The 56,908-nt window shown below is 60.8% G+C and carries 54 protein-coding genes (2 of these 54 only partly in view); 18 read left to right on the top strand and 36 right to left on the bottom strand.

The features are described from left to right. The 6 genes from QMK55_RS19030 to ppc form a co-directional block, all read right to left on the bottom strand. On the bottom strand, nucleotides 1-830 hold the 5' portion of the coding sequence (locus QMK55_RS19030; RefSeq protein ID WP_320329747.1) for an isocitrate lyase/phosphoenolpyruvate mutase family protein. It extends 7 nt beyond the left edge of the window; the window shows 830 of its 837 coding nt (coding positions 1-830); it begins with the start codon at nucleotides 828-830; its stop codon lies off the left edge, out of view. Between the two features lie 33 nt (nucleotides 831-863). Then, nucleotides 864-1,724, bottom strand: a complete 861-nt coding sequence (locus QMK55_RS19025) for a DUF72 domain-containing protein (RefSeq protein WP_320329746.1) — start codon at nucleotides 1,722-1,724, stop codon at nucleotides 864-866. After that, nucleotides 1,724-2,032, bottom strand: a complete 309-nt coding sequence (locus QMK55_RS19020) for a hypothetical protein (protein ID WP_003222071.1) — start codon at nucleotides 2,030-2,032, stop codon at nucleotides 1,724-1,726. Before QMK55_RS19020 ends, QMK55_RS19025 begins: the two co-directional genes overlap by 1 nt. Nucleotides 2,033-2,319: 287 nt before the next feature. Continuing rightward, entirely contained in the window at nucleotides 2,320-2,994 is a 675-nt protein-coding gene (gene tsaB / locus QMK55_RS19015) for a tRNA (adenosine(37)-N6)-threonylcarbamoyltransferase complex dimerization subunit type 1 TsaB (protein ID WP_320329745.1), read from the bottom strand. Between the two features lie 93 nt (nucleotides 2,995-3,087). Further along, complete coding sequence (gene adk, locus QMK55_RS19010; RefSeq protein WP_025112233.1) at nucleotides 3,088-3,735, bottom strand: adenylate kinase; 648 nt, start codon at nucleotides 3,733-3,735, stop codon at nucleotides 3,088-3,090. A 290-nt stretch (nucleotides 3,736-4,025) separates the two neighbouring features. Then, nucleotides 4,026-6,656, bottom strand: coding sequence for a phosphoenolpyruvate carboxylase (gene ppc, locus QMK55_RS19005; protein ID WP_102358486.1), 2,631 nt, complete (start codon nucleotides 6,654-6,656; stop codon nucleotides 4,026-4,028). 212 nt (nucleotides 6,657-6,868) lie between these two features. Here ppc and QMK55_RS19000 point away from each other — a divergent pair, with 212 nt between their 5' ends. The 3 genes from QMK55_RS19000 (at nucleotide 6,869) to QMK55_RS18990 (ending at nucleotide 8,840) form a co-directional block, all read left to right on the top strand. Next, nucleotides 6,869-7,213: a pilin assembly protein gene (locus tag QMK55_RS19000; protein ID WP_102358485.1), complete on the top strand. Its 345-nt coding sequence runs from the start codon at nucleotides 6,869-6,871 to the stop codon at nucleotides 7,211-7,213. Between the two features lie 378 nt (nucleotides 7,214-7,591). Next, a complete protein-coding gene (locus QMK55_RS18995; protein ID WP_320329744.1) occupies nucleotides 7,592-7,996 on the top strand; it encodes a DUF4398 domain-containing protein in 405 nt (134 codons plus the stop codon). A 55-nt stretch (nucleotides 7,997-8,051) separates the two neighbouring features. Then, nucleotides 8,052-8,840, top strand: coding sequence for an OmpA family protein (locus tag QMK55_RS18990; RefSeq protein WP_102358483.1), 789 nt, complete (start codon nucleotides 8,052-8,054; stop codon nucleotides 8,838-8,840). Between the two features lie 172 nt (nucleotides 8,841-9,012). Here QMK55_RS18990 and QMK55_RS18985 read toward each other — a convergent pair whose 3' ends face one another. The 15 genes from QMK55_RS18985 to QMK55_RS18915 form a co-directional block, all read right to left on the bottom strand. Then, a complete protein-coding gene (locus tag QMK55_RS18985) occupies nucleotides 9,013-9,342 on the bottom strand; it encodes a hypothetical protein (protein ID WP_320329743.1) in 330 nt (109 codons plus the stop codon). Beyond that, a complete protein-coding gene (locus QMK55_RS18980; RefSeq protein ID WP_320329742.1) occupies nucleotides 9,339-10,244 on the bottom strand; it encodes an alpha/beta hydrolase in 906 nt (301 codons plus the stop codon). Before QMK55_RS18980 ends, QMK55_RS18985 begins: the two co-directional genes overlap by 4 nt. A 150-nt stretch (nucleotides 10,245-10,394) precedes the next feature. After that, entirely contained in the window at nucleotides 10,395-11,672 is a 1,278-nt protein-coding gene (locus QMK55_RS18975) for a flavohemoglobin expression-modulating QEGLA motif protein (RefSeq protein ID WP_102358481.1), read from the bottom strand. Nucleotides 11,673-11,696: 24 nt separating this feature from the next. Then, the gene (locus QMK55_RS18970) at nucleotides 11,697-12,251 is read right to left on the bottom strand and encodes a hypothetical protein (protein WP_320329741.1); all 555 of its coding nucleotides are present in this window, start codon (nucleotides 12,249-12,251) and stop codon (nucleotides 11,697-11,699) included. 148 nt (nucleotides 12,252-12,399) lie between these two features. Continuing rightward, a complete protein-coding gene (locus QMK55_RS18965) occupies nucleotides 12,400-13,113 on the bottom strand; it encodes a TetR/AcrR family transcriptional regulator (protein ID WP_102358479.1) in 714 nt (237 codons plus the stop codon). A gap of 105 nt (nucleotides 13,114-13,218) precedes the next feature. Next, nucleotides 13,219-14,721, bottom strand: a complete 1,503-nt coding sequence (lysS, locus tag QMK55_RS18960) for a lysine--tRNA ligase (protein ID WP_007908910.1) — start codon at nucleotides 14,719-14,721, stop codon at nucleotides 13,219-13,221. A 112-nt stretch (nucleotides 14,722-14,833) separates the two neighbouring features. Then, nucleotides 14,834-15,929 (bottom strand): peptide chain release factor 2 gene (gene prfB / locus QMK55_RS18955; RefSeq protein ID WP_102358477.1). Its coding sequence is split into 2 segments (ribosomal slippage): nucleotides 14,834-15,856 and nucleotides 15,858-15,929, totalling 1,095 coding nucleotides; the frame shifts between segments, so codons are not numbered across the junction. A 237-nt stretch (nucleotides 15,930-16,166) separates the two neighbouring features. Then, nucleotides 16,167-17,168: a diguanylate cyclase domain-containing protein gene (locus QMK55_RS18950; protein WP_102358475.1), complete on the bottom strand. Its 1,002-nt coding sequence runs from the start codon at nucleotides 17,166-17,168 to the stop codon at nucleotides 16,167-16,169. Nucleotides 17,169-17,216: 48 nt separating this feature from the next. Beyond that, nucleotides 17,217-18,227, bottom strand: a complete 1,011-nt coding sequence (locus QMK55_RS18945) for a chemotaxis response regulator protein-glutamate methylesterase (protein WP_102358474.1) — start codon at nucleotides 18,225-18,227, stop codon at nucleotides 17,217-17,219. Further along, nucleotides 18,224-20,524 carry a hybrid sensor histidine kinase/response regulator gene (locus QMK55_RS18940; RefSeq protein ID WP_320329740.1) on the bottom strand — a complete coding sequence of 767 codons (2,301 nt, stop codon included), beginning with the start codon at nucleotides 20,522-20,524 and terminating at the stop codon, nucleotides 18,224-18,226. Before QMK55_RS18940 ends, QMK55_RS18945 begins: the two co-directional genes overlap by 4 nt. Beyond that, nucleotides 20,521-21,216 carry a chemotaxis protein CheW gene (locus tag QMK55_RS18935; protein WP_102358472.1) on the bottom strand — a complete coding sequence of 232 codons (696 nt, stop codon included), beginning with the start codon at nucleotides 21,214-21,216 and terminating at the stop codon, nucleotides 20,521-20,523. The genes QMK55_RS18940 and QMK55_RS18935 overlap by 4 nt, the downstream gene beginning before the upstream one ends. Further along, nucleotides 21,213-22,484: a CheR family methyltransferase gene (locus QMK55_RS18930; protein ID WP_102358471.1), complete on the bottom strand. Its 1,272-nt coding sequence runs from the start codon at nucleotides 22,482-22,484 to the stop codon at nucleotides 21,213-21,215. The genes QMK55_RS18935 and QMK55_RS18930 overlap by 4 nt, the downstream gene beginning before the upstream one ends. After that, nucleotides 22,481-22,999, bottom strand: a complete 519-nt coding sequence (locus QMK55_RS18925) for a chemotaxis protein CheW (RefSeq protein WP_320329739.1) — start codon at nucleotides 22,997-22,999, stop codon at nucleotides 22,481-22,483. The genes QMK55_RS18930 and QMK55_RS18925 overlap by 4 nt, the downstream gene beginning before the upstream one ends. Beyond that, nucleotides 22,999-24,621: a methyl-accepting chemotaxis protein gene (locus QMK55_RS18920; RefSeq protein ID WP_102358469.1), complete on the bottom strand. Its 1,623-nt coding sequence runs from the start codon at nucleotides 24,619-24,621 to the stop codon at nucleotides 22,999-23,001. The genes QMK55_RS18925 and QMK55_RS18920 overlap by 1 nt, the downstream gene beginning before the upstream one ends. Before the next feature lie 294 nt (nucleotides 24,622-24,915). Next, nucleotides 24,916-25,635 carry a tellurite resistance TerB family protein gene (locus QMK55_RS18915; RefSeq protein WP_320329738.1) on the bottom strand — a complete coding sequence of 240 codons (720 nt, stop codon included), beginning with the start codon at nucleotides 25,633-25,635 and terminating at the stop codon, nucleotides 24,916-24,918. A gap of 191 nt (nucleotides 25,636-25,826) precedes the next feature. Between QMK55_RS18915 and QMK55_RS18910 the strand changes: the two genes are divergently transcribed. The 8 genes from QMK55_RS18910 (at nucleotide 25,827) to QMK55_RS18875 (ending at nucleotide 35,907) form a co-directional block, all read left to right on the top strand. Further along, the gene (locus QMK55_RS18910; protein ID WP_320329737.1) at nucleotides 25,827-26,741 is read left to right on the top strand and encodes a LysR family transcriptional regulator; all 915 of its coding nucleotides are present in this window, start codon (nucleotides 25,827-25,829) and stop codon (nucleotides 26,739-26,741) included. A 100-nt stretch (nucleotides 26,742-26,841) separates the two neighbouring features. Continuing rightward, entirely contained in the window at nucleotides 26,842-28,329 is a 1,488-nt protein-coding gene (locus tag QMK55_RS18905; protein ID WP_102357627.1) for a gamma-aminobutyraldehyde dehydrogenase, read from the top strand. A gap of 83 nt (nucleotides 28,330-28,412) precedes the next feature. Continuing rightward, nucleotides 28,413-29,564 carry a putative ABC transporter substrate-binding protein YdcS gene (gene ydcS / locus QMK55_RS18900; protein ID WP_102357626.1) on the top strand — a complete coding sequence of 384 codons (1,152 nt, stop codon included), beginning with the start codon at nucleotides 28,413-28,415 and terminating at the stop codon, nucleotides 29,562-29,564. A 263-nt stretch (nucleotides 29,565-29,827) separates the two neighbouring features. Continuing rightward, on the top strand, nucleotides 29,828-30,865 hold the full coding sequence (locus tag QMK55_RS18895) for an ABC transporter ATP-binding protein (RefSeq protein WP_102357624.1): 1,038 nt from the start codon (nucleotides 29,828-29,830) through the stop codon (nucleotides 30,863-30,865). 1 nt (nucleotide 30,866) lies between these two features. Further along, on the top strand, nucleotides 30,867-31,802 hold the full coding sequence (locus QMK55_RS18890) for an ABC transporter permease (protein WP_102357623.1): 936 nt from the start codon (nucleotides 30,867-30,869) through the stop codon (nucleotides 31,800-31,802). Continuing rightward, a complete protein-coding gene (locus QMK55_RS18885; RefSeq protein ID WP_093436751.1) occupies nucleotides 31,792-32,616 on the top strand; it encodes an ABC transporter permease in 825 nt (274 codons plus the stop codon). The genes QMK55_RS18890 and QMK55_RS18885 overlap by 11 nt, the downstream gene beginning before the upstream one ends. 165 nt (nucleotides 32,617-32,781) lie before the next feature. Then, the gene (locus QMK55_RS18880; RefSeq protein ID WP_102357622.1) at nucleotides 32,782-34,206 is read left to right on the top strand and encodes a gamma-aminobutyraldehyde dehydrogenase; all 1,425 of its coding nucleotides are present in this window, start codon (nucleotides 32,782-32,784) and stop codon (nucleotides 34,204-34,206) included. Between the two features lie 216 nt (nucleotides 34,207-34,422). Next, nucleotides 34,423-35,907, top strand: coding sequence for an APC family permease (locus QMK55_RS18875; RefSeq protein ID WP_320329736.1), 1,485 nt, complete (start codon nucleotides 34,423-34,425; stop codon nucleotides 35,905-35,907). On the opposite strand, the gene QMK55_RS18870 is transcribed toward QMK55_RS18875, so the two are convergent. Next, nucleotides 35,904-36,068 (bottom strand): hypothetical protein, encoded by a 165-nt coding sequence (locus tag QMK55_RS18870; protein WP_160056119.1) that lies wholly within the window; start codon nucleotides 36,066-36,068, stop codon nucleotides 35,904-35,906. The genes QMK55_RS18875 and QMK55_RS18870 overlap by 4 nt on opposite strands. 437 nt (nucleotides 36,069-36,505) lie before the next feature. Here QMK55_RS18870 and QMK55_RS18865 point away from each other — a divergent pair, with 437 nt between their 5' ends. The 3 genes from QMK55_RS18865 (at nucleotide 36,506) to QMK55_RS18855 (ending at nucleotide 37,732) form a co-directional block, all read left to right on the top strand. After that, the gene (locus QMK55_RS18865) at nucleotides 36,506-37,012 is read left to right on the top strand and encodes a Bro-N domain-containing protein (protein WP_320329735.1); all 507 of its coding nucleotides are present in this window, start codon (nucleotides 36,506-36,508) and stop codon (nucleotides 37,010-37,012) included. 203 nt (nucleotides 37,013-37,215) lie between these two features. After that, a complete protein-coding gene (locus tag QMK55_RS18860) occupies nucleotides 37,216-37,473 on the top strand; it encodes a CopG family ribbon-helix-helix protein (protein WP_129389643.1) in 258 nt (85 codons plus the stop codon). Then, nucleotides 37,442-37,732, top strand: coding sequence for a type II toxin-antitoxin system RelE/ParE family toxin (locus tag QMK55_RS18855; protein WP_320329734.1), 291 nt, complete (start codon nucleotides 37,442-37,444; stop codon nucleotides 37,730-37,732). The genes QMK55_RS18860 and QMK55_RS18855 overlap by 32 nt, the downstream gene beginning before the upstream one ends. 38 nt (nucleotides 37,733-37,770) lie before the next feature. On the opposite strand, the gene QMK55_RS18850 is transcribed toward QMK55_RS18855, so the two are convergent. Then, on the bottom strand, nucleotides 37,771-37,956 hold the full coding sequence (locus QMK55_RS18850) for a hypothetical protein (RefSeq protein WP_007908956.1): 186 nt from the start codon (nucleotides 37,954-37,956) through the stop codon (nucleotides 37,771-37,773). A 392-nt stretch (nucleotides 37,957-38,348) separates the two neighbouring features. Between QMK55_RS18850 and QMK55_RS18845 the strand changes: the two genes are divergently transcribed. Then, the gene (locus tag QMK55_RS18845) at nucleotides 38,349-39,977 is read left to right on the top strand and encodes a glucan biosynthesis protein D (RefSeq protein ID WP_320329733.1); all 1,629 of its coding nucleotides are present in this window, start codon (nucleotides 38,349-38,351) and stop codon (nucleotides 39,975-39,977) included. Nucleotides 39,978-40,182: 205 nt separating this feature from the next. Here QMK55_RS18845 and QMK55_RS18840 read toward each other — a convergent pair whose 3' ends face one another. From QMK55_RS18840 to QMK55_RS18830, 3 genes are all read right to left on the bottom strand, one after another. Then, complete coding sequence (locus tag QMK55_RS18840; protein ID WP_320329732.1) at nucleotides 40,183-41,289, bottom strand: NADH:flavin oxidoreductase/NADH oxidase; 1,107 nt, start codon at nucleotides 41,287-41,289, stop codon at nucleotides 40,183-40,185. A gap of 265 nt (nucleotides 41,290-41,554) precedes the next feature. Beyond that, complete coding sequence (gene recJ / locus QMK55_RS18835) at nucleotides 41,555-43,264, bottom strand: single-stranded-DNA-specific exonuclease RecJ (protein WP_102357612.1); 1,710 nt, start codon at nucleotides 43,262-43,264, stop codon at nucleotides 41,555-41,557. A 54-nt stretch (nucleotides 43,265-43,318) separates the two neighbouring features. Beyond that, on the bottom strand, nucleotides 43,319-43,861 hold the full coding sequence (locus QMK55_RS18830; protein WP_007908961.1) for a YaeQ family protein: 543 nt from the start codon (nucleotides 43,859-43,861) through the stop codon (nucleotides 43,319-43,321). Between the two features lie 146 nt (nucleotides 43,862-44,007). Between QMK55_RS18830 and QMK55_RS18825 the strand changes: the two genes are divergently transcribed. Beyond that, nucleotides 44,008-45,207, top strand: a complete 1,200-nt coding sequence (locus QMK55_RS18825; RefSeq protein ID WP_102357610.1) for a CaiB/BaiF CoA transferase family protein — start codon at nucleotides 44,008-44,010, stop codon at nucleotides 45,205-45,207. Beyond that, nucleotides 45,161-46,114: a TIGR02285 family protein gene (locus tag QMK55_RS18820; protein WP_320329731.1), complete on the top strand. Its 954-nt coding sequence runs from the start codon at nucleotides 45,161-45,163 to the stop codon at nucleotides 46,112-46,114. The genes QMK55_RS18825 and QMK55_RS18820 overlap by 47 nt, the downstream gene beginning before the upstream one ends. 176 nt (nucleotides 46,115-46,290) lie before the next feature. Here QMK55_RS18820 and QMK55_RS18815 read toward each other — a convergent pair whose 3' ends face one another. The 7 genes from QMK55_RS18815 to xerD form a co-directional block, all read right to left on the bottom strand. Then, a complete protein-coding gene (locus QMK55_RS18815) occupies nucleotides 46,291-46,572 on the bottom strand; it encodes a DUF3509 domain-containing protein (RefSeq protein ID WP_102357607.1) in 282 nt (93 codons plus the stop codon). 163 nt (nucleotides 46,573-46,735) lie between these two features. Further along, on the bottom strand, nucleotides 46,736-47,143 hold the full coding sequence (locus QMK55_RS18810; protein WP_102357605.1) for a response regulator: 408 nt from the start codon (nucleotides 47,141-47,143) through the stop codon (nucleotides 46,736-46,738). 117 nt (nucleotides 47,144-47,260) lie between these two features. After that, nucleotides 47,261-48,634, bottom strand: a complete 1,374-nt coding sequence (locus QMK55_RS18805; protein ID WP_320329730.1) for a transporter substrate-binding domain-containing protein — start codon at nucleotides 48,632-48,634, stop codon at nucleotides 47,261-47,263. A 119-nt stretch (nucleotides 48,635-48,753) separates the two neighbouring features. Next, nucleotides 48,754-50,163, bottom strand: coding sequence for a threonine synthase (gene thrC / locus QMK55_RS18800; protein ID WP_320329729.1), 1,410 nt, complete (start codon nucleotides 50,161-50,163; stop codon nucleotides 48,754-48,756). A gap of 66 nt (nucleotides 50,164-50,229) precedes the next feature. Further along, nucleotides 50,230-51,534: a homoserine dehydrogenase gene (locus QMK55_RS18795; RefSeq protein ID WP_102357600.1), complete on the bottom strand. Its 1,305-nt coding sequence runs from the start codon at nucleotides 51,532-51,534 to the stop codon at nucleotides 50,230-50,232. Between the two features lie 130 nt (nucleotides 51,535-51,664). Then, on the bottom strand, nucleotides 51,665-52,396 hold the full coding sequence (gene dsbC / locus QMK55_RS18790) for a bifunctional protein-disulfide isomerase/oxidoreductase DsbC (protein ID WP_102357599.1): 732 nt from the start codon (nucleotides 52,394-52,396) through the stop codon (nucleotides 51,665-51,667). 321 nt (nucleotides 52,397-52,717) lie between these two features. Next, nucleotides 52,718-53,614 (bottom strand): site-specific tyrosine recombinase XerD, encoded by an 897-nt coding sequence (xerD, locus tag QMK55_RS18785; RefSeq protein ID WP_102357597.1) that lies wholly within the window; start codon nucleotides 53,612-53,614, stop codon nucleotides 52,718-52,720. Nucleotides 53,615-53,722: 108 nt separating this feature from the next. On the opposite strand from xerD, the gene QMK55_RS18780 reads away from it, so the two are divergent. Continuing rightward, nucleotides 53,723-55,531 (top strand): sodium:proton antiporter, encoded by a 1,809-nt coding sequence (locus tag QMK55_RS18780; RefSeq protein WP_320329728.1) that lies wholly within the window; start codon nucleotides 53,723-53,725, stop codon nucleotides 55,529-55,531. 118 nt (nucleotides 55,532-55,649) lie between these two features. Here the strand turns inward: QMK55_RS18780 and QMK55_RS18775 are convergent, their stop codons facing one another. From QMK55_RS18775 to trmD, 3 genes are all read right to left on the bottom strand, one after another. After that, entirely contained in the window at nucleotides 55,650-56,063 is a 414-nt protein-coding gene (locus QMK55_RS18775; RefSeq protein WP_102357594.1) for an acyl-CoA thioesterase, read from the bottom strand. Between the two features lie 162 nt (nucleotides 56,064-56,225). Next, on the bottom strand, nucleotides 56,226-56,576 hold the full coding sequence (rplS, locus tag QMK55_RS18770) for a 50S ribosomal protein L19 (protein WP_003175895.1): 351 nt from the start codon (nucleotides 56,574-56,576) through the stop codon (nucleotides 56,226-56,228). 45 nt (nucleotides 56,577-56,621) lie between these two features. After that, nucleotides 56,622-56,908 carry the end of a tRNA (guanosine(37)-N1)-methyltransferase TrmD gene (gene trmD, locus QMK55_RS18765; protein ID WP_025112189.1) on the bottom strand. Its footprint extends 466 nt past the window's final position, so the window shows 287 of its 753 coding nt (coding positions 467-753); the start codon falls outside the window, past its right edge; its stop codon occupies nucleotides 56,622-56,624.

Genomic DNA, 56,908 nt, shown 5'->3' with positions numbered 1-56,908 from the left:
TTGAAAAACTGATTGGCCTTGGCGTACGGCATCGACTGTGAAGTGAAGCCGAAAGTGCCGCGGTGTTGGATCTCTTCAGCCGCGCGGAAAAACTCGCCGAATGCCGCCAGCGCCAATGCCGAACCGGTACTGATGCGCCGCACGCCCATTTCTTCGAGCTCCTGTGCGGTCAGTTTCAAACCGCCGGACATCAACACGTTGACCGGCTTGGGCGCCACCGCGCGCACCACTGCCAGCACTTCTTCGGCATTGCGCAAACCCGGCGCGTACAACACGTCGGCACCGGCTTCGGCGAAGGCCTGCAAGCGGCGGATGGTGTCGTGGATATCGGGATTGCCGTGCAGGTAGTTTTCCGCACGGGCAGTCAGGATGAAGGGAAATGGCAGCGTGCGCACGGCAGCGACGGCGGCTTCGATCCGCGCCACGGCGTGTTCGAAGCAATAAATCGGCGCGTCGGCACGGCCCGTGGCGTCCTCGATCGAACCACCCACCGCCCCCGCCTCAGCGGCGCGCAACAGGCTTTTAGCGCACTCGACGGGGTCATCAGCGAAACCGTTTTCCAGATCCACTGCCACCGGCAGATCGGTGGCCGCGACAATCGCCCGAACGTTGACCAAGGTTTCATCGAGACTCAAGGCGCCGTCGGCCTTGCCTTGGGAAAACGCGTAACCGGCACTGGTGGTCGCCAGTGCCTGATAGCCCAGGCTGGCGAGCATCTTCGCGGAACCTGCATCCCACGGATTGGGAATGACGAAGATCCCCGGACGCTCGTGCAGGGCCTTGAAGGCCTGGGCTTTGCGGGCTTGTTCGTGATCGGCTTGAGCGTCCATCGGCAGGCTCCTGGGCAAGAATGAAAATCCGCCTCAGAGCAGGCCAAGTTGCTCGGCGGCGGGTTCTCTGTATAGCTCAGGCAGGGATGGCAGGCCAGGCAAACGTTGCATCAGTTGTGCGTGAAAACGTTGCGCCAGCTTCGCCGCCATGATGTTGTCGGCGGTGTGCAGGAAGATGTACGGCATGCGGCCCTCTTCGATCCACTCGGCGATTTTCGCCACCCACGGCAGCAGAAACGGGTCGTTGGCCTCAAGCTCGGGATGGCCGATGAAACGCACCTGCGGGCACTGCGTGAACGCCGCTGGCCGCGTCGGCACCCGGGGCTTTTTCGATTGCGCGTGGATCACCGAAGACTCGGTCGACAGGCAACTGAACAACGCGCGCGGATCGAGGCAGATGCGCTCCACGCCACGGTCCAGCAACAGGCGATTGAGCAGACGCTCGCTCTCGCCCTTGGCAAAGAATTGCTCGTGACGCACTTCTACCGCCAGCGGCCGGTCCAGCGCGTCGATGAACGCGGTCAGCTCCGGCAGTCGATGTGGGGTGAAGCTTTTCGACAGTTGCAGCCACAGCGGCGAAACACGTTCGCCGAGCGGCTCGAGGAGTTTTACGAAGGTTTCGGCGGCGCTCAGTTGATCGCGCAGGTCACCGCTGTGGCTGATATCGCCGGGGAACTTGGCGGTGAAGCGAAAGTGTTCGGGCATGGTCTCGGCCCAGCGCTGAACGGTGGCAGGCGAGGGGCTGGCGTAGAAGGTCGTGTTGCCTTCCACGGCGTTGAAAACCTGGGAGTAGAGACTGAGGAAGTCGGAGGTCTTGGCGTCTTCGGGGTACAGATACTCGCGCCAGGCGTTTTCACTCCAGGACGGGCAACCGAGGTAGTAAGGCAGCGCCATCAGATGTACAGGTCGAGGCCCAGCACATCCGCATCCCAATCGACAAAACCGGCGGTGCTCAGGTAGCTGGCCAGGGCCATCGCTACGCTTTTGCTCATGGCGCGGTGATAAATCATGTCTTGCTGACGGGCAGGCAGATTGGCCAGGCGTTGTGCGGAGGCTTTGGCAGCGCGGGCGGCCAGTTGCTCTTCGGTCGGGAATTCCAGCTCGCCGTCGATATCGTCGACGGACTCATCCAGCGCCACGTTGCCTTTGCGAGGCTTGCGCTTGATCGGGTAGGACTGAGAGGAAAGGCCGTCTATACGCATAAATTCATGCTCGGTATCGATGATGGCAATTTAGCGGCACCTGACCGACTTAGCAAATCGCCGAGTGATAACTAGAACACATAAAGCGCAAAAGGTTTAAAGCGCAGGGTTGGAAACTGACGATTGGCAGAATTTGGAATAAGTCGCGGGGATTGTGGAAGGCTTTGTGGTGAGGGGATTCATCCCCGACCGGCTGCGAAGCAGTCGCAGATTCTGGAGAGCCGCTTCGCGACCCATCGGGGATAAATCCCCTCACCACAGAAGCTGCCCACAATAGAAATCTGGCCTCAGCGAGCCTTTGGGGTGGCGACCTTGTCGCGCAGATAAACCGGTTGCGCGTCATCCGCCGGGATCGACTCACCACGCTCCCAGGCAAAGCGCGCCAGGGTCAGCAGGTCTTCGGCGTGAGGCAGCATGCCGGCATCAGAACCACTCAGATTGACCGCGATCCGCTCGCCGTAACCCCATCCCGTCCCGGCACCGAACCACTCGCCGCTGGCATCGGCCGGCAGCGCCGCGACTTCCGGTGGCAGTACCGCTTCGGCGCCGACCAAGCGCATCTCCCCCGCCATCTCGCGATAGCAACCCCAATACACTTCATCCATCCGCGCATCGATGGCCGCCGCGACCTGGCTCACGCCGTGTTCGCGATACGCACGCTGCGCCAGCACGGCCAGGTTCGACACCGGCAGCACCGGACGATCCAGGGCAAACGCCAGGCCTTGCACCACACCGACGGCGATGCGCACACCGGTAAACGCGCCAGGACCGCGACCGAAAGCAATGGCGTCCACCGCCTGCAACGTGGTGCCGGCGTCGGCCAGCAGTTGCTGGATCATCGGCAGCAGCTTCTGCGCGTGCAGACGCGGGATCACCTCGTAATGGCTCGTGACCTTGCCGTCATGCAGCAAGGCAACGGAGCAAGCTTCGGTCGCGGTGTCCAGGGCCAGCAAGGTGCTCATCGATGTTTCCAAAACAGGTGGGAGAAAAAGTGCGTCAGTATAAACAACTACGGCCCGCAAGCGGGCCGTGGATGATGCAGCGGATCAGCTTTTTCAGCTCAGCGCTTCGAGCACCTTGGCGGTGATCGCTTCAACCGAACCAACGCCCGGAATGTGGCTGTATTTCGGCTTGCCGTTGGCAGCGGAGAGCTTCTGGTAGAAGTCCACCAGCGGCTTGGTCTGCGAATGGTAGACCGACAGGCGATGACGCACGGTTTCTTCGGTGTCGTCCTTGCGCTGTACCAGATCGTCGCCGGTGACGTCGTCTTTGCCGGCCACTTTCGGCGGGTTGTAGACGATGTGGTAAACGCGGCCGCTGGCCTCGTGAACGCGACGACCGGCGATACGCTGAACGATTTCTTCGTCTTCAACAGCGATTTCAACCACGGCGTCCAGCTCGACACCGGCAGTCACCAGCGCTTCAGCCTGCGGAATGGTGCGCGGGAAACCGTCGAACAGGAAGCCATTGACGCAATCTGGTTGAGCGATGCGATCCTGCACCAGCGCGATGATCAGGTCATCCGACACCAGGCCGCCGGCATCCATGATGCTCTTGGCTTGAACGCCCAGTGGAGTGCCAGCCTTGACCGCAGCACGCAGCATGTCGCCGGTGGAGATTTGCGGAATGCCGAATTTCTCGGTGATGAACTTAGCCTGAGTACCTTTACCGGCCCCGGGAGCTCCCAGCAGAATGACGCGCATCGATGTGCTCCTCAATTTTTTATATAGAAAACAACGGGATTCGCCTCTTTGGGCCAATCTCAAAAAAACGGGTCGTGGCCGCACAAACGGCCAAAGGCTGATCAAGATACACAGCAGGCTGCGCCCACACAAGACGCCAAAAGTCGGAGAAACCGGCGCCCGCCGCGACCTTGCGACGCGGTAACCCAAGTCGCAACCCCATCATTAACTGTCGCCTGCCCGCACTTTGTGCCTGTGTACAAAGCGGCACCCGGCCTGTGCACCGGGTGCCTGACGCCAGCGTAAAAACCTTAGCCGGTATTGCGCAAACCGGCGGCAATCCCCGCCACAGACACCAGTAGCGCCTGCTCCACCGGGCTGCCCTGCTCGACATCCTGCTGCCGTGAACGGGCCAACAGTTCGGCCTGCAATAGATGAAGCGGGTCGAGGTAGGTGTTGCGCAGACGGATGAATTCCAGGGTGTCGGGGCTATGCGCCAGCAGTTGTGACTGACCGGTCAGGCCGAGCACTACCGCGCACGCCTGCGACAATAGGTCGCGTAACTGCGCGCCCAACGGCAGCAGGTCCGGCTCGACCAGACGCTGATCGTAAGACAGCGCAATGTCGGCATCGGCCTTGGCCAGGACCATTTCCAGCATGTCGATGCGCGTGCGGAAGAACGGCCACTGCTCGCGCATCTGGGCCAGCAGTTCGCCCTCGCCACGCTCCAGCGCCTTGCTCAGCGCGGTTTCCCAGCCCAGCCAGGCCGGCAGCATCAAGCGCGTCTGGGTCCAGCCGAAAATCCACGGAATCGCCCGCAGGCTTTCGATCCCGCCGGCACGGCGCTTGGCCGGACGGCTGCCGAGGGGCAGGCGCCCCAGTTCCTGCTCCGGCGTGGACTGGCGGAAGTACTCGACGAATTGCGGATTCTCGCGCACCACTGCGCGGTAGGCGGCAACACCGTCAGCGGCCAATTCGTCCATCAGGTGCCGCCACTCAGGCGTTGGCGGCGGTGGTGGCAACAGCGTCGCTTCAAGCACGGCGGCCAGATACAAATTGAGGTTCTGTTCGGCGATGTCCGGCAGGCCGAATTTGAATCGAATCATTTCGCCCTGCTCGGTGGTGCGGAACCGCCCCGCCACCGACCCCGGTGGCTGCGACAGGATCGCCGCGTGCGCCGGACCGCCGCCACGGCCCACAGTGCCACCGCGACCGTGGAACAACAGCAGTTCGACTTGCTGTTCGCGACAGATTTCCACCAGACGTTCCTGCGCCCGGTATTGCGCCCACGCCGCAGCGGTGGTGCCGGCGTCCTTGGCCGAGTCGGAATAACCGATCATCACTTCCTGCGGGCCCTGCAACCTGGCGCGATACCCCGGCAGCAGCAACAGACGCTCCATGACCGGCCCGGCGTTGTCGAGGTCGGCAAGGGTTTCAAACAACGGCACCACGCGCATCGGCCGCAGCACGCCTGACTCTTTGAGCAGCAGTTGCACCGCCAACACGTCGGAGGCGGCGCCCGCCATCGAGATCACGTAGGAACCCAGCGAGGCACCCGGTGCAGCAGCGATCTCCTTGCAAGTGGCGAGCACTTCAGCAGTGTCGGCGGACGGTCTGAAATGCGCCGGCAGCAATGGTCGGCGATTGCTCAATTCGCGAGTGAGGAAGCTGATGCGTTGCTCTTCGTCCCAGTCTTCGTAGCGACCGAGACCGAGGTAATCGGTGATTTCGGTCATCGCCGAGCTGTGCCGCGTCGAGTCCTGTCGCACATCGAGGCGCACCAGGAACAGGCCGAACGTCACCGCCCGGCGCAGGCAATCGAGCAACGGCCCGTCGGCGATCACGCCCATGCCACACTCGTGCAGCGAGTTGAAGCACAGCTCCAGCGGATCGAGCAGGTCGCGGTTGTTGTGCAACACGTCGGCCGATGCCGGCGTGCTCGCAGTGAGCGAGGCATGTGCCCAGTTGCGTGTGGCTCGCAGGCGTTCGCGCAATTGCTTGAGCACCGCACGATACGGCTCGGCGCTGTCACCGGCCTTGGCCTTGAGCGCGTCGCTGGCCTGCTGCATCGACAGCTCGGCGGCCAGGTGATCGACATCGCGCAGGTACAGGTCAGCGGCCATCCAGCGCGCCAGCAACAGCACTTCGCGGGTCACCGCAGCGGTGACGTTGGGGTTGCCGTCGCGATCGCCGCCCATCCACGAGGCAAAGCGGATCGGCGCCGCCTCCAGAGGCAAGCGCAGGCCGGTGGCGGCAAACAACGCCTGATCGGCCTTGCGCATGTGGTTGGGAATCGCCTGCCACAGCGAGTGTTCGATCACCGCAAAACCCCACTTGGCTTCATCGACCGGGGTCGGCCGCGTGCGGCGGATTTCTTCGGTGTGCCAGGCTTCGGCGATCAGTCGTTGCAGGATGTTCTGGATCTGTTCGCGCTCGGCGCTGGTCAGGTCGCGATGATCCTGAGCCGCCAGTTGCGCGGCGATCGCGTCGTACTTCTGGATCAGCGTGCGCCGCGCAACTTCGGTCGGGTGTGCGGTCAGTACCAGCTCAATTTCCAGGCGCGCCAGTTGCCGGGCCAGCGATTCGGCGTTGTGGCCTTCATTGCGCAGGCGGGCGAGCAGTTCCGGGAGCACGCGGGACTCGAACGGCGCCGGCTGCGACTCTTCGCGGCGATGAATCAACTGATACTGCTCGGCGATGTTCGCCAGATTGAGGAACTGGTTGAACGCCCGCGCCACCGGGAGCAATTCGTCTTCGCTCAACTGGTTGAGGCTGGCGCTCAGCTCAGCGTCCATCGAGCCGCGCCGGTCGGCCTTGGCGCCCTTGCGAATCTGCTCGATCTTGTCGAGAAATTCCTCGCCGTACTGGTCTCGGATGGTGTTGCCCAACAGCTCACCCAGCAGGTGAACGTCCTCGCGCAAGCGTGCATCAATATCGGTCATCAGCAGTTCTCCAGCGGTAATCGGGACGGCGCAGAAACGAATGCTTTGCCCAGAGAGTGCCGCTCTACGGCGCTTCTTACAAGCAGACGACGAAGGGACTTTAAACCTTGCGGCTTGAAGCTAGTCTCAACTGTAAGCCGTACAACGGCTTGCCGCCGGCCCCGCCGGACACTCACCCAGGCCTGCCACGAGCAGGCGCAAATGAGGTCATCATGAAAATCCGTGAACTCGCCCAGCATTGGGAAGAAAATGCCAAGGGTCGCCTGACCGACACCGGCTACACGATTCATCTGGACGTCGAGGCGGCCGCGCGGCTGGCGGCGATTGCCGAGATGTACCCCAAACGCCACCCCGAAGAACTGCTCGGCGAGCTGATCGGCGCCGCGCTCGAAGAGTTCGAGGCGAGCCTGCCGTATGTGAAAGGCTCGACCGTGGTCGCCACCGATGAAGAAGGCGATCCGCTGTACGAAGACGTCGGCCCGACCCCGCGTTTTCTGGCGCTGTCGCGCCAGCATCTGCAGGATTTGTCGACTGCTGCCGGTAAGCAAAAACACTGACACTCCACAGATCAAAACTGTGGGAGCGAGCCTGCTCGCGAAAGCAATATATCAGTCGACATTGATGGTGACTGGCACACCGCTTTCGCGAGCAGGCTCGCTCCCACATTGACTGTATTTCTACCTCCAGATCGAAGTTTTTTCGGTATTAGAAACACCCGCGCGTACCACTCTGCCCCGCCAAAGTTCCCGTCCTAGAGCCCTGTCCGTTTGGTCAAAAATTTTTGGGCGATGGGCCATCTTTTCTGAACTTTTAAAAAACGCCTCCGGTCGGAACCTGTAACCACGCCTGGAACGAGCGTTTCAAAAACGCGCTTTCACACGACGCTTGCGGCTCCTCGACCAGGATGGATTTTCGGTTTTATCAGGAGTTAAACAATGGAGTTGAAGACCATGAAGACCCAAACCTCGTTCTCTCACCTGCGCGGTCTGAAACTGGCCGCTCTGGCCATCGGCACCAGCTTCGTTCTGGCCGGTTGCGCCGGCAACCCACCGACCGAGCAGTACGCCGTGACCCAGTCGGCAGTCAACAGCGCTGTGAGCGCTGGCGGTACCGAGTTCGCTGCGGTGGAAATGAAGCAGGCGCAAGACAAGCTCAAACAAGCCGAAATCGCCATGCACGACAAAAAGTATGAAGAAGCTCGCACCCTCGCCGAGCAGGCCGAATGGGATGCTCGCGTAGCAGAACGCAAGGCTCAGGCTGCCAAGGCCGAGCAGGCTCTGAAGGATTCCCAGAAAGGTGTTCAGGAACTGCGTCAGGAAAGTCAGCGCATCGTGCAGTAAGCGCGCATCCCGACCGCAAAGCTGAAACTCTTATCGATAGAAAGGACGACAAATTATGCGTAAGCAACTGATGATCCCCGCTCTCCTGGCCGCAAGCGTTGCCCTGGCTGCCTGCTCTACCCCGCCTAACCCGAACCTGGAACAGGCACGCACCAACTACGCCGGTCTGCAGGCCAACCCGCAGGCGAGCAAAGTCGCCGCCCTGGAAACCAAAGACGCCAGCGATTACCTGGACAAAGCCGACAAGGCTTACCTGGATAAGCAAGACGCCGCCAAGGTTGACCAACTGGCCTACCTGACCAACCAGCGCGTGGAAGTGGCCAAGCAGACCATCGCCCTGCGCACTGCTGAAAACAACCTGAAGAACGCTTCCGCACAACGTGCCCAGGCCCGTCTGGACGCTCGCGACCAGCAGATCAAGCAACTGCAGCAGAGCCTGAACGCCAAGCAGACTGATCGCGGTACGTTGGTGACCTTCGGTGACGTGCTGTTCGCCACCAACAAGGCTGACCTGAAATCCAGCGGTCTGGTGAACATCAACAAACTGGCGCAGTTCCTTCAGGAAAACCCTGATCGCAAAGTGATCGTCGAGGGTTACACCGACAGCACTGGCGCGGCGAACTACAACCAGTCGCTGTCCGAGCGTCGTGCGACTTCCGTGCAAACAGCACTGATCAAGATGGGCGTAGATCCTTCGCGCATCGTGGTGCAGGGTTATGGCAAGGAATACCCGGTCGCCGACAACGGCAGCGTTTCCGGCCGTGCGATGAACCGTCGTGTGGAAGTGACCATTTCCAACGACAACCAACCAGTGGTGCCACGTTCGGCAGTCAGCTCGAACTAAGCGGCACGCAGTAACACAAAAGCCCCGCCTGAGTAATCAGGCGGGGCTTTTTCATGCACGAACACAAAACCCTGTAGGCCTTCGCCTGCTCGCGATAGAAGTCTGACATTCAATATCTATGTTGGCTGACACACCGCTATCGCGAGCAGGCGAAGGCCTGCAATGGATCGGGTTACTGTTCGAGTTGTTGTGGGGTTTCCTGGCCCATGCAGCGCACAGCTTTTTTCTGCGCATTGATCAGCACCCCGGTCAGGTCTTTCTGCTCGGTATCGAACAGCACCAGCACGCCATCGATGCACTGCGCCACTTGCGGCGCCGGGTCCAGCGAGACTTTGTAGTCTTCGCCCGGCACGGTCTTGAGCATGGTGAATTCATTGAGCAGCAGCGCATCCTCGGGTTTGGCGAAGTGCAGGTAGCCGTAGTACCACAGCGCCCCGACGGTGCCGAGGATGCTGCAGATACCGGTGATGATCAGCGGGATGGCGTTACGTTCTTCACTCATTGCGGACTCTCATCTTCAGAATTCGGAGATTGCGGGTAATTCGGGATCTCGCCGAGGCGGCGCAGGCCGTTGAAATGTTCAGGGTCCTCCAGATAGCGCAGCATCACCTTGCGCCAGACCGGGTCACCGAAGGTCTGCACGTGGCCGCCACGGGTCAACTGCAACACCCGCGGTGGCGGCGCAGCTTGATACAGGCGGATGCCATTGGAAAGCGGTACCAGCGGATCATCGATGCTGTGAAAGATCAGTTTCGGCACGCCCTTGAGCTGCGGCATCGCGTTGATGGCGCTGTCGCCGTCCGGCACCAGCCATGACAGCGGCACCTGGACCGGCCAGGTCAGCCACGACGTGCTGAGTGCGTACTGGCCGACGCTGCGATAACTGGCGGGCACACCGTCGAGCACGAAGGCTTTGAGTTGCATCTGCCGCTCCGGGTGCTGCACCAGCCAATGCACGGCCATCGAACCACCGAGGCTTTGGCCGAGCAGGATCAGCGGCTTGCCTTTGACCTCCGGCGCCTGGTCCAGCCAGGCGAATGCCGCGTCGATATCCTGATAGATCGCCGGCAGGCTCGGTTTGCCTTCGGACAGGCCATAACCGCGATAGTCCACCAGCAGCACTTGATAGCCGTTTTTCGGCAACCACCAACTGCCGCCCAGGTGCATCGGCAGATTGCCGCCGTTGCCATGCAGGTGCAGGACCGTGCCTTTGACTTCAACACCGGGTTTGGCCGGCAGCCACCAGGCATTGAGCTTGAGGCCGTCGGCGGTGGTCAGGGTAACGGTGCGGTATTCGAGTTTGGCTTTTTCCGGGGTGAAAATCTGGCCCGGCTCGGGGTAGAACAACAACGAACTGCAACCACCGAGGGTCAGGAGCAGGCAGAAGATGCCGAGGATTCTCATCCGGTGAAACCTCGCAGAGTTCGAATTGGAATACAGTCAAAAACTGTAGGAGTGAGCCTGCTCGCGATGGCGGTGTATCAGTCACTGTTCATGTTGATTGACACACCGCTATCGCGAGCAGGCGAAGGCCTACAGGGGGTTTGTGTTGGCTCAAAGGATGTTCGAGTAATCCGCCTCGATCCGGTCCAGGCTCAAGTGATTGAGGAAGTTGGAGAAGCACATCCACGCTGACAGCGCGTTCATGTCGCGAAACTGTTCTGGCAGATACTTCGGCGGCACCACCAATCCCTCATCCACCAGTTGGCGCAAGGTACGCATGTCTTCCAGCGTGGTCTTGCCGCAGAACAACAGCGGAATCTGCTCAAGCTTGCCCTTACGCACGGCCAACTGAATGTAGTTGTAAACCATGATAAAGCCCTTGAGGTAGGACAAGTCTTTGGTGAATGGCAGGCCGGTCGGCGTCGAGCCTCGGAACACACGGCTGGCGTTGCCGTAGCTTTCGGCCATTTCAAAACCCTGTTCGCGGAAGAACTCGAACACCTGCAAAAAGTCCGCGCCCTCCTCGACCATGTGAATGGCGCGGGTGCGATTGGTCAGTTTGCGCAGGCGGCTTGGGTAGGAGGCAAAGGTGATGATTTCCATCAGAATCGCCAGACCTTCCTGGGTCACCGTCGACGAGGGTGGGCCCTTGGACAGGAAGGTGCAGATCGGCTGGTTCAAGCCGTTGAGCGTGGTGCCTACGTGCACCAGACCTTCGTGGACTTCCAGCGCGCGCACGTCGCGATCATTGAACATCGCGTCGGTACGGATCTTGATGTAGTCGGCCCCCGCTGCCGCGTCGGCAACGATGCCGTCGGACTCGAACACGCGGATGGTTTCCTCGGCCTCGCCGAACACCTTGTTCAAACGCGTTTGCAGCAGGTGCACGGCGTCCTTGGCGGTGAGGATTTTCGGCTCGTCCTTCAGGTCGCCACGGCCATCGATGTTGTTCAGGTAGTCGGACATCATCAGGCCGAGGTCGGCCAGGGTCGGGTCGCCGGCGTGAAACGCATCTGAGGCGGCGCCGTACAGCTCCTGAGAGATCAGGCCGAAATCCTCGGTGCCGCGCGCTTCGAGCATGCGCACCACCATCCGGTATTCCTTGCACATGCGGCGCATGATCTGCCCGACCGGGTTGAACTGGCCGAGCTGGCGGGTGATGTCGCGCTCGATGTTCTGGAACTCGAGTTTGACCTTGCTCGAATCGAAACTCAGTGGCCGGTTGAGGTAGTAGTCGCGATCCACCGCAGGCATTTCCTTGCCCTTGGCCTTGAGAAAGCCCTTGCGAATGTTCTCGTCCCACTTCACCGCGTCGAGGACGCGAATCGGCGTCTGCGCCAGCACAATGCGATCGGACAGCGTGCGTATCGTCTGCTGGTAATCGTCCACCCGAAACTCCTGTAGAAAACTGAATTATTTGGCGCGGGCCTGGCGCTGATAACGCGCGGCCTCGACGAATACATCGGAATTGGCCGGATCATCGAGGTAAGCAAAGACCTTGTCGAGGCTGCTGTCGACCTGCACGCCGTCGCCGTCATCGGTCTGGAACCCTTGCCCGTTGAGACTCTTCTGCGCGATGGCCTGGTTGATCTGTTCGAGATCGAGGTTGTAAATCACCAGTTCGTGCTTATCGGAGATCTCGAAACCGGCGATGGTGAAGTGCCCGCCATACTGCGCCGGCACCTTCGCCGACAGATACCAGCGGTTGCCATGGCGCGACACGGTGAACGGATAGGCTTCGCGCTCGCGGGGTCTGGCCTTGAAGTACGCGACCGCCTGATAACGGTCGTTGCCCAGGCGCGTCAGTTCCAGGTTCATCGGCTCGCCCCAGGCATTGGTGCTCGACCATTGGCCGAGCAGGCCCTTGGGCGCCGGCTCACTGGCGGGCAGCGGCTCCTTGAAGGTCACCAGACAACCGCTGAGCAGCAGGAACGACAGCGCGATCAACGCGCCACGCCAGGCTTTCATTCAACACTCCCTTGAACACCCGTTACACCTGATCGTTCCTACGCTCTGCGTGGGAATGCCGCCATGGACGCTCTGCGTCCACTGTGACGCAGAGCGTCACGGTATGCATTCCCACGCGGAGCGTGGGAACGATCAAGCAGGGATTGCGTTACATCGACGCCAGCACCAGATGCATATACCGCGTCAGAATCCCGAGCATGTCCTGTTCGGCCAAAGGCTCGGCGTCGTTGAGCAGGCCCTGATATTCCATCCGTCCGATAATCGCCGTCAACACTTTGGCATCCTGTTGCGGTTCACGCGAGCCCAGCACCTGAAACAACTGGCAGGTGCCCTGCAGCAGAATCTGTTGATGGGAACGCACCAGATCCGCCAGGCGCGGGTTGAGCAGCGCTTCCTGGCGAAACGCCTGCTCGGCCATCAGGTGCTCGCGACGGTTGACCAACTGCCGGTGCACATAGTCGGCCATCAACCGCGCAATATCGTCCGCCAGTTGCGAGCGCGACTCAGGGCTGCCGTCGCCACTGACGACCATATCGCGCAGCAGGCCTTCGTTGTTGTTCCACAACTTGGCCATGTAGGCCGCACTGCGTTCGACGTACTGGGCGAAGGTATCGGTGAGCAGGTCATCGATGTCCTTGAAGTAATAGGTGGTGGCCGACAGCGGCACACCGGCCTCGGCCGCCACGGCCCGGTGGCGCACGGCGCGCACGCCGTCACGCACGACAATGCGCATCGCCGCGTCGAGAATGTCCTGGCGACGCTGCTCGCTGCCCTGTCGGCTGGCCTTGCGGCCCTGGTACTGAACACTTTCAGCGACCGCAGTGGCGATACCCGCTGCACCTTCTTGAGCGATTGCAACCATCACGACTGGACTTCCTCTGTTATTTCAAAAGTAACCAATTGATACATTTGTACCAGACAGGCAATAAAAAGCCGCCTGTTTTAGGCGGCTTTTGAACTGAAATGTTTACGCTTGCGGTCGCATGTGCGGGAACAGGATCACATCGCGGATCGACGGCGAGTTGGTCAGCAACATCACCAGTCGGTCAATGCCGATGCCTTCACCGGCCGTTGGCGGCATGCCGTACTCCAGCGCGCGCACGAAGTCGGCGTCGTAATGCATGGCTTCGTCGTCGCCGGCGTCCTTGTCGGCCACCTGCGCCATGAAGCGCTCGGCCTGGTCTTCAGCGTCGTTCAACTCGGAGTAGGCGTTGGCAATTTCACGGCCACCGATGAACAGCTCGAAACGGTCAGTGACGTTCGGGTTGTCGTCGTTGCGACGTGCCAGCGGCGACACTTCGAACGGGTACTGGGTAATGAAGTGCGGCTGTTCCAGCTTGTGCTCGACCAGCTCTTCGAAAATCATCACCTGCAGCTTGCCCAGACCTTCGAAGCCCAGCACCTTGGCACCGGCCTTCTTGGCGATGGCGCGCGCCTTGTCGATGTCGTTCAGATCATCGGCGGTCAGCTCAGGGTTGTACTTGAGGATCGAGTCGAACACCGACAGACGGACGAACGGCTCGCCGAAGTGGAACACCTTGTCGCCGTACGGCACGTCGGTGCTGCCCAGCACCAGCTGCGCCAGTTCACGGAACAGTTCTTCGGTCAGGTCCATGTTGTCTTCGTAGTCGGCGTAAGCCTGGTAGAACTCCAACATGGTGAATTCAGGGTTGTGACGCGTCGAGACGCCTTCGTTACGGAAGTTGCGGTTGATCTCGAAGACCTTTTCAAAACCACCGACCACCAGACGCTTGAGGTACAGCTCAGGCGCGATACGCAGGAACATTTCCATGTCCAGCGCGTTGTGGTGGGTTTCGAACGGCTTGGCTGCGGCGCCGCCAGGAATGGTCTGCAGCATCGGCGTTTCGACTTCGAGGAAGTCGCGCTTCATCAGGAAGCTGCGGATGTGCGCGATCACTTGCGAACGCACGCGGAAGGTCTGGCGCACGTCTTCGTTGACGATCAGGTCAACGTAACGCTGACGGTAGCGCTGTTCGGTGTCGGTCAGGCCGTGATGCTTGTCCGGCAGCGGACGCAGCGACTTGGTCAGCAGGCGCACGCTGGTCATTTCCACGTACAGATCGCCCTTGCCGGAACGCGCCAGGGTGCCTTCGGCGGCAATGATATCGCCCATGTCCCAAGTCTTGACGGCGGCCAGGGTGTCTTCCGACAGGGTCTTGCGGTTGACGTAGACCTGAATGCGACCGGTCATGTCCTGGATCACCATGAACGAGCCACGGTTGAGCATGATGCGACCGGCAACCTTGACCGGGATTGCAGCCTCGGCCAGCTCTTCCTTGGTCTTGTCCGCGTATTTCTTCTGCAGATCTTCGCAGTAGTTTTCGCGGCGGAAGTCGTTCGGGAAGGCGTTGCCCTTGGCGCGCTCGGCAGCCAGCTTTTCCTTGCGCAGGGCGATCAGGGAGTTTTCTTCCTGTTGCAGGGCTTGCGGGTCGAGTTGTTGGTCGCTCATGTCTTTAGATATTCCATCAGGTTCGTTGCCCCCGGGCCTTGGGCCCGGGGATCGCCAGCAAGCTGGCTCCTACAGGGATCGGGTTGAATCAGCCGATGCTGTATTGCGTCTTTTACAGCCCGGATTTCAGGCTGGCATACAGGTATTCGTCGATGTCGCCGTCGAGCACCTTGTCGCAGTCGCTGCGTTCGATGTTGGTGCGCAGATCCTTGATCCGCGACGCATCGAGCACGTAAGAGCGGATCTGGTGACCCCAGCCGATGTCCGACTTGGTGTCTTCCAGCGCTTGCGACGCGGCGTTGCGTTTCTGCATTTCCTGCTCGTACAACTTGGCCCGCAGCATTTTCATGGCGGTGTCCTTGTTGGCGTGCTGGGAACGTTCGTTCTGGCAGCTGACCACGGTGTTGGTCGGTACGTGAGTGATACGTACGGCCGAGTCGGTGGTGTTTACGTGCTGACCACCAGCACCGGAGGAACGATAGGTGTCGATCCGCAGGTCTGCCGGGTTGATTTCGATTTCCACCTTGTCGTCGATCTCTGGCGAGACGAAAACCGCGGAGAACGAGGTGTGGCGACGGTTGCCGGAGTCGAACGGGCTCTTGCGCACCAGACGGTGCACGCCGATCTCGGTGCGCAGCCAGCCAAAGGCGTACTCGCCCTTGATGTGCACGGTCGCACCCTTGATCCCGGCGACTTCACCGGCCGACAGCTCCATGATGGTCGCGTCAAAACCGCGTTTGTCAGCCCAGCGCAGGTACATGCGCAGCAGGATGTTGGCCCAGTCCTGGGCTTCGGTGCCGCCGGAACCGGCCTGGATGTCCAGGTAGGCGTTGTTCGGGTCCATTTCATGGCTGAACATGCGACGGAATTCCAGCTTGGCCAGATTTTCCTCGAGACGGGCCAGCTCGGCGACGACATCGCCCACTGCGCCTTCGTCGTTTTCTTCGACAGCCATGTCCAGCAGGTCGCGGCAATCGGCCAGACCAGCGTTCAGTTCGTCGAGGGTGTCGACGATCTGCGCCAGCGCAGAGCGCTCGCGGCCCAGTTCCTGGGCGTATTCAGGTTTGTTCCAGACACTCGGATCTTCAAGCTCGCGATTGACTTCGGTCAGACGCTCATGCTTTTGATCGTAGTCAAAGATACCCCCGAATAGTTTCGGAGCGCTCGGACAGGTCCTTGATGGTGTTCAGGATCGGGTTGATTTCCATGACGGGCAGCACTCGTTGGCGAACTTTTGAAAGCCGGCGAGTATAACGTAATCACGCTGTCACGGCAGCCCGTCTGGCGGCTGTCGGGGCGAATCGCTTGACATTGGCTCGACGCATTTCAAATGTGGGAGCGGGCTTGCTCGCGAAGGCGGCGTGTCAGTCGACATCAATGCTGCATGACACGCCGAATTCGCGAGCAAGCCCGCTCCCACAGGGAATTTGCATTGTCCAGGAGATCTATTCGATACCGACCTGATTACGGCCATTGTTTTTCGCCAGGTACAACCCGCGATCCGCCGCCGAGATCAGCAGCCGGCAATCGCTGCCCGCCTGCGGCACCATGGTCGCCAGGCCGATGCTGATGGTCAGGCTCGCCCCGTCACCCGGGGTGTTGTGCGGAATTTTCAGCGCCGCCACGGTCTGGCGCAGTTTCTCCGCCACCAGCCGCGCGCCGCCCGGCGAGGTGTTCGGCAAGACCAGAGCGAACTCCTCGCCGCCGTAGCGCGCCGGCAGGTCCGACGGTCGGGCACTGGCGTCGCGGATCGCCGTGGCAACCTTGCGCAGCGCCTCATCGCCTTCGACATGGCCAAAGCTGTCGTTGTAGGACTTGAAGTAATCGACATCGATCATCAGCAACGACAACTGACTCTGATCGCGCAGCGAACGGCGCCATTCCAGCTCCAGGTACTCGTCGAAGTGCCGGCGGTTGGACAACCCGGTCAGGCCATCGGAGTTCATCAGGCGTTGCAGCACCAGGTTGGTGTCGAGCAACTGCTGCTGACTGACCCGCAACGCGCGGTACGCCGCGTCCCGTTGCAGCAGGGTCATGTAGGAGCGCGAGTGATAGCGGATGCGCGCCACCAGTTCGATGGTGTCCGGCAGTTTCACCAGATAATCGTTGGCGCCGGCCGAGAACGCCGCACTCTTGATCAGCGGGTCTTCCTTGGTCGACAGCACGATGATCGGGATGTCCTTGGTCGCCGGGTGATTGCGGTATTCGCGCACCAGGCTCAGGCCATCGAGACCAGGCATCACCAGGTCCTGCAAAATCACCGTCGGCTTGATCCGTACCGCCTGGGCGATGGCCTGGTGCGGGTCGGAGCAGAAGTGGAAGTCGATATTCTCTTCGTTCGACAGCCCACGACGCACGGCTTCGCCAATCATCGCCTGATCGTCCACCAACAACACCATGGCGGCGTTTTCGTCGGTTTTAATGCCATCGATCTGTAAGTCATTCATGGGCGGTCACCTGAATACTGCGGGGGCCAGGATTGCGGAAAAACCTGTTCATTTGGGGAAAACCTCCAGCAATCGTGGCGCTATCTTTTCCAGTGGACGGACTTCGACGGCCGCATCGATCGCCGCTGCGGCCTTGGGCATGCCGTACACCGCACTGCTTTGCTGATCCTGCGCGATGGTCAGATATCCCTGCTGGCGCATGAGCTTAAGCCCTTGCGCCCCGTCGCGTCCCATTCCGGTCAATAAAACCCCGATGGCGTCGCCGTTCCAATAGTTGGCGACACTTTCGAAAAACACGTCGATCGACGGTCGGTAAATCTCGTTGACCGGCTCGGCGGTGTAGGCCAGCGTGCCGTTTTTCAATAAGCGTATATGGTGATTGGTGCCGGCCAGCAGCACCGCGCCGGCTTGCGGCGGCTCGCCTTCGCGGGCCAGGCGCACGTCCAGGCCGCTGGCGCTGGCCAGCCATTCGGCCATACCGGCGGCGAACACCTGATCCACATGCTGCACCAGCACGATGGCTGCCGAAAAATTGCGCGGCAGGCCCTTGAGCAGCACTTCCAGCGCCGCCGGTCCGCCCGCTGACGAGCCGATCGCCACCAACCGCTTGCACGAGCCGGAGCTGCGCTGCGGCGTTGGCGCCGGGCGCGTACGGCTGGGCTTCTCGCCGATCAGCCAACCGATGTTGAGGATCTTGCGCAGCAACGGCGCCGCCGCTTCCTGCGCGTTGCCAGCACCGAGCGCCGGGGTGTCGACCACGTCCAGCGCACCGTGGCCCATGGCTTCGAAGACCCGGTGCACGTTCTGCTGGCGGTCGACCGTGACGATAACGATGGCGCACGGGGTTTCGGCCATGATGCGCCGGGTGGCCTCGACACCGTCCATCACCGGCATGATCAGGTCCATCAGAATCAGATCAGGCGTATTTTCGGCGCACAGTTGCACCGCCTCGGCGCCATTTCTGGCGACCCAGACCACCTGATGCGCCGGCTCGAAGGCCAGCGCGCGGCGCAACGCCTCCACCGCCAGGGGCATGTCGTTGACGATTGCGATTTTCATGCCCGCGCTCCTCCAATGAGCTCAACCACTGCATCAAGCAGGGCGTCGTCATGAAAACTGGCCTTGGCTAAATAATAGTCCGCACCAGCATCCAGTCCACGACGGCGATCCTCTTCACGATCCTTGTACGAAACCACCATCACCGGCAGCGATTGCAGGCGGTTGTCGCGGCGCAGCAACGTAACCAGCTCGATGCCGTCCATGCGCGGCATGTCGATGTCGGTGATCAGCAAATCGAAGTCCTCCGAACGCAACGCGTTCCAGCCGTCCATGCCGTCCACCGCGACCGCCACGTCATAGCCGCGATTGAGCAGCAGCTTGCGTTGCAGCTCGCGCACAGTGAGCGAATCGTCGACCACCAGAATCCGTTTGCGCGCCACTTCGGCGGCCTGATTGCCATGCCGAGCGATACGTTCCAGACGCCCGGTATTGAGCAGTTTGTCCACCGAACGCAGCATGTCTTCGACATCGACGATCAGCACCACCGAGCCATCATCGAGCAACGCTCCGGCGGAAATGTCCTGAACCTTGCCCAGCCGCTCATCCAGTGGCAGCACCACCAGCGTGCGTTCACCAACGAAACGCTCGACCGCCACGCCATAGATCGCGTCGCGCTCGCGGATCACCACGACCTTGAGGGTTTCGTCGCTGCTCTGGTTCGCCGGACGATTGAGCAGTTGACTGGCGGCGACCAGCCCGACGTGCCGACCTTCATGCCAAAAATGCTGGCGACCCTCGACCTGCACGATGTCCTGCGGCTGCAGATCACACATGCGCTCGATGTGCGCCAGCGGAAAGGCGTAGGCCTCGTCGCCGACTTCCACCACCAGACTGCGCACCACCGACAGGGTCAGCGGCACTTCAAGATGAAAGCGGCTGCCCTCGCCTGCCGTCTGCTCGAGCACCACCGCGCCACGCAGCTGCCGCACCATGTGCTGCACCGCGTCCAGACCGACGCCACGCCCGGACACTTCGGTGACCGTGTCGCGCAGGCTGAAGCCCGGCAGAAACAGGAACGTCAGCAGTTCCTCTTCGCTCAACTGCGCCGCCGTTTCGGCCGGCGACAGCTGACGCTCGACAATGCTGCGGCGGACCTTTTCCAGGTCGACACCATTGCCGTCATCGCTCAGTTCGAGCACCAGCAAACCGGCCTGGTGCGAGGCGCGCAGACGGATCAGGCCTTCTTCGGACTTGCCCTTGAGCACGCGCTGCTCCGGGGTTTCGATGCCGTGGTCGACGGCGTTGCGCAGCAAATGAGTCAGCGGCGCTTCAAGCTTTTCCAGCACGTCGCGATCGACCTGGGTTTTCTCGCCTTCGATCTCCAGCCGTACCTGCTTGCCAAGGCTGCGCCCCAGATCCCGGACCATGCGCACCTGACCGGTGAGCACGTCGGCAAACGGGCGCATGCGACAGGCCAGCGCGGTGTCGTAGAGCACTTGCGCGCGCTGGCTGGCTTGCCAGGCGAACTCGTCCAGTTCGGCGTTTTTCTCCCCGAGCAACTGCTGGGATTCGGCCAGCAGGCGCCGCGCATCCTCAAGGGCTTCCTGGGCTTCGAGGCTCAGCGCATGTTCCTTGAGGTGCACATTGAGACTCTCCAGCGCCCGCAGGCCATTGTTCTGCATGCGTTTGAGGCGCTGCATGGTTGCCAGATGCGGCTTGAGGCGCTGGGTTTCGACCAGCGATTTGCTCGACAGGTCGAGCAGGCTGTTCAGGCGCTCGGCCGTAACCCGCAGCACGCGCTCGCCACCCTCGGTGGTGCGCTTGTTCTTGCGCGGGGTCGGGTCGAAGGTTTCCAGCGGTGTATCGATCGCCGGCATGGGCGCTGGCGACGGGGTTTCAATCGGCGCAGGCGGCGGCGCCTGCATCTGCAACTCGGCCATGGGCGGCGGTGCCACTGCGGGCGGCGCCGAAGGGTCGAGCAGGCGGCCCATCAACACCACATACGCCTCGATGTCCGCCGCTTGCGGGGCATTGGCTGGCGTGGCGATGCGCATCAACAGATCGGTGCCTTGCAACAACGCATCGATGTGCTCGGGACGCAGCAACAGCCGCCCTTCCTGCGCGCTGACCAGACAATCTTCCATCACATGCGCAACGCTGACGCCGCTGTCGATGCCGACGATCCGCGCCGCGCCCTTGAGCGAGTGCGCCGCGCGCATGCACGATTCCAGATGATCGGCCTGGGTCGGATTGCGCTCCAGCGCCAGCAGCCCGCTGCTGAGCACCTGGGTCTGAGCCTCGGCTTCGAGGCTGAACAGCTCCAGCAGCGAGGCGTCGCGCATTTGCTCAGGGGTCATGTGAGGCTCCGGGTCACGGCGGACAGCAACTGTTCTTCATCCAGCCAACGCAGGCTGCGCCCCCGGAATTGCAGGACACCACGGGTGTATTTGGCGCTGACCGTACTGTTGTGTTCACCGCCGGCACGTGACGCGGCGTCGAGAATGCGTTCATCGATCGCATGGATGCCGTCGACCTCGTCCACCGGCACCACGACCGGCCCGCCGTGGGCGGCGATGATCAGCATGCGCGGCATGATCCGCGTGCCGTTGGCCGGTGCGGCGTTGCCATCGAGGTCGAGCAACTCGACCAGCGACAGGCACGCCACCAATGCCCCGCGCACGTTCGCCACGCCGAGCAAGGCCCGCGAGCGCTGGTGCGGCAACGAGTGAATCGCCTGCATCGGCGCGACTTCCACCAGACTGCGGGTCGCCAGTCCCAGCCATTCTTCGCCGAGGCGGAACATCAGCAGCGAACGGGTTTTGACGTCAGCTTCAACCGCGATGGCGACCGCGTCGCGCTCGTCCTGCTGCAACGCATAACGGTCGAGCAGGCGCGTGGCGGCGGCGGAATACACCGCACAGTTGCGGCAATGAATATGTTCCACCAGCAACGGACACGACTTGTCGCCGTGAATGCCGATGCGGTTCCAGCAATCATCGATGGCCCGGGCGTCTTCGTGGGTGACGTTCAAGGTGTCGGACGGGATCATCGTTTACGCTCACTGTCGGCGGTGCGGCCGCTGCGCGCGGCGCGCTCCTGCAATCGTCTGGCACCGGCGCTGTCACCCTGGGCCTGCAGCAAGGCCGCCAGGTGCATCAACGCTTCGGGGTGTTGCGGCTCAAGGTACAAGGCCTTGCGGTAATAACTCTGGGCTTCGAGTGCGGAGCCGGCCACGTCACTGAGCAGGCCGAGCCAATAGAACACCTGAGCCACCGGTTCGTGGCTGCGCAGGTATTGCTCACATGCCGCGCGGGCCTCGGCGCTTTTGCCTTCGTTGGCCAGCGCGGCGATGTTGGCCAGCAAGGTCGCGGCGTCCGGGTTGGCGCTTTTGCTGCTGACCGGTAGCGGAGCAACGTTGGCAAACGGGCGTTGGCGCACCGGCGCTGGCGGCGGGCTGCGTAGTGGTTGGCGCACCGGCAACGGCGTGGGCGTCGGCAATGCCACAGGTTCGGGCAGCGGCTCAGTGTGTCGGCTGAACGCGAACGACTGCGCGATACCGATCGAACGCATGCCCAGACGCCCGAGCAGACTGCCCTCGGCCGGGCCGATGAACAGCACGCCGTCAAAGTGCGTCAGGCGCTTGAGCACTGCGAAAACCTGCTGCTGGGTCGGCTGATCGAAATAGATCAGCAGGTTGCGGCAGAACACAAAGTCGAACGGCGGCTCACTGACCAGCAGCGTCGGATCCAGCACGTTGCCGACCTGCAAGCGCACCTGCTCACGCACCGCGTCGTTGACGCGATGGCCGTCCTCCTCGGCGCTGAAATGACGCTCGCGAAAGTCCAGATCCTGACCCCGAAACGAGTTCTTGCCGTACAGCGCGCGCCGCGCCTTGTCCACCGACAGCGGGCTGACATCCATGCCGTCGACCTTGAACTGATGCGGCTTGAGCCCGGCATCGAGCAAGGCCATGGCAATCGAATAGGGTTCTTCACCGGTGGAGCACGGCAGGCTGAGGATGCGCAGCGCGCGCATGTTGTTCAGTTCGTCCAGCCGCTTGCACGCCAGTTTGCCGAGGGTGGCGAAGGATTCCGGGTAACGGAAAAACCAGGTTTCAGGGACGATCACCGCTTCGATCAGCGCTTGCTGTTCATCCCGCGAGCCTTGCAGCAATTGCCAGTATTCATCGCTGTGCGCCGCTTGCGACAGCGTCGTGCGCTGGCGCACCGCGCGCTCGATGATCGCCGGCCCGACCGAGGTGACATCCAGACCGATGCGTTCCTTGAGGAAATCGAAAAAACGTTGGTCGCTGCTCATGGCTGCGCCTCAAGCGGCGCCGGAAACAGCAGGCTGCGCACGGCGTCATCCAGCAGGTCGTTGACCCGCACCCACTGCACTAGTCCCTGAGCGTCTTCACGCACCGGACCGAGGTATGGCGCCTGACGATTGTCGAGGCCATAAGGCTGAAAATCTTCGGGATTGCAGCGCAGGGTGTCGGTCGCCTGTTCAAGGATCAGCCCGAGCCAGTGTGACGGCTGCAGTTCATCCGGGTGGTAATGCACCAGCACCAGCCGAGTGCTGGTGCGGGCCTCGGCGGGTTGGCCGAAGGTCAGCGCACTGAGGTCGATGGCTGGCACCACCGCACCGCGATAGGCGAACACCCCGGCCACCCAGTTCGGCGCCTGGGCAATCGGCTTCAACGGCAGGCGCGGCAGGACCTCGGCCACTTCCGTGGCGCGCAAGGCGTAACGCTCGTTGCCGATGCGAAACAGCAGGAACAACGCCTGCTTCGCCACCGGCGCAACGCTGCGTTTGGCGGTGATTTCGCTCATCAGACTTTGAATCGCGAAACGCCGCTGCGCAGCCCGACGGCCACCTGGCTCAGTTCGTCAATGGCGAAACTGGCCTGACGCAACGATTCGACGGTCTGGCTGCTGGCATCGCCCAACTGCACCAGCGCATGGTTGATCTGTTCGGCACCGGTGGCCTGGGCCTGCATGCCTTCGTTGACCATCAACACCCGCGGCGCCAGCGCCTGCACCTGATGAATGATCTGCGACAACTGCTCGCCGACCTGCTGCACCTCGGCCATGCCCCGGCGCACTTCCTCGGAGAACTTGTCCATGCCCATCACGCCGGCGGACACCGCTGACTGGATTTCGCGAACCATCTGTTCAATGTCGTAAGTGGCAACGGCGGTCTGATCCGCCAGACGCCGCACTTCGGTGGCGACCACGGCAAAACCGCGACCATACTCACCGGCTTTCTCGGCCTCGATGGCGGCGTTGAGCGACAGCAGGTTGGTCTGATCGGCAACCTTGACGATAGTCACCACCACCTGATTGATGTTGCCGGCCTTCTCGTTGAGGATCGCCAGTTTGGCGTTGACCAGATCGGCCGCGCCCATCACCGAGTGCATGGTGTCTTCCATGCGCGCCAGACCTTGCTGGCCGGAACCGGCGAGCACCGAAGCCTGATCGGCTGCGGTGGACACTTCGGTCATGGTGCGCACCAGATCCCGCGAGGTGGCGGCGATTTCCCGCGAGGTCGCGCCGATTTCGGTGGTGGTGGCCGCGGTTTCGGTGGCGGTGGCCTGTTGCTGTTTGGAGGTGGCGGCGATCTCGGTCACCGAGGTGGTCACCTGCACCGACGAGCGCTGGGCCTGGGACACCAGCGAAGTCAGCTCGGTCATCATGTCGTTGAAGCCGGTTTCCACCGCGCCAAACTCATCCTTGCGGTCCAGATTCAGACGGCTGCTCAAGTCGCCGGTGCGCATGATTTCGAGGATCTTCACGATGCGGTTCATCGGCGCCATGATGGCGCGCATCAGCAGCAGGCCACAGGCACCGGCCGCCAGCACGGCCACCAACAGCGACACGAACATGCTGACCTTGGCCGCCGCCACGGCTTCGTCGATGTTGGCCATGGCCTGATCAGCGACTTTCTTGTTCTCGCCAATGATGTCGTTGAGTTTCACGCGGCCGGTGTACCAGGCCGGGGTCAGCTTCTCGGTGAACAGCTTGATCGCTTCGGCTTGCAGGTTGCGCTTGTGCAAGTCGAGCACCTGATCCTGGATCTGCATGTAGATGTCGTGGTCTTTCTCGAACGTGGCGAACTCGACCCGGTCTTCGTCGGTGGTGATGGTGTTGCGGTAGTTAGCCATCTGCTCTTGCAGCCGCGTCTCGAACGCCTTGTAGTCCGCCGCATCTTGGCTGCTGATGCCCTGCCCTTCCTTGAGACCCAGCAGTTCCTGGGTCTGCAGATAGCTGTCGACCCACGCACCACGGATCATCGCGCTGTAATAGACGCCGGGAACCGCGTCGTCACGCACGCTGCTTTCACTGGTCTCGATCTTCAGCAACCGTGAATACGAGACAACGACCATCAGCAACATGATGGCGATAATCACCGCAAAGCTCGCCAAAATGCGTTGGCGCAACGTCCAGTTCTTCACAGTGATTCCTCGTGCCTAAGTCGAAATGCGGGGAGTATAGCCGAGGGAGGTGTCTCATTTATAAGACGCTTTTTAACCCTCCGGCCTGCCCGAGGTACTAAACCGGGAGGCTCTGGGGTGGGACTGTCCGGCAATCAGGGGTCGGCATGCCAGTGCTGAAATGGCAAAAATGGGCGATGGATCGGTCATTGCTGTTGATGCGAGGCTGAAAACGCAACCGCGAGCAGGCTCACTCCTACCTCTGAAATGTGTTCCCTTGCAGGGGTGAGCCTGCTCGCTAAGGGGCCCGCCGGTTTACAGCGTTGCCAACCGCACCTGTTTCTCCAGTTCTACCTTCAACCCCGGCTCCAGCTTCAGTTGCTTCGCCAATTCATCCAGATAAGCATTCTCCATAAAGCTCTCCTCGTCCACCAGCATCACACTGGCGATGTACATCTCGGCGGCCATTTCCGGGGTGCTGGCGGCCCGGGCGACATCGCCGGGATCGAGGGGCCTGTTGAGTTCGGCGTGCAACCAGTGCTGCAGTTCCTGATCGTTGTCGAGCCGGGTGAACTCGCCCTCGATCAACTGACGCTCGCGCTCATCGATATGGCCGTCAGCCTTGGCGGCGGCAACCAGCGCCTTGAGAATCGCCTGACTGTGTTGCTCGGCTTGCGCGGGCGGCAGTCGATCCAGTGTCTGTGGTGCGGTTTGCGGTGCCGTGCCTTTCTGGGCGTTCCAGTTGCCGTAGGCTTTATAGGCCAGCACACCGAGAGCGGCGAGGCCGCCGTAAACGGCGACTTTGCCGCCGACCTTGCGCGCTTTTTTGCTGCCGAGCAACAGGCCCATCGCCCCGGCAGCCAACGCGCCACCGCCCGCCCCCGAGAGCAGGCCACCCAGCGCACCGGAGCCTGAAGCGCCACCGAGCAAACCGCCCAGGCCACCAGCCGATTTGTTCTGCGCCCCGCCGGCCTTGTTCTGCAACAGATCCTGGCCGGACTTGAGTAGTTGATCGAGCAATCCACGGGTGTTCATGTTCCGCCTCCAAAACAGGGGTTATCCGGATCTATCAGGCCCTCAGCCTAGTTCGAAAGTGCCCTGGCCCTGGTGGCGAGTGTGCTTCCAGATGTTGCTCACTGTCCTGCCCAGACACTGACGGCAGCCCTTCGTGAAAATAGATATACACTCAGGCCAATCGATAAAAACAGCCCACCGGGTACCCTCTCATGATGACCCTGCGTCAGATCCGTCACTTCATCGCGGTGGCCGAGACCGGCTCGATTTCCGCCGCCGCACAAACCGCGTTCATTTCCCAATCGACCCTGACTCTGGCGATCCAGCAACTGGAAGAGGAAATCGGCGTCAGCCTGTTCAGCCGCCACGCCAAGGGCATGACCCTGACCCACCAAGGGCATCAATTCCTGCGTCAGGCGCACTTGATTCTGGCCACCGTGGATAACGCCAAGCGCAGCCTGCAACAAAGCACTGATCAGTTCGCCGGGCAGTTGATCGTCGGGGTGACCAGTCTGGTGGCCGGTTATTACCTCGCCGATCTGCTCACCCGATTCCAGCGCGCCTACCCCAACGTGGAAATCCGGGTGATGGAAGACGAACGGCCCTACATCGAGCATCTGTTGGTCAGCGGCGAGATCGATGTCGGCGTGTTGATCCTCTCCAACCTCGAAGACCGTCACGCCTTGCAGACCGAAGTGCTGACCCACTCGCCGCACCGCTTGTGGCTGCCGGCCCAGCATCCGCTGCTGGAACACGACAGCATCAACCTCGCCGATGTCGCTCGCGAACCGCTGATTCAATTGAACGTCGACGAGATGGATCGCAACGCCCAACGCCTGTGGCGCGGCGCCGGGCTGCAACCGAAGATCACTTTGCGCACGGCCTCGACCGAAGCGGTACGTAGCCTGGTCGCGGCGGGGCTGGGCGTGTCGATCCAGCCGGACATGACTTATCGCCCGTGGTCACTGGAGGGCGACATCATCGAAGCGCGGCCAATCGCCGACCTCAACCAGACCCTCGACGTCGGCCTGGCCTGGCGCCGTGGCACTGCGCGGCCCGCTCTGGTCGATCCATTCCTGACCGTGGCCCGCGAGCAGCCTCACGGCGGACGCAAGCCATCTATTTAATCGAATGCCACCTTCAGTATTTAGAATTTGTCGACCCCGGAGCCGCGCACTAGTCTTGCTGCATCTATAAGACGGTCGGCTCCCAGGCACGGGAGCAACAATGACCACACAAGAAAAGAGATCACGGAAAATGGCTGGCGTGCAGACCCCGATGTGTACCGCGTTGCTGATCGACGGCGAACTGGTCGCCGGGCAAGGTTTTGTCGAACCGATCCTCAACCCGGCCACCGGTGAAATCCTCACGCACATCGCCGAGGCCAGCACCGAGCAGGTCGAAACCGCGATCCTCGCCGCCCACCGCGCCTTTGCCGACTGGTCGCGCACCACGCCGCAACAACGCTCCAATCTGCTGCTGGAGATCGCCAATGCTGTCGAAAAACACGCCGACCATCTTGCCCGCCTCGAAGCGCTGAATTGCGGCAAGCCGCTGCACCTCGCGCGGCAGGACGATCTGACCGCCACCGTTGACGTGTTCCGCTTCTTTGCCGGTGCCGTACGCTGCCAGACCGGCCAGCTCAGCGGCGAATACCTGCCGGGTTACACCAGCATGGTGCGTCGTGACCCAATTGGCGTGGTGGCCTCGATTGCGCCGTGGAACTACCCAATCATGATGGCCGCGTGGAAAATCGCCCCGGCCCTCGCCGCCGGCAACACCCTGGTGTTCAAGCCTTCGGAACACACGCCGCTGTCGATCCTCGCACTGGCGCCAGCGCTCGCCGAGATCCTGCCACGCGGGGTGATCAACATCATTTGCGGTGGCGGTGAAGGCGTCGGCAGCCATCTGGTCGGCCACGCAAAAGTGCGCATGGTTTCGCTGACCGGCGATATCGTCACCGGGCAGAAAATCCTTCAAGCCGCGGCGAAAACCCTCAAACGCACACACCTGGAACTCGGCGGCAAAGCCCCGGTAATCGTCTGCAACGATGCCGACATCCAAGTGGTGGTCGACGGTGTGCGCACCTACGGTTACTACAACGCCGGACAGGACTGCACCGCTGCGTGCCGGATCTACGCGCAAGCAGGCATTCACGACAAACTGGTCGCCGAGCTCGGCGCAGCGGTCAGCAGCCTGCGCTTCGCCGGCAAGCGCGACGCCGACAACGAGATCGGCCCGCTGATCAGCACCCGCCAACGCGACCGCGTCGCCAGTTTCGTCGAGCGCGCCCTCGGCCAGCCGCACATCGAGCGGGTGACAGGCGCGGCGGTGCATTCCGGCGCCGGGTTCTTCTACCAGCCGACGTTGCTGGCCGGTTGCAAACAGACTGATGAGATCGTCCAGCGCGAAGTATTCGGCCCAGTGGTTACCGTGACCCGTTTCGACGAACTCGCGCAAGCCGTGGACTGGGCCAACGACTCCGAATACGGCCTGGCCTCCTCGGTGTGGACGCAGAATCTGGACAAGGCAATGCAGGTCGCCGCGCGCTTGCAGTACGGCTGCACCTGGATCAACAGCCATTTCATGCTGGTCAGCGAAATGCCTCACGGTGGCCTGAAACGTTCGGGTTACGGCAAAGACTTATCCAGTGATTCGCTGCAGGACTACAGCGTGGTGCGGCACATCATGGCCCGCCACGGCCAGCATCTCTGACTACGCTAATAACAAGCCGCCAACGGCATGCTTCACCGCGTTCACAACTGCCCCGACCATAATTTAAAGAAGAGGGTTCAACCATGTTCGTGCACAAGACCGCACTGTTCAGTGCAATCACCACGGCCCTGCTGGCCAGCGCCAGCCTGCAAGCAGCCGAGCCGCTGAAGGCTGTCGGCGCCGGCGAAGGTCAGCTGGATATCGTGGCCTGGCCGGGTTACATCGAACGTGGCGAGAGCGACAAGGCTTACGACTGGGTGACCGGTTTCGAGCAGGAAACCGGCTGCAAGGTCAACGTGAAGACAGCCGCCACCTCGGACGAAATGGTCAGCCTGATGGCCAAGGGCGGTTACGACCTGGTCACCGCTTCGGGCGATGCGTCGTTGCGGTTGATCGTCGGCAAGCGCGTGCAACCGATCAACACCGCGTTGATCCCGAACTGGAACACCCTCGACCCGCGCCTGAAAGACGCGCCGTGGTACGTGGTCAACAAGCAGACCTACGGCACCCCGTACCAGTGGGGCCCGAACGTGTTGATGTACAACACCAACGTGTTCAAGACGCCGCCGACCAGCTGGAACGTGCTGTTCGACGCGCAGAACTTCCCCGACGGCAAGCCGAACAAGGGCCGCGTGCAGGCCTATGACGGGCCGATCTACATCGCCGATGCGGCGCTGTACCTGAAGACTGCCAAGCCTGAACTGGGGATCAAGGATCCGTATCAACTGACTGAAGCCCAGTACAACGCCGTGCTTGATCTGTTGCGCGCGCAGCAGCCGCTGATCCACCGCTACTGGCACGACACCACGGTACAGATGAGCGACTTCAAGAACGAAGGCGTGGTCGCCTCCAGCGCCTGGCCGTATCAGGTCAACGGTTTGATCAACGAGAAGCAGCCGATTGCCTCGACCATTCCGAAAGAAGGCGCCACTGGCTGGGCCGACACCACCATGCTGCACGCCGAGGCCAAGCACCCGAACTGCGCCTACAAGTGGATGGACTGGTCGCTGAAACCGAAAGTCCAGGGCGATGTGGCGGCGTGGTTTGGTTCGTTGCCAGCAGTGCCGGCAGCGTGCAAGGCGAGCGAACTGCTCGGCGCCGAGGGCTGCAAGACCAACGGTTTCGACCAGTTCGACAAGATCGCCTTCTGGAAAACCCCGCAGGCTGAAGGCGGCAAGTTCGTGCCGTACAGCCGCTGGACCCAGGATTACATCGCGATCATGGGCGGCCGTTAAGCCCGGGAGCAACTCGGTCGAGCTCCCTTTCCCCCTCGCCCCCCTGGGGGAGAGGGAGCTAAAAGCGGATCGCATTCACCGTTAGATGCCGATCGTTCCCACGCTCCGTGTGGGAATGCATCACCGGACGCTCCGCGTCCATTTGCACGAGGTGACGCAGAGCGTCACAGGCTGCATTCCCACGCAGAGCGTGGGAACGATCATTCGAAAGAAGTCCAGGCAGGGCCGCTGCGACGGCCCGCGCCTTTTTGGAGCACCGCACCATGACGCTTGCAGTCCAGTTCACCAACGTTTCCCGGCAGTTCGGCGAGGTGAAGGCCGTTGACCGGGTTTCCATCGATATCCAGGACGGCGAGTTCTTTTCCATGCTCGGCCCTTCCGGCTCGGGCAAAACCACCTGCCTGCGTCTGATTGCCGGTTTCGAACAACCGAGCGCCGGCTCGATCCGAATTCACGGCGCCGAAGCGGCCGGTTTGCCGCCGTATCAACGTGACGTCAACACGGTGTTTCAGGACTACGCGCTATTCCCGCACATGAACGTCCTCGACAACGTCGCCTACGGTTTGAAGGTCAAGGGCATCGGCAAAACCGAGCGTCACAAGCGTGCCGAAGAGGCGTTGGACATGGTCGCCCTCGGCGGCTACGGCGCCCGCAAACCGGTGCAGTTGTCCGGCGGTCAGCGCCAGCGTGTCGCCCTCGCCCGTGCGCTGGTCAATCGCCCACGGGTGCTGCTGCTCGACGAGCCGCTCGGCGCCCTCGACCTGAAACTGCGCGAGCAAATGCAAAGCGAACTGAAGAAGCTGCAACGCCAGCTCGGCATCACCTTCATCTTCGTCACCCACGATCAGACCGAAGCGCTGTCGATGTCGGATCGCGTGGCGGTGTTCAACAAGGGCCGTATCGAACAGGTCGACACCCCGCGCAATCTGTACATGAAACCGACCACCACGTTCGTCGCTGAATTCGTCGGCACCTCGAACGTAATTCGCGGCGATCTGGCCCGCCAAATCAGCGGTCACCCGCAGCCATTTTCGATCCGCCCGGAACACGTGCGTTTCGCCGAAGGCCCGCTGGCCAGCCACGAAATCGAAGTCAGCGGCCTGCTCCACGACATTCAATATCAGGGCAGCGCCACGCGCTATGAATTGAAGCTGGAAAACGGCCAGACCCTGAGCATCAGCCACGCCAACAGTCAGTGGATCGACAGCAGCGCACAGCACCAGACCGGCCAGCGTCTGAGCGCGCGTTGGGCACGGGAAGCGATGATCCCGCTGCACGACACTGTGGCGAGCGGGGTGTGACATGAACACGCTCGCGATGACGCCTTCGCCGCCCTTGCGCCGGTTTTCCAACCTGCTCTATCGCAAGCCGAACCTTTATCTATCGATGCTGCTGGTGCCGCCACTGCTGTGGTTCGGCGCGATCTATCTCGGCTCGCTGCTGGTGCTGTTGTGGCAGGGCTTCTACACCTTTGACGACTTCACCATGGCGGTCACCCCGGACCTGACCCTGGCGAATTTTGCCGCGCTGTTTCAGCCGTCGAACTTCGACATCATCCTGCGCACGCTGAGCATGGCCATCGTCGTGTCGCTCGCCAGCGCCATCGTCGCCTTCCCGATCGCCTACTACATGGCGCGCTACACCACCGGCAAAACCAAGGCGTTTTTCTACATCGCAGTGATGATGCCGATGTGGGCCAGTTACATCGTCAAGGCGTATGCGTGGACGTTGCTGTTGGCCAAGGGCGGCGTGGCGCAATGGTTTGTGCAGCATCTGGGGCTGGAGCCGGTGCTGCAGTTCATTCTGGGGATTCCCGGCGTGGGTGGCAGCACCTTGTCGACCTCGCACCTGGGGCGCTTCATGGTGTTTGTCTACATCTGGCTGCCGTTCATGATCCTGCCGATTCAGGCGTCGCTGGAACGTCTGCCGCCATCGCTGTTGCAGGCCTCTGCCGACCTCGGCGCCAAGCCGCGCCAGACCTTCATGCAGGTGATTCTGCCGCTGTCGATTCCCGGGATTGCGGCAGGTTCGATTTTCACTTTTTCGCTGACCCTGGGCGACTTCATCGTGCCGCAACTGGTCGGGCCGCCGGGCTACTTCGTCGGCAGCATGGTTTATGCGCAGCAAGGGGCGATTGGCAACATGCCGATGGCGGCGGCGTTCACGCTGGTGCCGATTGTGCTGATCGCGGTTTACCTGTCCATCGTCAAACGTCTGGGGGCTTTCGATGCGCTCTGACTCTTCATCACAAGGGCAGGCCTCACTGGGCTTAAAAATCGCAGCCTGGGGCGGGTTGGTATTTTTGCACTTCCCGATCCTGATCATCTTCCTTTACGCCTTCAACACTGAAGAAGCCGCGTTCAGCTTTCCGCCGAAGGGCTTCACGTTGCACTGGTTCAGCGTGGCGTTTTCGCGGCCGGATGTGCTGGAGGCGATCAAGCTGTCACTGCAGATCGCAGCCATCGCTACATTGATTGCGATGGTGCTCGGCACGCTGGCTTCGGCAGCGCTGTACCGCCGGGATTTCTTCGGTAAACAGGGCATTTCGCTGATGCTGATCTTGCCGATTGCGTTGCCGGGGATCATCACCGGGATCGCCCTGCTGGCGACGTTCAAGACGCTGGGGATCGAGCCGGGGATGTTCACCATCATCGTCGGCCACGCGACCTTCTGCGTGGTGATCGTCTACAACAACGTCATCGCCCGCCTGCGCCGCACTTCGCACAGTTTGATCGAGGCCTCGATGGACCTCGGCGCCGATGGCTGGCAGACCTTCCGCTACATCATCTTGCCGAACCTCGGCTCGGCGTTGCTGGCCGGCGGCATGTTGGCGTTTGCGCTGTCGTTCGACGAAATCATCGTCACCACGTTTACCGCCGGCCACGAACGCACGTTGCCGCTGTGGCTGCTCAATCAACTGAGCCGCCCACGGGATGTGCCGGTGACCAACGTCGTCGCCATGCTGGTAATGATGGTGACCATGCTGCCGATCCTCGGCGCGTATTACCTGACGCGCGGTGGCGAGAGCGTCGCCGGCAGTGGCGGTAAATAGATTACGGGAGGAACCGGATCGAAATGTGGGAGCGGGCTTGCTCGCGAAGAGGCCATGACATTCGACGTTGATGTCGGCTGACCCACCGCTTTCGCGAGCAAGCCCGCTCCCACAGTTTCAATCCGGTTTCGGCAGAACAATAAAAGTGTTAGTGAGGACAAAACCATGCAAACCAGACTCTTGATCAACGGCCACCTGGTCAACGGCGAAGGCCCCGCCCAACCGGTGCTCAACCCTTCGCTCGGTGAAGTGTTGGTGGAAATCAACGAAGCCAGCGAAGCCCAGGTCGATGCCGCCGTGCGTGCCGCCGACAATGCTTTTGCCGAGTGGTCGCAAACCACACCGAAAGACCGCTCGCTGCTGCTGCTCAAACTCGCCGACGCCATCGAAGCTCATGGCGAGGAACTGGCGAAACTCGAATCCGCCAACTGCGGCAAACCCTACAGCGCCGCGTTGAATGACGAGATCCCGGCGATTGCCGACGTGTTCCGTTTCTTCGCCGGCGCCAGCCGTTGCATGAGCGGTTCGGCCGCTGGCGAATACCTGCCCGGCCACACCTCGATGATCCGTCGCGACCCGGTGGGCGTGATCGCCTCCATCGCGCCGTGGAACTACCCACTGATGATGGTCGCCTGGAAAATCGCCCCGGCGCTGGCTGCCGGTAATACCGTGGTGCTCAAGCCGTCGGAACAAACCCCGCTGACCGCGTTGCGTCTGGCCGAACTGGCGTCGGAAATTTTCCCGGCAGGTGTGCTCAATCTGGTGTTCGGTCGGGGTCTTACCGTTGGCAGCCCATTGGTGACCCACCCGAAAGTGCGCATGGTTTCACTGACCGGCTCGATTGCCACCGGTTCGAACATCATTTCCAGCACTGCCGACAGCGTCAAACGCATGCACATGGAACTGGGCGGCAAGGCGCCGGTGATCATCTTCGATGACGCCGATATCGACGCGGCGGTTGAAGGCATTCGCACCTTTGGTTTCTACAACGCCGGCCAGGACTGCACCGCTGCCTGCCGGATCTATGCGCAGCAAGGCATCTACGACACGTTCGTCGAGAAGCTCGGCGCGGCGGTCAGCAGCATCAAGTACGGCTTGCAGGATGATCCGTCCACCGAGTTGGGGCCACTGATCACCGCGCAGCATCGCGACCGTGTTGCCGGGTTTGTCGAGCGCGCCGTGGCGCAGCCGCATATTCGTTTGATCACCGGTGGCAAGGCTGTTGACGGTAACGGCTTCTTCTTTGAACCGACCGTGCTGGCCGATGCCCAGCAGGACGACGAGATCGTTCGTCGCGAAGTGTTTGGGCCGGTGGTTTCGGTGACCAGGTTCACCGATGAAGCGCAGGCGCTGGAATGGGCCAACGATTCGGACTACGGCCTCGCGTCCTCTGTGTGGACGGCAGATGTAGGACGCGCGCATCGCATGTCGGCACGTCTGCAGTACGGCTGCACATGGGTGAATACGCACTTCATGCTTGTCAGCGAAATGCCCCATGGCGGTCAGAAATTGTCCGGTTACGGGAAGGACATGTCCATGTATGGGCTGGAGGACTACACCACGGTTCGGCATGTGATGTTCAAGCATTAAAAAGCATCGCGAGCAGGCTCACTCCTACAAGGGATCGCATTTCAACCTGTAGGAGTGAGCCTGCTCGCGATGGCGTCAACTCCGGCTTCAAGGCAGAAACCGGCATTACGCACCACCAGGATCCCAAAACAATAACCACCGAACCGGGCGGCGCCCGCAAAGCCCCGCCACGGCCTCGGCCATCCGAAATCTGCCGATTTCACGGAGCAAACACACATGAGTTCCTCACCCGATCTCGCCGCAGCCGTTGCCGACAGCGATGCCGAACAACTGCGCAAACTGGGCTACACCTCCAACTTCAACCGCAGCATGAGCCTGTGGGAAAACTTCGCCCTCGGCTTCACTTATCTGTCACCGGTCGTAGGGGTTTATACCCTGTTCGGCCTGTGCCTGGCTGCCGGCGGGCCACCGATGTTCTGGGCGTACTTGCTGGTCGGTTGCGGCCAATTGCTGGTGTGCCTGATCTTCGGTGAAGTGGTCTCGCAGTTTCCGATTTCCGGCGGCGTTTATCCGTGGGCGCGGCGTCTGGTGGGCAAGAAATGGGCGTGGATGGTCGGCTGGATCTACTCCATCGCCCTGTGCGTGACCATCGCTGCTGTCGCAGTGGGCGCCGGCCCGTATCTGGCCGCCATGATGGGCTTTGAGCCGAGCAACAACACCAACATCGTCATCGCCCTGGTGCTGACGCTGTTCGCCACGCTGGTCAATCTGAGCGGCACCAAAGTGCTGGCGCGCATTGCCATGTTCGGTTTTCTCTGCGAGTTGGTCGGCGCGGTGATCGTCGGTGTGTACCTGCTGATCTTCGAACGTCACCAGCCACTGAGCGTGCTGTTCAACACCTTCGACATCAGCGTTGACGGCTCGTACCTGCCGGCCTTCCTCACCGCCTCGCTGGCGGGGATGTTCCTCTACTACGGCTTCGAGGCCTGCGGCGACGTCGCCGAAGAAACCCCGAACCCCAGCGCAAAAATCCCGGTGGCCATGCGCATGACCATCTACATCGGCGGCATCGCGGCAATGTTCGCCTGCCTGGCACTGATCCTCGCCGTGCCGGACATGCAAGCCGTAATCAACGGCACCGACAAAGACCCGGTCACCACCATCCTCAACAACGCCTTCGGCCCGGTCGGTTCGAAAATGGTGATGGGCGTGGTGATGATTTCCTTCATCTCCTGCGTCATCAGCCTGCAGGCCGCAGCGAGCCGTCTGCTGTATTCCTACGCTCGCGACGAAATGGTCATCGGCAGCCGACTGCTGAAAAAGATTTCTCCTACAACCCAAGTGCCGGTTGCTGCGCTGTTCGTCTCCGGCGTCCTGCCTGCGCTGATCATCGCCCTTGGCTTCTTCCTGCAAGACGCGGTGGCGACCATCGTCAGCTTCGCCGCCATCGGCATCTACCTCGCGTTCCAGATGATCGTGCTGGCCGCGCTGTACGCCCGCAGCAAAGGCTGGAAGCCGAGCGGCAAATTCACCCTCGGCGCGTGGGGCTGGCCGGTGAACATCGGCGCGCTGGTGTACGGTGTTGGCGCAATCATCAACATGGCCTGGCCACGCACGCCGGATGCGGCGTGGTATGTGAACTATGCGATGGTGTTGAGCACGGCGATCGTGATTGGCTTGGGGCTGGTTTACATGTGGATTGGCAAGCCGTATGACCATGGCAAGGCGCCGGCTGGGGATGCTTGGAAGGTGAGTCGCTAAGAAGAATCACCCCGGAATCGAGATTTGATTCCGGGGTCTCCTCGAAGCACTGTCATCAATTCATCAGTACGCCATTTGATATCGGCTTTACCTCTAACAGCTTCGAAGCGATCCAGATCGATCACCTTTCTCTTTTTACCCTTCGCTTCATCTTTGCTCACAGAATTGCTTCTCCCTTTTCCCGATTGCTAACTCATAAAGGAAAATCTTCGGTGCAGGGATGGTTTAGCAGCGGAATCAAAAAAAACAGGCATTTCCTACAGACACAGCCTGCCTGAAAAAGCCCCATTTCCTACGATGTGTGGCGAAAGGGTAGACTTGTCGCCGCAAGCGCCTGACCGATAGGCTTTATCCCGTCGCTGTTAATTCAGCGATCCGGGGTCGAAGCCGGAAACTGTCAAAACGGTGCTTGCATGCCCTCCATTGAACTGCGGCTTTTTCACAACTTCAGTTCTGCTTTATGGCGGGCCGTGTGGCGCGGGCCTTCCGGCTTTACCGTTTCGACAGGAAGTAACCCGACTTCGAACGCCACTCGGCTCGCCACCCAATTTTTCGAAGAATTGGTGGCGACTTTCCAACTCGAAACGGAAGTCACTACATGTCTACGCAAATCCAGAATCCACCTTCAACGCACTTCACCCCCACCGCCTTCACCCGCCACAACCGCTTCCTCCACGCCTTCATGCAAGACCACGAAGCCTGGTTCTGCGTGCAAGATCTCGGTCGCTTGATGGGTTACCCCCTGAACGAACGCCTCACCCTGAAACTCGATCCCGATCAGCGTCGCCATGTCCTTCTGCGTCGGGACGGCGAAATCATCGATTGCGCGATGGTCAGCGAGTCCGGCCTGTTCGCCCTGCTCGTCCATCACTTCGTCCCGGAAAACCGTCACCTGCGCCAGTGGTTGAGCCATGAAGTCATCCCAATGCTGCGTGAAACCCATTCAAGTCCAGTGGAAAACCACCCAAGTCTGAGTTCGATGCACTGGGCAGGCGTCACCGTGCCGCTGCTGCACTGGCAGCAGCAGGCGTGGGTCAAATGGCGGGATGTACCAGAGTTGATGCGCGGCCAGCGGCCGTATCCGGTTCAGGGGACTTGTAACTAAATCCTCGTCAAAACCGGTATATCTCTGGCGTCGATTCTGACGTCAGAGTGTTGCGCCAAGCATTTCGCAACACATCTCGACGCTTCGTTCCATTATGGACCGCTACAGTTTTCTTGGACTGTCGCACGCTCACCGGTTGACGAAGCTCTGGCAGCAGCCTAGGGTGTTTACGTCGTTTACAACGTATACATAGGAATTCTGACATGGCCTCGCCAGTTCTATCTTTCCGCGTCGAAGAATTGTTGGCACAGCAGCTGGATGAACTGGCTGCGGCAACGGACAGAGACCGTCAATACCATCTCAAGCGTGCACTGGTTCGATACGTAGAGGCCGAGTCATGGCATCTACAAGCTATCAGCGAAGGTATCGCAGATGCCGATGCTGGAAATCTCACCGATCTGGATGCCGTGAAGGCTAAGTGGGCAAAACGTGCCGAACGTAGTACTGACAAAAAGGGCTGAAAATGATCTCGATGTTATCCATGAGCACTACCAAGGCCTTTTAGGTTCAGAGGGCTCCTTAGAAATCATCGATTCGATTCTTAAAACATTTCATCAACTTGAACAATTTCCGGGATCAGGGCGGCCGTCGGTCGCCCCCGATATTCGAGAGTTGGTGATCACTCGCTATCCATTCATTGCTCCCTACCGATTGATGCACGGACGCATTCAAATACTTCGTGTTCTGCACCAGCGGGCAGAACGATCGCGGGATTGGTGAACCAGCCGTAAAGGACGGCTGGTTACTTCACACCTCACTCAAAATCGCGAAACACTCCGCATCGCATCCACCAGATACCGCATCGCAATCCGGTCGTTCTCCGAAAGCTCCCGATATCGCTCAACCAGCTTCACTTCGTCAGAGCTGAGCCGACGCCTTTTGCGGCCGCTGCCGAGGCAGGGAAAGATGCCCAACATGTCGGTGATCCCTTGTATTTTTGCCATGGACGATGTCCTTCAATACTTCAAAGAATTGCTAAACCACCACATCGCCCTGCCCCTTACAGCAGCGCCGTGTGCCCTACCGGTCAACACCGGTCATGCCCATAGAATAGAAATTAAATCGGCGCTGAAAAGCGGTTTTTAGAGTAATTAGTCGAAAAAAGCAGATATGCCGTATAAATCAGAACGCCCTGTCAGATTTTTAACCGACATGTCTTGTTTCATTGACACTCTGTCACTGTGAATCAACGAATTTTGCTCGGCGAGCGAACCGTTTAAGCTAGCCGGCATCTGTTTATAGTCCGTAGCGTTTGGCCGAAGGCTTGTCCGAACCGTAATTTCTGATCCAGTACGTGCCAGGAACGGCGCGGGATTGTCCACGACAGGTTGTATCTATGCACCGCAGGAATTTGCTCAAAGCGTCCATGGCCATTGCGGCTTACACCGGCCTTTCCGCCTCAGGCCTGCTCGCCGCGCGCGCCTGGGCCGCCTCTGGCGGTGCCGCCGACGGTGAAGCGCAGGCCTTCGACTTCGAAGCGCTCAAGCGCCAGGCCAAGCAACTGGCCGGCTCGGCTTATCAGGACACCAAACAGGTGCTGCCGCCGACTCTGGCGACCATGACCCCGCAGAATTTCAACGCGATCCGCTACGACGGCGATCATTCGCTGTGGAAAGAGAACAAGGGTCAGCTGGACGTGCAGTTCTTCCACGTCGGCATGGGTTTCCGCCAGCCGGTGCGCATGTACAGCGTCGATCCGAAGACCCGCACCGCGCGCGAGGTGCATTTCCGCCCGACGCTGTTCAATTACGAGAACACCTCGGTCGATACCCAGCAGCTCAAGGGCGACCTGGGGTTTGCCGGCTTCAAGCTGTTCAAGGCGCCGGAACTGGATCGCCATGACGTAGTGTCTTTCCTCGGTGCCAGTTATTTCCGTGCAGTGGATGCGACTGGCCAATATGGCCTCTCCGCTCGCGGCCTGGCCGTCGACACCTACGCGAAAAAGCGCGAAGAGTTCCCTGACTTCACCAAGTTCTGGTTCGAAACTCCGGAGCAGAACGCCACCCGCTTTGTGGTCTATGCGCTGCTCGACTCGCCGAGCGCCACCGGTGCGTACCGCTTCGACATCGATTGCCAGGCCGAGCGCGTGGTGATGGAGATCGACGCCCACATCAACGCGCGAACCGCCATCGAACAACTGGGCATCGCGCCGATGACCAGCATGTTCAGCTGCGGCACCCACGAACGCCGCATGTGCGACACCATTCACCCGCAGATCCACGACTCCGATCGCCTGGCGATGTGGCGTGGTAACGGTGAGTGGATCTGCCGCCCGCTGAACAACCCGGCGACCCTGCAGTTCAACGCATTCGCCGACACCGATCCGAAGGGCTTCGGTCTGGTGCAGACCGACCACGAGTTTGCCAACTATCAGGACACCGTCGACTGGTACAGCAAGCGCCCGAGCCTGTGGGTCGAACCGACCACCGCGTGGGGCGAGGGCTCCATCGATCTGCTGGAAATTCCAACCACCGGCGAGACCCTCGACAACATCGTCGCGTTCTGGACGCCGAAAAAACCAGTGGCCGCCGGCGACTCGCTGAACTACGGCTACAAGCTCTACTGGAGTGCGCTGCCGCCGGTCGGCACGCCGCTGGCGCGGGTGCACGCGACTCGTTCAGGCATGGGTGGATTCGTCGAAGGCTGGGCACCGGGCGAACATTACCCGCCGGTCTGGGCCCGTCGCTTTGCCGTGGACTTCACCGGTGGCGGCCTGGATCGCCTGCCGCAGGGCACCGGGATCGAACCGGTGGTCACTTGCTCCAATGGCAAGGTGCAGGACTTCAGCGTGCTGGTGCTCGATGACATCAAGGGTCACCGGATCCTGTTCGACTGGTATCCGACCAATGACAGCGTTGAGCCGGTGGAGCTGCGGTTGTTTATCCGCACCAACGATCGCACGTTGAGTGAGACCTGGTTGTATCAGTACTTCCCGCCGGCGCCGGATAAGCGTAAGTACCCTTGAGGGTTCTCTAGCGTTTGGGCGGGCCTCTTCGCGAGCAGGCTCGCTCCCACAGTTGATCTCGGCCGATCACAAAAGTCATGACCGGCATGATCCAATATGGGAGCGAGCCTGCTCGCGAAGGAGGCCCCAGGCAAAACAACATTCAGCAGACAAAACAAAGCCCCGGCCATCACTGACCGGGGCTTTTTGCTTTACCGCAACCGATTCAATCGCGCAAATCAGACTCATGAATCGGCTGATCCCGATGAGTCGCGCGCTGATACTGCGCCGGCCACACCGCTTTGCGCCCGCCCAGATCATCGTCGGCGTGCAGCGGCCAGTACGGGTCGCGTAGCAGTTCACGGGCGAGGAAGATGATGTCGGCCTGGCAGGTGCGCAGAATGTGCTCGGCCTGCGCCGGCTCGGTAATCATGCCGACGGTGCCGGTGGCGATGCCTGATTCCTTGCGCACCCGTTCGGCGAAGCGCGTCTGATAACCCGGCCCCACAGGAATCTCGGCGTTGGCGGCGGTACCACCGGAGGAGACGTCTATCAGATCCGCTCCCAGTGCCTTGAGGCGGCGCGCCAGCTCCACGGTTTCATCCGGGTTCCAGCCGTCTTCAACCCAGTCGGTGGCCGACACCCGGACGAACACCGGTAATTCCTCCGGCCAGACCTCACGAACGGCTTCGGTGACTTGCAGCACCAGCCGAATGCGGTTTTCAAACGAGCCACCGTATTGATCGCGGCGCTGATTGCTCAGCGGCGAAAGAAACTGATGCAACAGATAGCCATGCGCCGCGTGCACCTCAACCACACTGAAACCCGCCTTCAGTGCGCGTTGTGCGGCATCGACAAATGCCTGAATGACTTCGCCGATCTGCCCTTCATCGAGTTGTTTCGGTTGAGTGTGTTGCGGGTCGAAAGCAATCGGCGACGGCCCGACCGGGGTCCAGCCGCCATCGTCCAACTTGACGCTGCCATGTTTGCCGAGCCAAGGCCGATGGGTGCTGGCCTTGCGCCCGGCGTGGGCCAGTTGAATGCCGGCGACAGCGCCCTGGGCGGTGATGAAACGGGTGATGCGTTGCAGCGGTTCGATCTGTTCGTCATTCCATAAACCGAGGTCTTCGGCGGTGATCCGCCCGTCGGCCGTGACCGCCGTAGCCTCGGTGAAAACCAGGCCGGCGCCGCCCACCGCACGGCTGCCCAGGTGCACCAGATGCCAGTCGTTGGCCAGACCGTCGACGCTGGAGTACTGGCACATCGGCGAGACGGCGATGCGATTGGGCAGGGTCAGTTGGCGAAGGGTAAAGGGTTCGAGCAGCAGACTCATGGGGCACCTCTCAAATCAGTGGGCAGGCTCCAGGGTTCTGTTTGAAAAGTCGACGAGTGACAGGAAAAGGCGCAGCACCCGCCCCCGCGGGCAAAACATTCGACAAGACGTCACAAGGCCAATCAAGCAGTGCTTAGAGCCTAGTCGACAACTGGGGATGAGGCAGGGTTCAGAGTAATTCTGTGTGTGAAAGACCGCCTTCGCGAGCAAGCCCCACACAAGGGCAACACCGTACCTGTGGGAGCGGGCTTGCTCGCGAATGGCGTCAACGCGGTTCGATGTGGGCAATCATCAGTTGTACCGTCTCGTTGCCCCGAAACTCGTTGACGTCGAGTTTGTAGGCCAGTTCAACCCATTGAATCGTCGGATTCGGCCAGACATCGCGGTCGATACCAAAGGCAATTCCGTCGAGTTTCACCGAACCGCACTCGCTTTTCAGCACCACTTTCAGGTGCCGCTCGCCGACCACCCGCTGCTCGACCAACTGGAACACGCCATGGAACAGCGGCTCCGGAAAGTGCTGGCCCCAAGGCCCGGCGTGACGCAGGGCGCGGGCCAGTTCGAGGTGGAATTCCTCGACCGCCAAGGTGCCATCCGACAGCATGCGCCCGGTCAGGTCTTCTTCACGAAGCTGGCGACGCACTTCGGCATCAAAAGCCTCGGCGAACAGCGGAAAATTCTCTTGCGCCAAGGTCAGGCCGGCCGCCATGGCGTGACCACCGTATTTGGCAATCAGGTTCGGATGCTGCGCCGCCACCACGCTCAGGGCATCGCGAATGTGGAAACCCTGCACCGAGCGCCCCGAGCCTTTGAGCAGGCCGTCACCGGCATCGGCGAACGCGATGGTCGGGCGGAAATAACGCTCTTTCATCCGTGACGCGAGAATGCCGATGACACCCTGGTGCCACTCGGGATCGAACAGACACAGGCCGAACGGCATCGATTCCACTGGCAAGTCCTTGAGCTGGGCCAACGCTTCGCGCTGCATGCCCTGCTCGATGGATTTGCGATCCTGGTTCATGCCGTCCAGTTGCGCGGCCATTTCCCGCGCCAGATTGGCGTCGGCGGTGAGCAGGCATTCGATCCCCAGGCTCATGTCGTCGAGGCGCCCCGCCGCATTCAGGCGCGGGCCGACGATAAAGCCCAGATCCGTGGAAGTGATACGCGCCGCGTCACGCTTGGCGACTTCGAGAATCGCCTTGATCCCCGGCCGTGCACGCCCGGCGCGGATCCGCTCCAGGCCCTGATGCACCAGGATCCGGTTGTTGGCGTCCAGCGGCACCACGTCAGCGACGCTGCCCAGCGCCACCAGGTCGAGCAGCTCGCCAATGTTCGGTTGCGGTTTGCTCTCGTACCAGCCAAGGCTGCGCAGGCGGGCGCGCAAGGCCATCAGCACGTAGAAAATCACCCCGACCCCGGCCAACGCCTTGCTCGGGAAGTCGCAGCCAGGCTGGTTCGGGTTGACCAGCGCATCGGCCAGCGGCAGCTCATCGCCGGGCAAGTGGTGGTCGGTGATCAACACCTTGAGCCCGGCCTTTTTCGCCGCAGCCACGCCTTCAACGCTGGAGATGCCGTTGTCGACGGTGATCAACAACTGCGGCTCGCGGGTCAGCGCCACCTCGACGATTTCCGGGGTCAGGCCGTAGCCATATTCGAAGCGGTTCGGCACCAGATAGTCGACATGCGCCGCACCGAGCAAACGTAGACCGAGCATACCCACCGTACTGGCCGTCGCGCCGTCCGCATCGAAGTCGCCGACGATCAGAATCCGCTGACGCTGCTCCAGCGCCGTCACCAGCAGATCCACCGCCGCATCGATGCCCTTGAGCTGCTGGAACGGAATCAACCGCGCCAGGCTTTTATCCAGCTCCGCCTCGGACTGCACGCCCCGCGCCGCGTACAAACGGGTCAACAGCGGTGGCAGGTCACCGAGAAACGGCAGAGTGGCAGGCAACGGTCGAGGATCAATACGCATGGGGTAACGGAAACTTCTCTTGAATACGTGGGATTAATCAGTGGCGATGCAGGATCAGCCGCGTTCGCCTTGCAGCCATTGCAACTGGACTTCGTGCTGACCACGGTCGTCGGTCACGAAAATCGTCCCTTCGCTGATCATCACGTCCCACTTGATAACGCGAGGCATGTCCTTGGCCAGGGTCTCCAGCACTTCTTGCGGGACCGCAGCGATGTTGACGTTTTTCAGGTTCTTGATCGCCGGGATCACTTTGGTTTCCCAGACGCGCAGGCTGCCGTAGGCCAGCAGGCTGGTGCGCTCGGTACGGCGCGAGCACCAGGTCAGGCGATCGGCGTCTGGCTGGCCGACTTCGATCCAGTGCAGAACACGGTCATCCAGGCTCTTTTCCCACAGCGCTGGCTCATCCACGTCTGACAGACCACGGCCAAACGACAACTGCTCGTTGTACCAGAGCGCGTAGGCCAGCAGGCGCACGGTCATGCGCTCTTCGGTTTCCGAAGGGTGACGGGCGATGGTCTGCTTGACGCTCTCGTAGACACTGCGGTCGAGGTCGGTGAGGTTCAGTTCAAACTTGTAGGTAGTGGACGGCTGGGCCATGAACGGGCTTCTTGATACGAGGAAAGTCGGCAAGTCTAACCGAAGCGGTAGGCAATCATCGAATTGATGGCGATCAACCTGCGGCGTCTGACAGCCGGCTATGTTAAAACGCTGTATCCGCTCAGCCTTGTCCTACAGGATTCAGTATGCCGTTCGCCAACAAACCGCTCAGCGGTGTGAAAGTCATTGAATTGGGTACGTTGATTGCCGGGCCGTTTGCGTCGCGCATTTGCGGCGAGTTCGGCGCTGAAGTGATCAAGATCGAATCGCCCGACGGCGGCGATCCGCTGCGCAAGTGGCGCAAATTGTATGAAGGCACCTCGCTGTGGTGGTTCGTTCAGGCGCGCAACAAAAAGTCGCTGACGCTGAACCTCAAGCACCCCGATGGTCTGGCGATCCTGAAAAAGCTGCTCGGCGAAGCCGACATCCTGATCGAGAACTTTCGTCCCGGCGTGCTGGAAAAACTCGGGCTGAGCTGGGAAACCCTGCACGCGCTGAACCCGAAACTGGTGATGGTGCGCCTCTCGGGTTTCGGCCAGACCGGGCCGATGAAGGATCAACCGGGCTTCGGCGCGGTTGGCGAGTCCATGGGCGGCTTGCGCTACATCACCGGTTTCGAAGACCGGCCACCGGTACGTACCGGGATTTCCATCGGCGACTCGATAGCAGCGCTTTGGGGTGTGATCGGTGCGCTGATGGCCTTGCGTCATCGCGAGGTGAATGGCGGTCTCGGCCAGGTCGTCGATGTGGCGCTGTACGAGGCGATTTTCGCCATGATGGAAAGCATGGTGCCGGAGTTCGACGTGTTCGGTTTCATCCGCGAGCGCACCGGCAATATCATGCCGGGGATCACGCCGTCATCGATCCACACCAGCGCCGACGGCAAGCATGTGCAGATTGGCGCCAATGGCGACGCGATTTTCAAGCGCTTCATGCTGATCATCGGCCGCGAGGATCTGGCCAACGACCCGGCGCTGGCGAGCAACGACGGGCGCGATACCCGCCGTGACGAGTTGTATGGGGTGATCGACCGCTGGGTCAATTCGCTGCCGCTGCAAAGCGTGCTCGACCTGCTCAATCAGGCTCAGGTGCCGGCCAGCCGGATCTTCAGCGCCGAGGACATGTTCAGCGATCCGCAGTACCTGGCGCGGGAGATGTTCCTGCAGGCCAAACTGCCGGACGGCAAGCCTTTCAAGATGCCGGGCATTGTGCCGAAACTCTCTGATACACCGGGTACTTCCGAATGGGTCGGGCCGCAACTCGGTGAACACAATGCGCAGGTACTCCACGATCTTGGCTATGACGAACAGCAGATCGCCCGCTTGCGCGCAGACGGAGCCATTTAAGCTGAAACATCGGCAGACATCGGACGCCAACCGCGCCCACCACTGGTGGACGTGGCGGCTGTTCGGCTTGTTGTTTCTGCTGGCCCTGCCGGCCTGGGCCCAGGCCAAACCCACGCTGGTCTGGTTAATGCGCGATCTGCCGCCCCTGACCATCTTCGAAGGCCCGAAAAAGGGTCTGGGCGTGATCGATCAACTGTTGCCGATGCTGATCGCCGGCATGCCGCAATACGAACACACGCTGATGCGAGTCAACCGCGCCCGGGGCATGCAGATGATGCATGACACCTCGTTCACCTGCGACCCGTCACTGATCTGGAGCAAAGAGCGCACACAATGGATCGTTTTTTCCATTCCGGCGTTCCGCGCCGTCAGCAATGGACTGGTGGTGCGTCAGAAAGATCGCGCAGTGCTGGAGCCCTACGTGGTCGACGGCGAGGTCGATCTGGCGGCCTTTTTGGCCAACGCCGAGCAAAAGGTCGGGGTCGTGGCCGAGCGCAGTTACGGTGAGTTTGTCGATGGTCTGCTGCAACAGGCACCCGACGGTGCGCTGACGCCGCATTACGGCAACGATGCACTCAGCAGCCTGCTGTCGATGCAGCGCCTGGGCCGTCTTCAGGTGGTTTTGGGGTATTGGCCAGAGATTCGCTACCAGGCCCACCAGGCGCAAATTGCCGAAGATGAATTGGTGTTCTTTCCGATTCAAGGCACGGGCAAATACCTGTCGGGATACATCGGGTGCTCCGATACGCCTCAAGGTAGACAGGCCATCAGCGAGATCAACCAACTGCTGCGCACCCTGCCCCACGAGCATCTGAACGAGCTCTACGCCAACTGGCTGGACCCGGCCATGCGCAACGATTATCTCGAACAGGCGCGGACATTCTTCGAACAACAGACCGCGCAGTAAAGAACTGCGGGCAAAAAGAAACCCCGAGAAGTGGGGAGACGACTCGGGGTTAAACGCGGTCTACATAAAGACCCGTAGCAGCAAGCGACAAGCACCGGAGCACAATGCTTGATCCTGCTGTTATGGGGTCTGACTGACGGGGATGCAGGAAGGTTCCCACAAAAAATATTTCATCTTTACAGGGCCGCGCGCTTATCCAGCGCCGCATTGCGCAAGGCCGCGATCACACAGGGTTCCAGTCGCCCTTCGGCGATCAGGACGTCGCGGTGCAAACCGTCGACCACATCTGTCAGCAGACGTTTGTCGGTCAACTGCGCTTGATTGAATTCGCGCTCCACCACGATGGCACCGTTGCCGTTTCTCAAGGTCACCAGGCATTCGCCATGGGAGCCACGAGGAGTCAACGTCACCTGATACGGGCTCAGAGCCTCACCGAGCAATAGACTGATACTTTCCATCTCGATCTCCACTCAACAGTCCGAAAACATTGCGCCTGGGGCGTGTCCACAATAAATGACCACCGGCCCGAGAAGAAAGTTCTGAATACCGGGCTCCTCCCTGAGCAGTGACCGGTCTGTCAGAGCATGCACGCTGAAGATGACAGAAAAACATCGGCGCTGTTCAGGCGATGACCGGCGCACGCATCGTAGCCAGATAGGCGTCCAGCAGACCTCTCATCAGTACTGCCGAGACCGGTGTATGCAGGCGTCCCAGCAACATCGGCGCATGTCCCAGCAGCAGATGCTCAAGATCGGTCAGCAGGCCTGCCGCCACCGGTCCCAGCAGAATCAGCCCGCGCGCCTGACGCTGAGCCCTAAGGTGGCGAATCAGTGCCATGCCGTCGCCACCTTTGAGCTGCGGATCGCAGATCGCAATATCCACGGCGCCGCGATGGCCCAGGGAAACCAGCGCCGAGGACAGCGTCGGCGCGGTGAGCACATCGTAGATGCCGATGGCGTTGAGCATCTGATGCAACGCCATCAGCTGGAACGGATTGGGTTCAAGAATCAGGACTTTTAGCGAGCGCATCGGCGACCTCGGAAACTGCAGTGGCGGACTCTTGCCGCAGGGTCCGTTCACTCTAGGGGAGCCGTCCTCAGCCTCCCATCGGAAAAGGCGCCGCGTCCTATAGGAAACTTCCCGTCTTCAGTGCAGACATTGGCAGCCGTTTTCCGTGCGGCGCTGGCTGATGTCGGTCCAGCCACCGAGCAGACCGCGCAATTGGCCATCGGCGCTGTAAAACGGCACGGTCCACTGATAGATGGCCTTGGAGCCGCTCTTGAACGCCAGCTGACGATTGCTGAAACGGACCTTGCGCGTATGCATCTGCACCATGAACTCATCGTGCAGCATCCGTGCTGTAGCTTCGGGCAGTGCATCGACTTCGAACAGCATCCTTCCCTTCACCTGCTCGAGTCGGACCGAGAGTGCCTCTTCATAGCTTCGATTGCACATTACCAGGCGACCTTGCAGGTCGCGGACGAAGACCGGATCGGGCATCGCATCGATCAACGCGTGCTGAAAGGCCAATTGGTCACCCAAGTGCTTTTCCGCTTCGCGGCGTTGTCGGATGACCGCCGCCAGCCGCCGATTCCAGACCAGTGACAACAACCCGAAGCCCCCCAGCCCAGCCATGCCCCAGCAGCCCCAATCGACGAACTCGTCCCACAGCGAAAGCCGTGCCGGCGGAGAGACACCGTCCAGCCACTTCACCCGGATGGCGCGCAACTCTGTGGCGGGAAAGGCGCCCAGCGCCTTGTTGAGGATACTCGCCAGTTCGGGCAACCCCTTGCGCACGGCCAGGTGATCGGCCTCCCAGCGCCCTTCCACCAGCCCGCCGACCTTGAGCAACCCTGAAGGGTACAACTGCGCACCGATTTCATTTTCGATGGTGGCGTAGGCCTCACCGCTTTCGACCAGCGCCCGCGCTTCGGCATACGTCTTGACCGAAAGAATCTCGATTGACGGATATTCGCGCCGCACAACCTCCTCCAGCGCATGCCGAGCGGGCAATACCAGCACCCGCTTCACCAGTTGTTCCAGCGACTGGATGGCCGGCTCGTCCTTGTGACCGACGAACACCCAGCCTGCACCGCCAAAGGCGTGACTGAAGTTCAGGAAAGTTTTGCGCTCATCGTTCATGGCCAGCGTGGTACTCAGATCCGCTGTCCCGGTTTGCAGGTGCTCCAGCATCTGATCAGTGGAAAACGATTCCACGTGAACAAACTGCAAACCGGTCATCGCACTGATGCGCTTGAGCACATCGTTGTTCAAGCCAGCCCAGTGCCCGTGTTCGTCCAGAAACAGGTACAAGGGGTATTGCACTGAAGCGACGGTCACGCTGGGGTTGTCTCGTATCCAGCGTCGCTCCCGCTCGTCCAGCTCAATGAGTTCGATCTTCTGCGCCTGCACCCCTTCGTGCAGCACCATTTGTGCTGCCATCCCCCCGCGGACGAATCCACTCAGGCACAACAACAGTAGCCAGCCCAGGGCCGGTTTAATTGCTCGTTCATACAGCATTGCCACTTCCTTCGTGATCGACTCACCCGTCCTTCATGGGCGAAAACCCGAGCAGTGTGGCAGCAGAAACAAAAAAGCCCGTCAGGAGACGGGCTTCAAAATGTGACAGCTTTTTCGGTTTACAACGGCTTGCCGCGGTTGCCATGCTGGCTGACAAAGGCCTGTACGGCTTTCAGCTCGTTTGGCAAAACGGTGCAACGCTCGTTTCGCTCAAACAAATCAGAAAGATGTGCAGGCAGTTCGAGAGCTTTTCCTACACCGGCTTTCTCCACGGCATCCGGGAATTTCACCGGATGCGCAGTGCCCAGAATCACCATCGGGATGTCCAGGCTGCGACGGCATTCGCGTGCGGCTTTCACGCCGATAGCGGTGTGCGGGTCCAGCACTTCGCCGCACTGCTCGTAGACTTCGGCAATGGTTTCGCAGGTTTGCGCATCGTCAACGGCCAGCGAGTCGAACAGCTTGCGGGCTTCGGTCCAACGCTCTTGCTCGACGCTGAAACCGCCGCCCTGCTTGAACGAGTCCATCAACCCGGCGATCGCCGCACCGTTGCGACCGTGCAGGTCGAACAACAGGCGTTCGAAGTTCGACGAGACCATGATGTCCATCGACGGCGACAGCGTGGCGTGCAGGGTTTCCTTGACGTACTGGTTGCCACTCATGAAGCGGTGCAGGATGTCGTTGCGGTTGGTGGCGACGATCAACTGATTGATCGGCAGGCCCATGTTGCGCGCCAGGTAACCGGCGAAGATGTCGCCGAAGTTGCCGGTCGGCACCGAGAACGATATCGAACGCGCCGGGCCGCCCAATTGCAGGGCTGCGTGGAAGTAGTAGACGATCTGGGCCATGATCCGCGCCCAGTTGATCGAGTTCACCGCCACCAGACGCGTGCCTTTGAGGAAGCTCTGGTCGGCGAAGCTGTTCTTGACCATTTCCTGGCAGTCATCGAAGTTGCCTTCGATGGCGATGTTGTGGATGTTCTCGCCGAGAATGGTGGTCATCTGCCGACGCTGCACTTCGGACACACGGTTGTGCGGGTGCAGGATGAAGATGTCGACGTTTTCGCAATGCTTGCAGCCTTCGATGGCAGCCGAACCGGTGTCGCCGGAGGTGGCGCCGACGATCACCACGCGCTCGCCGCGCTTTTCCAGCACGTAGTCGAGCAGACGACCGAGCAGTTGCAGGGCGAAGTCCTTGAACGCCAGAGTCGGGCCGTGGAACAGCTCCATGACCCATTCGTTGCCGTTGAGCTGACGCAGCGGGGCAACGGCGCTGTGCGAGAACACACCGTAGGTTTCTTCGAGAATCTTTTTGAAATCGGCGTCAGGAATGCTGCCGGTGACAAACGGGCGCATCACCCGGAAAGCCAGTTCGTGATACGGCAGGCCGGCCCACGAAGCGATTTCTTCCTGGGTGAAACGTGGCAGGTTCTCCGGGACGTACAGACCGCCGTCGGTGGCGAGACCGGCCAGCAGGACGTCTTCGAAATTCAGGGCCGGTGCCTGGCCGCGGGTGCTGATGTAACGCATGACTGACTCCAATGCAGAGTGTTCGCAATGCCGGGCCCGCGCACGGGCCCGGTCAATGATGGCGACTTAGTTCAGGTGCTCGACGCGGATCCGCACAACCGGACCGTTGACGCCGGCCAATGCTTCCAGGGCGGCAATCGCATCGTTCATGTGCTGTTCCAGCACGCGATGGGTCAGCAGGATCATCGGCACCAGACCGTCGTGCTCTTCGACTTCCTTCTGCATGATCGACTCGATGTTGATGCCGCGTTCCGAGAGGATGCTCGCCACCTGAGCAAGTACGCCCGGATGGTCCTTGGCCTGAATGCGCAGGTAGTAGGCGCTTTCGCAGGCTTCGATCGGCAGGATCGGATGCGCCGACAGCGAGTCCGGCTGGAAGGCCAGGTGCGGTACGCGGTTTTCCGGATCGGAGGTCATCGCGCGAACCACATCGACCAGATCGGCGATCACCGACGAAGCGGTTGGCTCCATGCCAGCGCCAGCGCCGTAGAACAGCGTCGAACCCGCCGCGTCACCATTGACCATCACTGCGTTCATCACGCCGTTGACGTTGGCGATCAGGCGATCGGCCGGGATCAGCGTCGGATGTACGCGCAGCTCGATACCGGCAGCGGTGCTGCGAGCCACACCGAGGTGCTTGATGCGGTAGCCCAGCGCTTCGGCATAGTTCACGTCAGCGGTGGTCAGCTTGGTGATGCCTTCGGTGTAGGCCTTGTCGAATTGCAGCGGAATGCCGAACGCGATCGAAGCCAGAATCGTCAGCTTGTGCGCGGCGTCGATGCCTTCGACGTCGAAGGTCGGATCGGCTTCGGCGTAGCCCAGCGCTTGCGCTTCGGCCAGCACGTCCTCGAAGGTGCGACCCTTCTCGCGCATTTCGGTGAGAATGAAGTTACCGGTGCCGTTGATGATCCCGGCGACCCAGTTGATGCGGTTGGCGGACAGGCCTTCACGGATCGCCTTGATCACCGGAATGCCACCGGCCACAGCCGCTTCGAACGCCACGATCACGCCTTTCTCGCGTGCCTTGGCGAAAATCTCATTACCGTGAACGGCGATCAGTGCCTTGTTCGCGGTGACCACATGCTTGCCATTCTCGATGGCCTTGAGTACCAGCTCGCGGGCAACGGTGTAGCCGCCCATCAGCTCTATGACGATGTCGATCTCAGGGTTCGTGGCCACTTCGAAGACATCGTTGGTAATCGCAATACCGGTCGTCTGGAACTGAGGCTTTGGCGTGCGCATGGCAATTTGTGCCACTTCGATCCCACGCCCGGCACGACGAGCAATTTCCTCGGCGTTGCGCTGAAGTACGTTGAAGGTACCGCCACCGACGGTCCCTAACCCACAGATGCCTACTTTGACCGGATTCACTGTGAACTCCCCATGAAACGGCCGACGCAAGGTCGGCCGGAAAACAACCGCGTACTCGCGGCTCTCTATTAATGGCCCGGCGATGTTACCGCCGGACCATGATCGTCACGGCTGACCGTGACGATGCGAATTACTTGGCGCCCAATGCCAGTTTGGCGACTTGTGGCGCCGGCTGGTAGCCCGGAATGACTTGTCCGTCGGCCAAAACGATGGCCGGTGTGCCATTCACACCGATCGACTGACCGAGGGCGAACTGTTTGGAAACCGGGTTCGCGCATTTGGCGGCCTTGATTTCCTTGCCATCGACCATTTTGTCCATGGCGGCTTTCTTGTCGGTCGAGCACCACACGGCTTGCAGTTGCTCGTCACCCGGCGAACCCAGGCCCTGGCGCGGGAACGCAACATAACGCACTTCGATGCCGCGCTTGTTCAGCTCAGGCACTTCGGCGTGCAGCTTGTGGCAGTACGGGCAGGTGGTGTCGGTGAACACGGTGATGTGCGATTTGGTCTCGCCCACGGCCGGATACACCACGGTTTCGGCCACCGGAATGGCGTTGATCAATTTGGAAATGCCCAGGCGTTCGGTCTTCTCGGTCAGGTTGACCGGTTTACCGTCCTTGAGCTGGAACAGGTTGCCCTGAACGATGTACTGGCCATCGGCGCTGGCGTACAGCACGCGGCTGCCCTTGAGCTTGACTTCATACATGCCCGGCAACGGGCTGGCGCTGATGCTTTCTACCGGAACCTCGAGTTCGAGTTTTTCCAGGCTTTGACGAATGGCTTTGTCGGCCGCGTCATCGGCGACGGCAAAGGTGCTGACCAACGCAATGGCTGCGGCGGCGAAAATCTGGGTCAAACGCATGAGAACTCCTGAAGGCGGACAAATGAAACGGTCAGAACGCCCGTGCCGGAACACCGGGTCATAACCGTCCATCGTGCAAACCGGCAAAGCCTAACACATAAGGCTCGCAGGGCCGAATGCGCCTGACACAAGACACTCAAGGCCTACTGACACACAGTATTGTGGCGAGGGGATTTATCCCCGATGGGTTGCGAAGCAGCCCTGAAACCATCCACCGCCATCTATCAGGCAAAACGGAGCACGCCGGGCTTGGGGCTGCTGCGCAGCCATCGGAGATAAATCCCCTCACCACGGGTACACATTCCACCATTGGAGATTTCATCAGCCGCGCGGATGGTGTTTGGCGTGCAGGTCTTGCAGGCGAGCGCGGGCGACGTGGGTGTAAATCTGCGTGGTCGACAAATCGCTGTGCCCAAGCAGCATCTGCACCACGCGCAAATCCGCGCCATGGTTAAGCAGGTGCGTGGCAAACGCATGCCGAAGAGTATGCGGCGACAGCGACTTGCCGATCCCGGCAACCTTGGCCTGATGCTTGATGCGGTGCCAGAAGGTCTGGCGGGTCATCTGCTCGCCGCGCTGACTGGGGAACAACACATCGCTGGGGCGCCCGCCCAGCAGCTCGCTGCGGCCATCGCGCATGTAGCGCTCGATCCAGACAATCGCCTCCTCGCCCATCGGCACCAGCCGCTCCTTGCTGCCCTTGCCCATCACCCGCAATACGCCCTGTCGCAGGTTGACCTGCTCGAGGGTCAGGCTCACCAGCTCGGTCACCCGCAGACCGCAGGCGTACAGCACTTCAAGCATGGCGCGATCGCGCTGGCCGATGGCTTCGCTCAGGTCCGGTGCCTTGAGCAACGCCTCAACGTCGGCCTCCGAAAGAGACTTGGGCAGCGGTCGACCCAATTGCGGCATGTCGACGCGTAAGGTCGGATCGACGCTGATCATTTTTTCCCGCAGCAGATAGCGATAAAAGCCACGCACCCCCGAGAGAAATCGGGCGGTGGAACGCGGTTTGTAATTCTGCTCCAGACGCCAGGCCAGATGATCGAGGATCAACTCGCGACCGGCATTGATCAGCTCCAGGTTCTTCTCCTGCAGCCAGCCATTGAACAGGGCCAGATCGCTACGGTAGGCGCCACGGGTGTTGTCGGACAGGCCTTTTTCCAGCCACAGGGCGTCGAGGAATTGGTCAATCAGTGGATGGTCGATGGCAGGCATGGGCGCTCAAGACACGCAACCTCAGGGACTGCGCGCAAATGTAGAGTGAACTGTAGGAATGGACGCTAGTCTTTCATAGCCCGCAATTTCAAGGAACAGGGAGCATCAATGAACGAGCAGCAAATTCTATTGGCATTTGGCGGGATTGGCGCGGCGGCGCTGGGTTGCCAATGGCTGGCGTGGCGTCTGAAGCTGCCGGCGATTCTGTTTCTGTTGCTGACGGGTATTCTGGTTGGCCCGATTCTGGGCTGGCTCGATCCGCAGGAAATGTTCGGGCCGCTGCTGATGCCGTTGGTGTCGCTGGCGGTGGCGCTGATTCTGTTTGAGGGCAGCCTGACGCTGCACCTGTCGGAATGGAAGGAGATCGGCAGCGTCGTCCATCGTCTGGTGACCATTGGCGCGATCTCGACCTGGATCGTCATCGCGGTCGCCACGCATTTCCTGCTCGGTTTCGACTGGATGCTGGCCATCCTGTTCGGCAGCCTGACACTGGTCACCGGCCCGACCGTGATCGTGCCGATGCTGCGCGTGGTGCGACCGAAAGCTTCGATCGCCAACATTCTGCGCTGGGAAGGCATTGTCATCGACCCGATCGGCGCCCTCCTCGCCGTGGTGGTCTACAGCTTCATCATCGCCAGCGCTGAAGGTCATGGCTTCAAGCAGAGTCTGTTCACCTTTGGCGGCGTGATTCTGTGCGGCGCGGTGTTCGGCATTGTCGGTGGCTGGCTGCTCGGTACGGTGATCCGCCGGCAATGGCTGCCGGAATACCTGCACAACCTCGCCTCGCTGGCCGCGGTGCTGGGGATTTTCATTGCCTCCAACGAGGTGATGCACGAGTCCGGCCTGCTGGCGGTGACACTGATGGGCATGTGGCTGGCGAACATGAAGGGCGTGGATGTGCGGCACATTCTGCACTTCAAGGAAAACCTCAGCGTGCTGCTGATTTCCGGGTTGTTCATTCTGCTGGCGGCACGCCTGGACCTGTACGCACTGATTGGACTGGGGCCGCTGGTACTGATTCTGCTGCTGGTTATTCAGTTGATCGCCCGTCCGCTGAACGTACTGCTCAGTACCGCCGGTTCCAGTCTGAGCTGGCGCGAACGCGCATTGCTGTGCTGGATCGCCCCGCGCGGGATAGTGGCGGCGGCGGTGTCGGCGATTTTCGCGATTCGTCTGCATGAAGCCGGACATGAAGGCGCCCTGCTGTTGGTGCCACTGACCTTTGCCGTGATCATCGGCACCGTGGTCCTGCAAAGCGCCACCGCACGACCACTGGCACGACTGCTGAAGGTCGCCGAACCGGCGCCAAGCGGTTTCCTGATCGTGGGTGCGAACGGCCCGGCGCGGGAGCTGGGCAAATCACTGCAGCAACTGGGCAGCCGCGTGCTGCTGACCGATTCGAGCTGGGAGAACATTCGCACGGCGCGCATGGAAGGTTTGCCGACGTATTTTGGCAATCCGGCCTCGCAGCACGCCGATGCGCATCTGGATCTGGTCGGGCTTGGGCATCTGCTGGCGCTGTCGCCGTCGGGTGAACTCAATACCTTGGCGGCGATGCGCTTTCGTCATGACTTCGGTCATCAGCGCTTGTTTGGCCTCGCCAGTGGTCACGAGAGCCGTCGCAGCGACAAACACCGGGCGAGCCTTGAGCATCGCGGCAATCAGCTGGGCAGCGAAGCATTTACCTACGCGAAGCTGGCGAGCCAGATGGGTCAGGGTGCCGAGCTTTACAGCACGACGCTGACCGATGGTTTCGGCTGGGAGGATTACCGCGCACTGCACGGCAATCGCGCGACCTTGCTGTTCATGCGCGATGACAGCGGCTGGGTGCATGTGGTGACGCCGGAGACGGCGGTGAAGCCTGGGGCGGGGTGGACGTTGCTGGCGTTGATTCAGCCGGAGGCCAGCGGCGCCTGATCTGACGCCTTCGCGAGCAAGCCCGCTCCCACAGGTGCTGTGCCGGACACAAATGTTGTGTTCGCCCCGATCACTGTGGGAGCGAGCTTGCTCGCGAAGGCTGCGGCGCGGCTTCAGATCAGGCCGCAAAACCCGGAAGCACCGGTACCGGTCGCTTGTCGTCATCAATGGCGACAAAGCTGAACTGCCCATGAATCGCTTTCTCACGACCATCACAGCTCATGCTTTCGACAAACACTTCCACCTCGACCTTGAGGCTGGTATTGCCAACCTTGATCACCCTTCCGACCAGCTCGACGATGGAGCCAGCCGGGATCGCGTGATTGAAGTCGATACGGTCGGTGGACACGGTTACCAGTGGCAAACGACAGAATCGCGTAGCGGTAATGAACGACACCTCATCCATCCACGCCAGCGCGGTACCACCGAACAGAGTGTTGTGATGGTTAGTGGTCGGAGGAAAGACAGCTTTGGTCACGCGAGTCACCGAGAGCTCGGTGCGGCGTTGAATTTCCTGGTCACGGATAGACATGTGAGATGACTCGTAAAAAGTAGACTGCAAATCGAAAACAAGATCAAAAGATCGACCGAACGCGGCCCGAGCCTTCGGCAGCTCCTACAGGATGAGGGCAATTTATTGCAGGCAACAAAAAAGCAGCCCGTAGGCTGCTTTTTTCTGCATCGGAAGCTGGACTTAAGCCAGTTTTTCCTTGATGCGAGCTGCTTTACCCGACAGGTCGCGCAGGTAGTACAGCTTGGCTTTACGTACGTCACCGCGACGTTTAACAGCCATGCTGTCGATCTGCGGGGAGTAGGTCTGGAAAGTACGTTCTACGCCAACACCGTTGGAGATTTTACGAACGGTGAACGCACTGTTCACGCCGCGGTTACGCTTGGCGATTACAACGCCTTCGAACGCTTGCAGACGGGAACGATCGCCTTCCTTCACTTTCACCTGAACGACAATGGTGTCGCCCGGGGCAAAGGTAGGGATTTCTTTGGTCATCTGCTCTGCTTCGAGTGCAAGGATGATTTTGTTGGTCATGCTGTGCTCCTAAGGTAAATCAACTGATCTACCATCGATACGTTGTTAACTATCGTCCCGCTCGCGGATGTATTCCTCGAGCAGCTTCTTCTCTTCTCCAGAAAGCGAGCGGCTTTCCAGAAGATCGGCGCGTCGTTCATAAGTCCTGATAAGGGACTGCTGTAAACGCCAACGCCGGATATGCGCGTGATTGCCACTTAGCAACACGTCGGGAACACGCTGATCCGCATACACCTCAGGTCGGGTGTAGTGCGGGCAATCCAGCAGACCATCCGTAAAGGAATCTTCCTCAGCGGAATCCGCATGCCCTAAAGCTCCAGGCAGCAGTCGTG

The organism is Pseudomonas sp. P8_229 (assembly GCF_034008635.1).
GTDB lineage: Bacteria > Pseudomonadota > Gammaproteobacteria > Pseudomonadales > Pseudomonadaceae > Aquipseudomonas.
Note: the sequence above shows the minus strand (reverse complement) of the source record. Positions and strands in the feature narration are given on the sequence as shown.

Coding starts and splice junctions, on each gene's coding strand:
- QMK55_RS18820 (WP_320329731.1), top strand. CDS start 45,161: ATGACGAACAGCAGATCGCCCGCTTGCGCGCAGACGGAGCCATTTAAG.
- rplS (WP_003175895.1), bottom strand. CDS start 56,576: ATGACCAACAAAATCATCCTTGCACTCGAAGCAGAGCAGATGACCAAA.
- QMK55_RS18890 (WP_102357623.1), top strand. CDS start 30,867: ATGAACACGCTCGCGATGACGCCTTCGCCGCCCTTGCGCCGGTTTTCC.
- QMK55_RS18985 (WP_320329743.1), bottom strand. CDS start 9,342: ATGAGTGAAGAACGTAACGCCATCCCGCTGATCATCACCGGTATCTGC.
- ppc (WP_102358486.1), bottom strand. CDS start 6,656: ATGACCGATATTGATGCACGCTTGCGCGAGGACGTTCACCTGCTGGGT.
- QMK55_RS18990 (WP_102358483.1), top strand. CDS start 8,052: ATGCGTAAGCAACTGATGATCCCCGCTCTCCTGGCCGCAAGCGTTGCC.
- QMK55_RS19025 (WP_320329746.1), bottom strand. CDS start 1,724: ATGGCGCTGCCTTACTACCTCGGTTGCCCGTCCTGGAGTGAAAACGCC.
- tsaB (WP_320329745.1), bottom strand. CDS start 2,994: ATGAGCACCTTGCTGGCCCTGGACACCGCGACCGAAGCTTGCTCCGTT.
- ydcS (WP_102357626.1), top strand. CDS start 28,413: ATGTTCGTGCACAAGACCGCACTGTTCAGTGCAATCACCACGGCCCTG.
- QMK55_RS18895 (WP_102357624.1), top strand. CDS start 29,828: ATGACGCTTGCAGTCCAGTTCACCAACGTTTCCCGGCAGTTCGGCGAG.
- QMK55_RS19000 (WP_102358485.1), top strand. CDS start 6,869: ATGAAAATCCGTGAACTCGCCCAGCATTGGGAAGAAAATGCCAAGGGT.
- QMK55_RS18850 (WP_007908956.1), bottom strand. CDS start 37,956: ATGGCAAAAATACAAGGGATCACCGACATGTTGGGCATCTTTCCCTGC.
- QMK55_RS18840 (WP_320329732.1), bottom strand. CDS start 41,289: ATGAGTCTGCTGCTCGAACCCTTTACCCTTCGCCAACTGACCCTGCCC.
- QMK55_RS18945 (WP_102358474.1), bottom strand. CDS start 18,227: ATGAAAATCGCAATCGTCAACGACATGCCCCTGGCGGTGGAGGCGTTG.
- QMK55_RS18880 (WP_102357622.1), top strand. CDS start 32,782: ATGCAAACCAGACTCTTGATCAACGGCCACCTGGTCAACGGCGAAGGC.
- QMK55_RS18980 (WP_320329742.1), bottom strand. CDS start 10,244: ATGAGAATCCTCGGCATCTTCTGCCTGCTCCTGACCCTCGGTGGTTGC.
- QMK55_RS18830 (WP_007908961.1), bottom strand. CDS start 43,861: ATGGCCCAGCCGTCCACTACCTACAAGTTTGAACTGAACCTCACCGAC.
- QMK55_RS18930 (WP_102358471.1), bottom strand. CDS start 22,484: ATGAGCAGCGACCAACGTTTTTTCGATTTCCTCAAGGAACGCATCGGT.
- QMK55_RS18940 (WP_320329740.1), bottom strand. CDS start 20,524: ATGACCCCTGAGCAAATGCGCGACGCCTCGCTGCTGGAGCTGTTCAGC.
- QMK55_RS18970 (WP_320329741.1), bottom strand. CDS start 12,251: ATGAAAGCCTGGCGTGGCGCGTTGATCGCGCTGTCGTTCCTGCTGCTC.
- QMK55_RS18875 (WP_320329736.1), top strand. CDS start 34,423: ATGAGTTCCTCACCCGATCTCGCCGCAGCCGTTGCCGACAGCGATGCC.
- thrC (WP_320329729.1), bottom strand. CDS start 50,163: ATGCGTTACATCAGCACCCGCGGCCAGGCACCGGCCCTGAATTTCGAA.
- QMK55_RS18775 (WP_102357594.1), bottom strand. CDS start 56,063: ATGTCTATCCGTGACCAGGAAATTCAACGCCGCACCGAGCTCTCGGTG.
- recJ (WP_102357612.1), bottom strand. CDS start 43,264: ATGCGTATTGATCCTCGACCGTTGCCTGCCACTCTGCCGTTTCTCGGT.
- QMK55_RS18925 (WP_320329739.1), bottom strand. CDS start 22,999: ATGAGCGAAATCACCGCCAAACGCAGCGTTGCGCCGGTGGCGAAGCAG.
- QMK55_RS18825 (WP_102357610.1), top strand. CDS start 44,008: ATGCCGTTCGCCAACAAACCGCTCAGCGGTGTGAAAGTCATTGAATTG.
- QMK55_RS18915 (WP_320329738.1), bottom strand. CDS start 25,635: ATGAACACCCGTGGATTGCTCGATCAACTACTCAAGTCCGGCCAGGAT.
- QMK55_RS18910 (WP_320329737.1), top strand. CDS start 25,827: ATGATGACCCTGCGTCAGATCCGTCACTTCATCGCGGTGGCCGAGACC.
- QMK55_RS18780 (WP_320329728.1), top strand. CDS start 53,723: ATGAACGAGCAGCAAATTCTATTGGCATTTGGCGGGATTGGCGCGGCG.
- QMK55_RS18950 (WP_102358475.1), bottom strand. CDS start 17,168: ATGAATGACTTACAGATCGATGGCATTAAAACCGACGAAAACGCCGCC.
- QMK55_RS18905 (WP_102357627.1), top strand. CDS start 26,842: ATGACCACACAAGAAAAGAGATCACGGAAAATGGCTGGCGTGCAGACC.
- QMK55_RS18805 (WP_320329730.1), bottom strand. CDS start 48,634: ATGCTGTATGAACGAGCAATTAAACCGGCCCTGGGCTGGCTACTGTTG.
- QMK55_RS18865 (WP_320329735.1), top strand. CDS start 36,506: ATGTCTACGCAAATCCAGAATCCACCTTCAACGCACTTCACCCCCACC.
- QMK55_RS18935 (WP_102358472.1), bottom strand. CDS start 21,216: ATGATCCCGTCCGACACCTTGAACGTCACCCACGAAGACGCCCGGGCC.
- QMK55_RS18885 (WP_093436751.1), top strand. CDS start 31,792: ATGCGCTCTGACTCTTCATCACAAGGGCAGGCCTCACTGGGCTTAAAA.
- QMK55_RS18845 (WP_320329733.1), top strand. CDS start 38,349: ATGCACCGCAGGAATTTGCTCAAAGCGTCCATGGCCATTGCGGCTTAC.
- QMK55_RS18815 (WP_102357607.1), bottom strand. CDS start 46,572: ATGGAAAGTATCAGTCTATTGCTCGGTGAGGCTCTGAGCCCGTATCAG.
- QMK55_RS18995 (WP_320329744.1), top strand. CDS start 7,592: ATGGAGTTGAAGACCATGAAGACCCAAACCTCGTTCTCTCACCTGCGC.
- lysS (WP_007908910.1), bottom strand. CDS start 14,721: ATGAGCGACCAACAACTCGACCCGCAAGCCCTGCAACAGGAAGAAAAC.
- dsbC (WP_102357599.1), bottom strand. CDS start 52,396: ATGCGTTTGACCCAGATTTTCGCCGCCGCAGCCATTGCGTTGGTCAGC.
- QMK55_RS18810 (WP_102357605.1), bottom strand. CDS start 47,143: ATGCGCTCGCTAAAAGTCCTGATTCTTGAACCCAATCCGTTCCAGCTG.
- QMK55_RS18965 (WP_102358479.1), bottom strand. CDS start 13,113: ATGGTTGCAATCGCTCAAGAAGGTGCAGCGGGTATCGCCACTGCGGTC.
- adk (WP_025112233.1), bottom strand. CDS start 3,735: ATGCGCGTCATTCTGCTGGGAGCTCCCGGGGCCGGTAAAGGTACTCAG.
- xerD (WP_102357597.1), bottom strand. CDS start 53,614: ATGCCTGCCATCGACCATCCACTGATTGACCAATTCCTCGACGCCCTG.
- QMK55_RS19020 (WP_003222071.1), bottom strand. CDS start 2,032: ATGCGTATAGACGGCCTTTCCTCTCAGTCCTACCCGATCAAGCGCAAG.
- QMK55_RS18860 (WP_129389643.1), top strand. CDS start 37,216: ATGGCCTCGCCAGTTCTATCTTTCCGCGTCGAAGAATTGTTGGCACAG.